55 protein-coding genes, 3 tRNA genes and 2 pseudogenes (1 of these 60 cut by a window edge) are annotated in these 54,714 nt (G+C 72.3%); 39 read left to right on the forward strand and 21 right to left on the reverse strand.

Going from position 1 to position 54,714, the window contains the following annotated elements:
• Positions 1-256 precede the first annotated feature (256 nt).
• The 12 genes from ACIQZO_RS11495 (at position 257) to ACIQZO_RS11550 (ending at position 11,833) form a co-directional block, all read left to right on the forward strand.
• On the forward strand, positions 257-1,000 hold the full coding sequence (locus ACIQZO_RS11495) for a hypothetical protein (RefSeq protein WP_403623651.1): 744 nt from the start codon (positions 257-259) through the stop codon (positions 998-1,000).
• Positions 1,001-1,121: 121 nt separating this feature from the next.
• Positions 1,122-1,886: a GntR family transcriptional regulator gene (locus ACIQZO_RS11500; protein WP_403623654.1), complete on the forward strand. Its 765-nt coding sequence runs from the start codon at positions 1,122-1,124 to the stop codon at positions 1,884-1,886.
• Between the two features lie 147 nt (positions 1,887-2,033).
• Complete coding sequence (locus tag ACIQZO_RS11505; protein ID WP_403623657.1) at positions 2,034-3,164, forward strand: TIGR03364 family FAD-dependent oxidoreductase; 1,131 nt, start codon at positions 2,034-2,036, stop codon at positions 3,162-3,164.
• Complete coding sequence (locus ACIQZO_RS11510; RefSeq protein WP_403623660.1) at positions 3,161-3,916, forward strand: phosphonatase-like hydrolase; 756 nt, start codon at positions 3,161-3,163, stop codon at positions 3,914-3,916. Before ACIQZO_RS11505 ends, ACIQZO_RS11510 begins: the two co-directional genes overlap by 4 nt.
• Positions 3,913-4,962 carry an ABC transporter ATP-binding protein gene (locus ACIQZO_RS11515; RefSeq protein WP_403623663.1) on the forward strand — a complete coding sequence of 350 codons (1,050 nt, stop codon included), beginning with the start codon at positions 3,913-3,915 and terminating at the stop codon, positions 4,960-4,962. Before ACIQZO_RS11510 ends, ACIQZO_RS11515 begins: the two co-directional genes overlap by 4 nt.
• Before the next feature lie 166 nt (positions 4,963-5,128).
• On the forward strand, positions 5,129-5,950 hold the full coding sequence (locus tag ACIQZO_RS11520) for a 2-aminoethylphosphonate ABC transporter permease subunit (protein ID WP_403624251.1): 822 nt from the start codon (positions 5,129-5,131) through the stop codon (positions 5,948-5,950).
• Positions 5,937-6,734: an ABC transporter permease gene (locus ACIQZO_RS11525; protein WP_403623667.1), complete on the forward strand. Its 798-nt coding sequence runs from the start codon at positions 5,937-5,939 to the stop codon at positions 6,732-6,734. The genes ACIQZO_RS11520 and ACIQZO_RS11525 overlap by 14 nt, the downstream gene beginning before the upstream one ends.
• Positions 6,735-6,784: 50 nt before the next feature.
• On the forward strand, positions 6,785-7,858 hold the full coding sequence (locus ACIQZO_RS11530) for a 2-aminoethylphosphonate ABC transporter substrate-binding protein (protein ID WP_403623670.1): 1,074 nt from the start codon (positions 6,785-6,787) through the stop codon (positions 7,856-7,858).
• Between the two features lie 143 nt (positions 7,859-8,001).
• The gene (locus tag ACIQZO_RS11535; RefSeq protein ID WP_403623673.1) at positions 8,002-9,525 is read left to right on the forward strand and encodes an alkaline phosphatase family protein; all 1,524 of its coding nucleotides are present in this window, start codon (positions 8,002-8,004) and stop codon (positions 9,523-9,525) included.
• Between the two features lie 143 nt (positions 9,526-9,668).
• Positions 9,669-10,448 (forward strand): HAD-IIA family hydrolase, encoded by a 780-nt coding sequence (locus tag ACIQZO_RS11540; RefSeq protein ID WP_403623676.1) that lies wholly within the window; start codon positions 9,669-9,671, stop codon positions 10,446-10,448.
• Positions 10,449-10,562: 114 nt separating this feature from the next.
• A complete protein-coding gene (locus tag ACIQZO_RS11545; protein ID WP_403623679.1) occupies positions 10,563-11,159 on the forward strand; it encodes a hypothetical protein in 597 nt (198 codons plus the stop codon).
• A gap of 5 nt (positions 11,160-11,164) precedes the next feature.
• Positions 11,165-11,833: a class F sortase gene (locus ACIQZO_RS11550; protein WP_403623682.1), complete on the forward strand. Its 669-nt coding sequence runs from the start codon at positions 11,165-11,167 to the stop codon at positions 11,831-11,833.
• A 78-nt stretch (positions 11,834-11,911) separates the two neighbouring features.
• Here the strand turns inward: ACIQZO_RS11550 and ACIQZO_RS11555 are convergent.
• A tRNA-Lys gene (locus ACIQZO_RS11555) sits at positions 11,912-11,985 on the reverse strand.
• Between the two features lie 215 nt (positions 11,986-12,200).
• Between ACIQZO_RS11555 and ACIQZO_RS11560 the strand changes: the two genes are divergently transcribed.
• From ACIQZO_RS11560 to ACIQZO_RS11580, 5 genes are all read left to right on the forward strand, one after another.
• Positions 12,201-13,523 (forward strand): peptidoglycan-binding protein, encoded by a 1,323-nt coding sequence (locus ACIQZO_RS11560; RefSeq protein ID WP_403624254.1) that lies wholly within the window; start codon positions 12,201-12,203, stop codon positions 13,521-13,523.
• A gap of 11 nt (positions 13,524-13,534) precedes the next feature.
• A complete protein-coding gene (locus tag ACIQZO_RS11565; protein ID WP_403623685.1) occupies positions 13,535-15,535 on the forward strand; it encodes an SPFH domain-containing protein in 2,001 nt (666 codons plus the stop codon).
• A 191-nt stretch (positions 15,536-15,726) separates the two neighbouring features.
• Positions 15,727-16,320, forward strand: a complete 594-nt coding sequence (locus ACIQZO_RS11570; RefSeq protein ID WP_403624257.1) for a lytic polysaccharide monooxygenase — start codon at positions 15,727-15,729, stop codon at positions 16,318-16,320.
• A gap of 26 nt (positions 16,321-16,346) precedes the next feature.
• The gene (locus tag ACIQZO_RS11575; protein ID WP_403623688.1) at positions 16,347-18,017 is read left to right on the forward strand and encodes an AMP-binding protein; all 1,671 of its coding nucleotides are present in this window, start codon (positions 16,347-16,349) and stop codon (positions 18,015-18,017) included.
• Positions 18,018-18,126: 109 nt separating this feature from the next.
• Positions 18,127-18,200 (forward strand) — tRNA-Lys (locus ACIQZO_RS11580).
• Between the two features lie 88 nt (positions 18,201-18,288).
• Here ACIQZO_RS11580 and ACIQZO_RS11585 read toward each other — a convergent pair.
• Positions 18,289-19,047: an IclR family transcriptional regulator gene (locus ACIQZO_RS11585; protein ID WP_030718073.1), complete on the reverse strand. Its 759-nt coding sequence runs from the start codon at positions 19,045-19,047 to the stop codon at positions 18,289-18,291.
• A 251-nt stretch (positions 19,048-19,298) separates the two neighbouring features.
• On the opposite strand from ACIQZO_RS11585, the gene ACIQZO_RS11590 reads away from it, so the two are divergent.
• The 5 genes from ACIQZO_RS11590 (at position 19,299) to ACIQZO_RS11610 (ending at position 26,005) form a co-directional block, all read left to right on the forward strand.
• The gene (locus ACIQZO_RS11590; protein ID WP_403623691.1) at positions 19,299-20,438 is read left to right on the forward strand and encodes an LLM class flavin-dependent oxidoreductase; all 1,140 of its coding nucleotides are present in this window, start codon (positions 19,299-19,301) and stop codon (positions 20,436-20,438) included.
• A gap of 255 nt (positions 20,439-20,693) precedes the next feature.
• Positions 20,694-22,388 (forward strand): glycosyl hydrolase family 18 protein, encoded by a 1,695-nt coding sequence (locus tag ACIQZO_RS11595; RefSeq protein ID WP_403623694.1) that lies wholly within the window; start codon positions 20,694-20,696, stop codon positions 22,386-22,388.
• A 161-nt stretch (positions 22,389-22,549) separates the two neighbouring features.
• Positions 22,550-23,398: a helix-turn-helix transcriptional regulator gene (locus ACIQZO_RS11600; RefSeq protein WP_403623697.1), complete on the forward strand. Its 849-nt coding sequence runs from the start codon at positions 22,550-22,552 to the stop codon at positions 23,396-23,398.
• Complete coding sequence (locus ACIQZO_RS11605) at positions 23,358-23,618, forward strand: DUF397 domain-containing protein (protein WP_403623700.1); 261 nt, start codon at positions 23,358-23,360, stop codon at positions 23,616-23,618. The genes ACIQZO_RS11600 and ACIQZO_RS11605 overlap by 41 nt, the downstream gene beginning before the upstream one ends.
• A gap of 137 nt (positions 23,619-23,755) precedes the next feature.
• Entirely contained in the window at positions 23,756-26,005 is a 2,250-nt protein-coding gene (locus tag ACIQZO_RS11610; RefSeq protein WP_403623703.1) for a hemopexin repeat-containing protein, read from the forward strand.
• A 101-nt stretch (positions 26,006-26,106) separates the two neighbouring features.
• Here the strand turns inward: ACIQZO_RS11610 and ACIQZO_RS11615 are convergent, their stop codons facing one another.
• Both ACIQZO_RS11615 and ACIQZO_RS11620 read right to left on the reverse strand, forming a co-directional pair.
• Positions 26,107-26,547 carry an ALF repeat-containing protein gene (locus tag ACIQZO_RS11615; protein ID WP_403623706.1) on the reverse strand — a complete coding sequence of 147 codons (441 nt, stop codon included), beginning with the start codon at positions 26,545-26,547 and terminating at the stop codon, positions 26,107-26,109.
• 128 nt (positions 26,548-26,675) lie between these two features.
• Positions 26,676-28,481 (reverse strand): putative bifunctional diguanylate cyclase/phosphodiesterase, encoded by a 1,806-nt coding sequence (locus ACIQZO_RS11620; protein ID WP_403623709.1) that lies wholly within the window; start codon positions 28,479-28,481, stop codon positions 26,676-26,678.
• 430 nt (positions 28,482-28,911) lie between these two features.
• Here ACIQZO_RS11620 and ACIQZO_RS11625 point away from each other — a divergent pair, with 430 nt between their 5' ends.
• Positions 28,912-30,147, forward strand: a complete 1,236-nt coding sequence (locus ACIQZO_RS11625; RefSeq protein WP_403623712.1) for a M6 family metalloprotease domain-containing protein — start codon at positions 28,912-28,914, stop codon at positions 30,145-30,147.
• Between the two features lie 88 nt (positions 30,148-30,235).
• On the opposite strand, the gene ACIQZO_RS11630 is transcribed toward ACIQZO_RS11625, so the two are convergent.
• The 5 genes and pseudogenes from ACIQZO_RS11630 to ACIQZO_RS11650 form a co-directional block, all read right to left on the reverse strand.
• Positions 30,236-30,309: transfer RNA gene (locus ACIQZO_RS11630), tRNA-Lys, on the reverse strand.
• Positions 30,300-30,891, reverse strand: a pseudogene (locus ACIQZO_RS11635) (hypothetical protein). Before ACIQZO_RS11635 ends, ACIQZO_RS11630 begins: the two are co-directional and overlap by 10 nt.
• Positions 30,892-31,036: 145 nt before the next feature.
• Positions 31,037-32,155 carry a CU044_5270 family protein gene (locus tag ACIQZO_RS11640; RefSeq protein ID WP_403623715.1) on the reverse strand — a complete coding sequence of 373 codons (1,119 nt, stop codon included), beginning with the start codon at positions 32,153-32,155 and terminating at the stop codon, positions 31,037-31,039.
• Positions 32,152-32,781: an RNA polymerase sigma factor gene (locus tag ACIQZO_RS11645; RefSeq protein WP_403623718.1), complete on the reverse strand. Its 630-nt coding sequence runs from the start codon at positions 32,779-32,781 to the stop codon at positions 32,152-32,154. Before ACIQZO_RS11645 ends, ACIQZO_RS11640 begins: the two co-directional genes overlap by 4 nt.
• Positions 32,782-32,864: 83 nt before the next feature.
• The gene (locus ACIQZO_RS11650) at positions 32,865-33,212 is read right to left on the reverse strand and encodes a hypothetical protein (protein ID WP_403623721.1); all 348 of its coding nucleotides are present in this window, start codon (positions 33,210-33,212) and stop codon (positions 32,865-32,867) included.
• 240 nt (positions 33,213-33,452) lie between these two features.
• On the opposite strand from ACIQZO_RS11650, the gene ACIQZO_RS11655 reads away from it, so the two are divergent.
• Both ACIQZO_RS11655 and ACIQZO_RS11660 read left to right on the forward strand, forming a co-directional pair.
• Entirely contained in the window at positions 33,453-34,160 is a 708-nt protein-coding gene (locus ACIQZO_RS11655; RefSeq protein ID WP_403623724.1) for a helix-turn-helix transcriptional regulator, read from the forward strand.
• 88 nt (positions 34,161-34,248) lie between these two features.
• Positions 34,249-34,680: a nuclear transport factor 2 family protein gene (locus ACIQZO_RS11660; protein ID WP_403623726.1), complete on the forward strand. Its 432-nt coding sequence runs from the start codon at positions 34,249-34,251 to the stop codon at positions 34,678-34,680.
• A 112-nt stretch (positions 34,681-34,792) separates the two neighbouring features.
• Here the strand turns inward: ACIQZO_RS11660 and ACIQZO_RS11665 are convergent, their stop codons facing one another.
• Entirely contained in the window at positions 34,793-35,602 is an 810-nt protein-coding gene (locus tag ACIQZO_RS11665; protein WP_403623729.1) for an SDR family NAD(P)-dependent oxidoreductase, read from the reverse strand.
• Positions 35,603-35,714: 112 nt separating this feature from the next.
• Between ACIQZO_RS11665 and ACIQZO_RS11670 the strand changes: the two genes are divergently transcribed.
• Positions 35,715-36,311: a TetR/AcrR family transcriptional regulator gene (locus ACIQZO_RS11670; protein WP_403623732.1), complete on the forward strand. Its 597-nt coding sequence runs from the start codon at positions 35,715-35,717 to the stop codon at positions 36,309-36,311.
• 65 nt (positions 36,312-36,376) lie between these two features.
• Here ACIQZO_RS11670 and ACIQZO_RS11675 read toward each other — a convergent pair whose 3' ends face one another.
• Positions 36,377-36,946, reverse strand: a complete 570-nt coding sequence (locus ACIQZO_RS11675) for an NADPH-dependent FMN reductase (RefSeq protein ID WP_403623735.1) — start codon at positions 36,944-36,946, stop codon at positions 36,377-36,379.
• Between the two features lie 113 nt (positions 36,947-37,059).
• Here ACIQZO_RS11675 and ACIQZO_RS11680 point away from each other — a divergent pair, with 113 nt between their 5' ends.
• From ACIQZO_RS11680 to ACIQZO_RS11690, 3 genes and pseudogenes are all read left to right on the forward strand, one after another.
• Entirely contained in the window at positions 37,060-37,542 is a 483-nt protein-coding gene (locus ACIQZO_RS11680) for a MarR family winged helix-turn-helix transcriptional regulator (protein ID WP_403623738.1), read from the forward strand.
• 240 nt (positions 37,543-37,782) lie between these two features.
• Complete coding sequence (locus ACIQZO_RS11685; RefSeq protein WP_403624260.1) at positions 37,783-38,184, forward strand: recombinase family protein; 402 nt, start codon at positions 37,783-37,785, stop codon at positions 38,182-38,184.
• Positions 38,141-38,407, forward strand: a pseudogene (locus ACIQZO_RS11690) (XRE family transcriptional regulator); the annotation flags it as partial. The gene ACIQZO_RS11685 and the pseudogene ACIQZO_RS11690, both read left to right, overlap by 44 nt.
• 13 nt (positions 38,408-38,420) lie before the next feature.
• Here ACIQZO_RS11690 and ACIQZO_RS11695 read toward each other — a convergent pair.
• From ACIQZO_RS11695 to ACIQZO_RS11705, 3 genes are read right to left on the reverse strand one after another with little or no spacing between them, the layout of a single operon-like run.
• Positions 38,421-39,761 carry an AAA domain-containing protein gene (locus tag ACIQZO_RS11695; protein WP_403623741.1) on the reverse strand — a complete coding sequence of 447 codons (1,341 nt, stop codon included), beginning with the start codon at positions 39,759-39,761 and terminating at the stop codon, positions 38,421-38,423.
• Entirely contained in the window at positions 39,758-41,341 is a 1,584-nt protein-coding gene (locus ACIQZO_RS11700; protein WP_403623744.1) for a hypothetical protein, read from the reverse strand. Before ACIQZO_RS11700 ends, ACIQZO_RS11695 begins: the two co-directional genes overlap by 4 nt.
• A complete protein-coding gene (locus ACIQZO_RS11705; RefSeq protein WP_403623747.1) occupies positions 41,329-42,513 on the reverse strand; it encodes a hypothetical protein in 1,185 nt (394 codons plus the stop codon). The genes ACIQZO_RS11700 and ACIQZO_RS11705 overlap by 13 nt, the downstream gene beginning before the upstream one ends.
• A gap of 110 nt (positions 42,514-42,623) precedes the next feature.
• Here ACIQZO_RS11705 and ACIQZO_RS11710 point away from each other — a divergent pair, with 110 nt between their 5' ends.
• Positions 42,624-43,214, forward strand: a complete 591-nt coding sequence (locus ACIQZO_RS11710) for a histidine phosphatase family protein (protein ID WP_403623750.1) — start codon at positions 42,624-42,626, stop codon at positions 43,212-43,214.
• Positions 43,215-43,557: 343 nt separating this feature from the next.
• On the opposite strand, the gene ACIQZO_RS11715 is transcribed toward ACIQZO_RS11710, so the two are convergent.
• Positions 43,558-44,877 (reverse strand): tetratricopeptide repeat protein, encoded by a 1,320-nt coding sequence (locus tag ACIQZO_RS11715; protein WP_403623753.1) that lies wholly within the window; start codon positions 44,875-44,877, stop codon positions 43,558-43,560.
• Between the two features lie 243 nt (positions 44,878-45,120).
• On the opposite strand from ACIQZO_RS11715, the gene ACIQZO_RS11720 reads away from it, so the two are divergent.
• The 3 genes from ACIQZO_RS11720 (at position 45,121) to ACIQZO_RS11730 (ending at position 47,248) form a co-directional block, all read left to right on the forward strand.
• Complete coding sequence (locus tag ACIQZO_RS11720) at positions 45,121-45,531, forward strand: hypothetical protein (RefSeq protein ID WP_403623756.1); 411 nt, start codon at positions 45,121-45,123, stop codon at positions 45,529-45,531.
• 45 nt (positions 45,532-45,576) lie between these two features.
• The gene (locus ACIQZO_RS11725) at positions 45,577-46,455 is read left to right on the forward strand and encodes a spermidine synthase (RefSeq protein WP_403623759.1); all 879 of its coding nucleotides are present in this window, start codon (positions 45,577-45,579) and stop codon (positions 46,453-46,455) included.
• A 139-nt stretch (positions 46,456-46,594) separates the two neighbouring features.
• Complete coding sequence (locus ACIQZO_RS11730) at positions 46,595-47,248, forward strand: class I SAM-dependent methyltransferase (RefSeq protein ID WP_403623762.1); 654 nt, start codon at positions 46,595-46,597, stop codon at positions 47,246-47,248.
• Between the two features lie 8 nt (positions 47,249-47,256).
• On the opposite strand, the gene ACIQZO_RS11735 is transcribed toward ACIQZO_RS11730, so the two are convergent.
• Positions 47,257-47,493, reverse strand: a complete 237-nt coding sequence (locus ACIQZO_RS11735) for a hypothetical protein (RefSeq protein ID WP_403623765.1) — start codon at positions 47,491-47,493, stop codon at positions 47,257-47,259.
• A 22-nt stretch (positions 47,494-47,515) separates the two neighbouring features.
• Here ACIQZO_RS11735 and ACIQZO_RS11740 point away from each other — a divergent pair, with 22 nt between their 5' ends.
• The 5 genes from ACIQZO_RS11740 to ACIQZO_RS11760 all read left to right on the forward strand — a co-directional run bounded on the left by ACIQZO_RS11740 (position 47,516) and on the right by ACIQZO_RS11760 (position 50,827).
• The gene (locus tag ACIQZO_RS11740; RefSeq protein WP_403623768.1) at positions 47,516-47,695 is read left to right on the forward strand and encodes a hypothetical protein; all 180 of its coding nucleotides are present in this window, start codon (positions 47,516-47,518) and stop codon (positions 47,693-47,695) included.
• Positions 47,696-47,875: 180 nt separating this feature from the next.
• The gene (locus tag ACIQZO_RS11745; protein ID WP_403623771.1) at positions 47,876-48,565 is read left to right on the forward strand and encodes a response regulator transcription factor; all 690 of its coding nucleotides are present in this window, start codon (positions 47,876-47,878) and stop codon (positions 48,563-48,565) included.
• Positions 48,566-48,572: 7 nt separating this feature from the next.
• The gene (locus tag ACIQZO_RS11750) at positions 48,573-49,970 is read left to right on the forward strand and encodes a sensor histidine kinase (protein ID WP_403623774.1); all 1,398 of its coding nucleotides are present in this window, start codon (positions 48,573-48,575) and stop codon (positions 49,968-49,970) included.
• 36 nt (positions 49,971-50,006) lie between these two features.
• Positions 50,007-50,171: a DUF5993 family protein gene (locus ACIQZO_RS11755; protein WP_189737231.1), complete on the forward strand. Its 165-nt coding sequence runs from the start codon at positions 50,007-50,009 to the stop codon at positions 50,169-50,171.
• A 2-nt stretch (positions 50,172-50,173) separates the two neighbouring features.
• Complete coding sequence (locus ACIQZO_RS11760) at positions 50,174-50,827, forward strand: disulfide bond formation protein B (RefSeq protein ID WP_403623779.1); 654 nt, start codon at positions 50,174-50,176, stop codon at positions 50,825-50,827.
• A 29-nt stretch (positions 50,828-50,856) separates the two neighbouring features.
• Here the strand turns inward: ACIQZO_RS11760 and ACIQZO_RS11765 are convergent, their stop codons facing one another.
• Both ACIQZO_RS11765 and ACIQZO_RS11770 read right to left on the reverse strand, forming a co-directional pair.
• Positions 50,857-51,444, reverse strand: a complete 588-nt coding sequence (locus tag ACIQZO_RS11765) for a hypothetical protein (RefSeq protein WP_403623783.1) — start codon at positions 51,442-51,444, stop codon at positions 50,857-50,859.
• A gap of 21 nt (positions 51,445-51,465) precedes the next feature.
• Positions 51,466-51,654 (reverse strand): hypothetical protein, encoded by a 189-nt coding sequence (locus ACIQZO_RS11770; protein ID WP_403623786.1) that lies wholly within the window; start codon positions 51,652-51,654, stop codon positions 51,466-51,468.
• A 63-nt stretch (positions 51,655-51,717) separates the two neighbouring features.
• On the opposite strand from ACIQZO_RS11770, the gene ACIQZO_RS11775 reads away from it, so the two are divergent.
• Entirely contained in the window at positions 51,718-51,870 is a 153-nt protein-coding gene (locus ACIQZO_RS11775; RefSeq protein ID WP_403623788.1) for a hypothetical protein, read from the forward strand.
• Positions 51,871-51,921: 51 nt separating this feature from the next.
• Here the strand turns inward: ACIQZO_RS11775 and ACIQZO_RS11780 are convergent, their stop codons facing one another.
• The 3 genes in view from ACIQZO_RS11780 to ACIQZO_RS11790 are tightly spaced (each overlapping or abutting the next) and all read right to left on the reverse strand, a layout consistent with a single transcriptional unit that may run on beyond the window.
• Positions 51,922-53,343, reverse strand: a complete 1,422-nt coding sequence (locus ACIQZO_RS11780) for a GH1 family beta-glucosidase (RefSeq protein ID WP_403623791.1) — start codon at positions 53,341-53,343, stop codon at positions 51,922-51,924.
• Positions 53,340-54,239 (reverse strand): carbohydrate ABC transporter permease, encoded by a 900-nt coding sequence (locus ACIQZO_RS11785; RefSeq protein WP_403623794.1) that lies wholly within the window; start codon positions 54,237-54,239, stop codon positions 53,340-53,342. Before ACIQZO_RS11785 ends, ACIQZO_RS11780 begins: the two co-directional genes overlap by 4 nt.
• Positions 54,161-54,714 carry the 3' portion of a carbohydrate ABC transporter permease gene (locus ACIQZO_RS11790; protein WP_403623797.1) on the reverse strand. Its footprint extends 445 nt past the window's final position, so 554 of the gene's 999 nt are visible here — the last part of the coding sequence; its start codon lies beyond the right edge, outside the window — the gene reads right to left on this strand; its stop codon occupies positions 54,161-54,163. The genes ACIQZO_RS11785 and ACIQZO_RS11790 overlap by 79 nt, the downstream gene beginning before the upstream one ends.

Consider the following 54,714-nt stretch of genomic DNA (forward strand, 5'->3'; position numbering starts at 1 on the left):
ACCCCCCCCCCCCCGCGGGGGGGGGGGGGGGGGGCCCCCCCCCGCGGGGGGGGGGGGGGGGGGGGGGGGGGGGGGGGGGGGGGGGGGGGGGGGGGGGGGGGGGGGTTGACCCGTGGGGCATTCGGGCGTAAACCGGAACGACTCAGGCGTGGCTCCCGGTGAGGGGTTGCGCGGGGGTGGCAGGGTGCGGGCAGGGCCGGGGTGATTGTCACCTGGTCCGATCATCGTCCCGTCCGGCGAGCAGCGAAGGTCTTCCATGCGACTGCGCAAAGCCCTTGCCCTCACCGCCGTTCTCTCCGCCGCCCTCGTCGCCGCCACCGCGCCCACCGCCGGGGCCGACATCGGTGCGGGCGGCGGGCGCCCCGCACCCGCGCTGCCCTCCCGTACGCAGGCCACCTGCGGGGACGGGAAGAGCACCTCCTTCCCCATCGGGGCGCGCATCCGGGGCGGTCCGGCCGTGTACCGCACCGGTGCCGGGCCGCAGACCTGGTACCTGGACCTGACCAACACCACGAACTCCGAGTGCACGGCCATCCATCCGATCGTCGTCTTCACGGACACGGCCCGCACCCTGCGGCCCGCGCACCTGCACATGGAGTTCGACGCCCCGGGCGGCACCTTCCCCGTCAGCCTGGAGCGGAGCGACCGCGACGAGATCATCGCCGTCTTCGACGGCGGTGACGCCTTCCCCGGGTTCACCGTCGGCCCCGGCGGGTCCCTGACCGTCAAGGTCGGCCTCGCCTTCGCCCCCGACGCGCCCCTCGGCGAGGTCGTCGCCGACGCCGCGCTCGTCCAGCGCAAGGGCGACGACGGCGACTGGATCGGCGAGGCCGGCGGCTACCGGTTCTCGGTCGGGGGCCCGGCCGACCCCGTCGAAGCGGGCTCCCTCGCCCACACCGGCCCGCGCGAGTGGGCGTACGGGGCCGGGGCCGTGGCCGCGCTCGCCACCGGGGGCGGACTGCTGCTCGGGGCCCGCCGGATGCGCCGTTCCGCGAGCTGAACGCGGCGGCCGCCACCTCGTCGCCCCACGGCGCCCGTCGCCCCGTGCCACCCCGTCGCCCCCGCGCCACCCAGTAGCCCCACGCCACCGCGGCGTCGACCGCCCCGCATAGAGTCCCACCGTGGAAGAACAGACCCATCGTCACCGCCCCGGCTCACCCGTGCGCTCCGGGATTCCCGAGCACGGTCGCATCCCCAAGTACTACGCCGTCAAGGCCCGGATCTCCGAGCTCCTCGACGAGCTCGGCGAGGGCGGCGCGCTGCCCACCGAGCGCGATCTGGCCGAGCGGTACGAGGTGTCCCGCGAGACCGTCCGCCAGGCCCTGCGCGAGCTGCTGCTGGAGGGCCGGCTGCGCCGTTCCGGCCGCGGGACCGTCGCCGCGGGGCCCAAGCTGGAACAGCCCCTCTCCCTCGCCAGCTATACCGAGGGCGTGCGCCGCCAGGGCCGCCGCCCGGGCCGTCATCTCATCGGCCTGGAGCAGTTCCCCTGCCCGTCCGACCTCGCACCCGGTATCGGCGCCGAGCCCGGCGAGCCCGTCTGGCACCTGGAGCGGGTCCTGCTCGCCGACGACGAGCGCGTGGGCCTGGAGAGCACGTACATCCGGGTGGCCCGGGCCCCGCGCCTGGACCTCGACTTCCGGCCCGACTCCTCCTTCTACGGATACCTCCGCGACAGCCTCGGCATCTCCTTCGGCGAGGCCGACGAGAAGTTGGAGACGGTCCTCGCGACCCCCCGCGAAGCCCTGCTGATCGGCACTCCTCCCGCCCTTCCCATGCTGCTCATCCACCGCTTCTCGCGGGACCAGGACGGCAGGCCGCTGGAGCGCGTGCGTTCGCTCTACCGTGGTGATCGGTTCAGCTTCACGACTCGTCTGCGTGCTGAATAGTCCAGAATCCATCCATCCGTATCGCTCATAAGGGGTGCATTGATGTCACAGAAAGATAACGGGTCTAGTCCAAGTGTCGAGGCCTGTTCACCGGCGCGTTGCCGAACGGCTCCTTCCGCGTCACGGTCCGCACCCACCGTTGCCGACGTGAGAGTCATAGTCGTCGGAGGCGGCGTGGTCGGCACCATGCACGCCTGGCAAGCAGTCGAACGCGGCCACGAGGTCGTCCAGATCGAGCGAGAAGCGGAGGCCCGCGGGGCATCACTGCGCAATTTCGGCCAGATCTGGGTCAGCGGACGGGCCGGGGGCGAGGAGCTCGACACCGCCCTGCGGGCCCGCGAGCTCTGGGAGCGCATCGGCGCGGAGGTGCCCGGCCTGGGCTTCCGCGCCAACGGCTCCCTCACCCCCGTCCGCACCCCCCGCGAACTCGCGGTCGCCGAGGCGGCCCTCGCCCGCCCGGACGCCGCCGCCCGCGGCTACAAGCTGCTCACCGCGGCCGAGGCGCGGGAGATCAACCCGGCGCTGCGCGGCTCCTTCGAGGCCGCCCTGTGGTGCGAGCGGGACGCGGCCGTCGAGCCGCGCACCGCGCAGCTCCACCTGCGCGAGGCCCTGCGCGCCTCGGGCCGCTACACCTTCCTCGCCGGACGTGAGGTCCGCGAGGTGGTCGGCCCCGCGGCCGTCCGCGACGACCACGGCGACACGCACCGCGGCGACGCGGTGGTCCTGGCCACCGGCGCCTGGCTGTCCGGCCTGGTCCGCGAACTGGCCCCCGACCTACCCGTGCGCCGCGTCCGCCTCCAGATGATGCAGACCGACCCGCTCGGCGAGCGGCTGACGACCTCGGTGGCGGACGCCGACAGCTTCCGCTACTACCCCGCCTACAAGTCCCCCGCGCTCGACGTCCTCAACGCCGAGCAGGAGCAGCCGCCGATCGCCGCCGCGCACGCGATGCAGCTCCTGATGGTCCAGCGCCGGGACGGCGGACTGACCATCGGCGACACCCACGAGTACGAGCACCCCTTCGCCTTCGACACCCTCGAAGACCCCTACGAGCACGTCGCCGCAGTGGCCGAGTCCTTCCTGGGCCGCCCGCTGCCGCGGATCCGCCACCGCTGGGCGGGCGTGTACGCGCAATGCACCGACACCACCCGCGTCGTCCACCGCCAGCAGGTGGCCGACGGCGTCTGGCTGGTGACCGGACCCGGCGGGCGCGGCATGACCTGCTCGCCCGCCATAGCCGAGACCACCGCCAACGAACTGGGCTGGTACGTCAGATGAGCGACATCGCGAACGAAACCGGAACCGCCCCCACCACCGAGCTCACCGCGGACCTCACCACCGGCGCCACCCGCCGCAAGCTGGTCGTCCTCGACATGGCCGGCACCACCGTCGCCGACGGCGGCCTCGTCGAGCGCGCCTTTGAGCGGGCCGCCGAGCGAACCGGCGTCGAGCCCGGCACCCCCGACCACGCCGAGAAGCGCCAGTACGTCCTCGACACCATGGGCGAGTCCAAGATCTCCGTCTTCCGCCACCTCTTCGGTACGGAGGAACTCGCCCGGCGCGCCAACACCGCCTTCGAGGAGGCCTACGGAGAACTCGTCGACGGCGGTCTCGTCACCCCGCTCCCCGGCGCCCGCGCCGCGATCGACAGGCTCCGCGCCGACGGCCGCACCGTCGTCCTGACCACCGGCTTCGCCCGCGTCACCCAGGACGCCATCCTCGACGCGCTCGGCTGGCAGGACCTCGCCGACCTCACCCTCTGCCCCGCGGACGCGGGCGGCCGTGGCCGCCCCTTCCCGGACATGGTGCTGACCGCGTTCCTGCGCACCGGCGCCGTGGACGACGTGAGCGACATCGTGGTCGCGGGCGACACCGCCTTCGACATGCTCAGCGGCCACCGCGCCGGCGCCGGGATCGTCGCGGGCGTCCTCACCGGCGCCCACGACCGCGCGGCGCTCACGGAGCACGGCGCGACCCACGTCCTCGGCTCCGTCGCCGAACTCCCCGACCTCCTGATGGAGTCGGCGTGAGCGGGATCCGCTTCGACGGCGTCAGTGTCGCCTACGGCGGACACACCGTCCTGGACTCCCTCGACCTGAGCGTCGAACCGGGCGAGGTGATGGCCCTGCTCGGCCCCTCCGGTTCGGGCAAGACCACCGCCCTGCGCGCCGTCGCCGGTTTCGTACGGCCCCTCAGCGGCCGGGTGCTGATCGGCGACCGGGACGTCACCGCGCTCCCGCCGCACAAGCGAGGCATCGGCATGGTCGTCCAGCAGTACGCGCTCTTCCCGCACATGCGGGTCGAGGACAACGTCGCCTTCGGCCTCAGGGCGCAGAAGGCGGCCAAGGCCGAGATCCCGGGCCGCGTCGCCGAGGCGCTGGAGATGACCGGGATGGCGGCCTACGCCCAGCGCTACCCGCGCGAGCTCTCCGGCGGCCAGCAGCAGCGCGTCGCCATCGCCCGCGCCCTCGCGATCCGCCCCGGGGTGCTGCTGCTCGACGAGCCGCTGTCCGCCCTCGACGCGCAGCTGCGCTCCGGGATGCTCGCCGAACTGGCCCGGCTGCACCGCGAACTGCCCGACGTATCGATTCTCTACGTCACCCACGACCAGGTGGAGGCGCTCACCCTGGCCGACCGGATCGCCGTCATGGACAAGGCCCGGCTGCAGGACTGCGGGACACCGAAGGAGCTGTACCGGGCCCCGCGCACCGAGTTCACCGCCTCGTTCGTCGGCAATGCGAACCTGCTGCCGGTGACGGTGGCCGAGAGCGGCGCGCTCTTCGAGGGCCGGGTACTGACCCTCGACCGCGGGCGGGCGGCGCCGGGCTCCACGGCCACCCTGTGCGTACGGCCGCACCTGCTCGGGCTCGGCGCCGGCCCCAACGCGCTGAGCGGCACCCTCGCCGAGGTCCAGTGGCGCGGCTCGACGCACCGGCTGTACGTGGACGTCGGCGGGCACCGGGTGAAGGCGGACCTCCCCGAGCTGCGGGAGACGCCCGCGCTGGGGGACCGGGTCACGCTGCACTTCGAGCCGCGGGACGCGGTGCTGTTGGGGGCGGGGGTGTCCCGTGGGTGACGCCTCGCGGCGGGCCGCGCCCCGTCCGTCCGTCGGCCCGCCCCGGGCCGAACCACCACGGGGCTCCGCCCCGGACCCCGCGCCTCAAACGCCGGCGGGGCCGGGAGGTGCCCCGGTAGGGCCGGGGGGTGCCCCGGTAGGGCCGGGAGAGCGGGGTTCGGGGCGGCTGCGGGTGCCGCGGAGTGTGTGGGCGGTGCCTCCCGTGGTCGTGCTCGGGCTGGTGTTCCTGTATCCGCTCGGGCTGGTCGTGCAGCAGTCCCTCACCCCCGAGAACGGCGGCGGCGCCTTCGACGCGTACGCCTCCGTCTTCGCCTCGCAGAGCTTCCGCGAGGCCCTCGGGACCACCGTCTGGCTGGCCGTCGGCGCCACCGCCGGCTGCCTCGTACTCGGCTTCGCGCTCGCGCTGGTCATCGCCTTCGTGCCCTTCCCCGGGGCCCGCGCCGTCGCCAAGTTCATCGACGTCTTCCTCTCCTTCCCCTCCTTCCTCATCACCCTCGCCCTCCTCTTCGTCTACGGCACGGTCGGCATGGCCAACGGCCTCGTCACCGACCTCACCGGCGCCGCCGAGGGGCCCTTCCACTTCCTCACCACCCCCTGGGGCGTCCTGCTCGCGGAGATCACGTACTTCACGCCCTTCGTGATGCGCCCGCTGCTCGCCGCCTTCTCCCAGCTGGACACCGCCCAGCTGGAGGTCGCCGCCGGGCTCGGCGCCCGGCCCGCCCGGATCGTCCGGCAGGTGATCCTGCCCGAGGCCCTCCCGGCCCTCGCCGCCGGCGGCAGCCTCGTCCTGGTGATGTGCCTCAACGAGTTCGGGATCGTCCTGTTCACCGGCGCCAAGGACGTCACGACCCTCCCGATGCTCATCTACGGCAAGGCCATCCTCGAATCCGACTACTCGGCCGCCTGCGTCGTCGCCGTCGTCAACATCGCCATATCCGTCGGCCTGTTCGGCCTCTACCGGGTGGTGGGCAAGCGTGCTGGTGCATAGCAAGATCGGCCGCTGGGCCGCCTGGAGCCTTTTCGGTCTCCTCTTCCTGCCGCTGTTCGCCCTGCCCCTGCTGGTCGTGGTGGCCGCGTCCTTCTCGTCCCACTGGTCCGGGGCCTTCCCCTCCGGTCCGACCACCGGGAACTACGCCGCCGCCGTGCGCGGCGAATCCCTCCAGGCCCTGACCACCAGCCTGGTCACCGCCGTCGCCGCCAGCCTGCTCGCGCTCGCCGTCGGGACCTGGGCCGCGCTGGCCGCGGCCACGTTGCAGAAGCGCGGGAAGCGGGTCATGGACGCGCTGTTCATGCTGCCCGTCGCCGTGCCGTCCGTGGTCGTCGGCCTCGCCGTGCTCGTCGCGTTCAGCCGGCCGCCGGTCCTGCTCAACGGCACCGCCTCGATCGTCGTCCTGGCGCACACCATTCTTGTCACGGCGTTCGCCCACCAGTCGGTTTCGGCTGCGATCGTACGGCTGGACCCCGCCTACGAGCAGGCGGCGGCCTCGCTGGGCGCCCGTCCCGCGTACGTGCTGTGGCGGGTCAAACTGCCCCTCCTGCTGCCGTCCCTCACGGCCGCGGCCGGACTCTGCTTCGCCCTGTCGATGGGCGAGCTGAGCGCCACGATGATGCTCTACCCGCCGGACTGGATGCCCCTGCCCGTCCGCATCTTCACCGCCACCGACCGCGGTTCGCTCTTCGGCGGCTCCGCCGTCGCCGTGGTCCTGATGGCCGCCACCCTGCTGGTCCTCCTGGCCGTCTCCCGCGTCCGCACCCGGGCCTCCTACCGCTGAACCCCGTACGTCCCACCCCCGTCGGCTCCCTTTCCCCGTAAGGAAGTTCCATGACCGGCAAGAGACTCCTGCGCACCGCCCTCGTCGTCACCGGCAGCCTCGCCCTCGGCTCCTCCCTCACCGCCTGCGGCGGCTCCTCCGCCACCGACTCCGAGGGCGGCGAGAAGGTCGTCACCGTCTACAGCGCAGACGGGCTCAAGAGCGAGAAGGGCGACGGCTGGTACGACAAGGTCTTCGCCGACTTCACCAAGAAGACCGGCATCGAGGTCAAGTACGTCGAGGGCGGCTCGGGCGAGATGGTGCAGCGCGCCGTCCGCGAGAAGACCAACACCCAGGCCGACGTACTGATCACCCTGCCGCCCTTCATCCAGCAGGCCGACGGCAAGGGCCTGCTCCAGGCCTACAAGCCGCAGGGCTCGGACAAGGTCAACGGCGGGGACAAGTCCGCCGACGGCAAGTGGACCTCGGTCGTCAACAACTACTTCGGCTTCGTCTACAACAAGAAGGAGCTCGCCGAGGCCCCCAAGACCTGGGAGGAGCTGCTGGACGCCGAGTACAAGGGCAAGCTGCAGTACTCCACCCCGGGCGTCGCGGGCGACGGCACCGCCGTGCTCATCAAGGCGATGCACGACTTCGGCGGCAAGGAGCCGGCGATGGAGTACCTGAAGAAGCTCCAGGCCAACAACGTCGGCCCGTCCTCCTCCACCAGCAAGCTCGCGCCCAAGACCGACAAGGGCGAGCTGCTCGTGGCCAACGGTGACGTGCAGATGAACTTCGCGCAGTCCAAGTCCATGCCGAACCTGGGTATCTGGTTCCCGGCGAAGGACGGCGGCGAGCCCACCACCTTCGCCCTGCCGTACGCGGCCGGTCTGGTCGACAAGGCCCCGCACACCGAGAACGGCAAGAAGCTCCTCGACCACCTCCTCAGTGAGGAGGCCCAGGCGCTGGTCAGCGGGATCGGCGGCGGCTTCCCCGCGCGCACCGACGTCAAGCCGACCGACGCCAACGCCGTCGAACTGACCAGGCTCATGGGCGGTGTCGAGATCTTCGAACCGGACTGGACGGACATCGACAAGAACCTCACCGCCTACGTCGACGCGTGGAAGTCGGCAACCGGAAGCTGACCGGCTACTTCCCGGCCACCCAGGACCGGCAGAGTGACGCTCGCATAACGGGTCTGGACCGAGGGCCGCACCTTCGGTCCGGACCCGGCACATGCGAAACGCCCCCGTCCCTTTCGCCGCTCACTTGCTCCCAGGAGGAGTACGTGTCCCCTGTCCTGCCCGGACGTCGTGCCATCGCCGCGACCGCCGTCACCTCCGCCCTGATCGCCGCCACCTTCGCGGCCGGCCCCGCAGGCGCCGCCGACGCGGCCTCCAACACCGACAAGGTCCTCGTCATCGGCATCGACGGCGCGGTCCTGGACCGCGTCAAGGTCGCCAACGCGCCGCACCTGAACGGCCTGATGGCCCAGGGCCTGACCGCCCGCAGCACCCTCTACGCGGGCCCGATGGCCGCCACCTCCTCGGGCCCCGGCTGGTCCACGATCGCCACCGGCGCCTGGCCCGACAAGCACGGGGTGAAGGACAACTCCTTCACCGGCAAGAACTACGCCGCCTACCCGGACTTCCTGACCCGCATCGAGAACGCCAGGCCGGCGCTCAACACGTACGCGGCCGCCGACTGGGAGCCCATCACCTCCACCGACCAGAACGGCCCGATCTTCTCCCCGAAGGTCGACAAGCGCCTCTCCCTCAAGGGTGACCGCGACGGCTACCGCAACGAGGACCCGAAGATCGCCGCCGCGGCCGCCGCCGAACTGCGCGACCAGAACCCGGACGCCGCCTTCGTCTACCTCGGCGAGATCGACGCGGCCGGCCACTCCTCCGGCGCGGCCAGCCAGCAGTACCTCGACACGATCGCCCGCGTCGACGTCCTGGTCGGCCAGCTCCTGACCGCCGTCCAGAACCGCCCGACGTACGCCCAGGAGAACTGGAAGGTCCTGGTCACCACCGACCACGGCCACACCAACTCCGGCGGCCACGGCGGCTCCACCATCCAGGAGCGCGGCACCTTCGTCATCGCCCGGGGCCCGGGCATTCCGGCCGGTTCGGTGCGCGACGACGTGAAGCCGGCCGACGTCGCCGCGACCGCCCTCGCCCAGGTCGGCGTCGGTGCCCCCGGCATCGACGGCACCCCGCTGAACGCCCCCGACTCCGACCCCTTCGACACCCTGCGCCCGAACCTCCAGGCCCGGGTGGACGAGACGGGCATCCCGGCCGGGGTGAAGGGCTTCACGCACACCCCGCCCGCCGGCTGGTCCGTCGACAACTCGAAGATGGGCACCGGCGGTGTCACCGAGTGGGCCGGCTGGGCCTTCGCGACCGACGAGTTCTGGAGCCAGTCGCAGCGCGACCAGTGGCGCGAGCTGAACGTCCGCTCGCGTGACGTCTTCGCCGTCGCCGACTCCGACGAGTGGGACGACAAGAGCCACACCGGCACCTTCGACTCCACCCTCATCACCCCCAAGTGGGCGGTCACCGGCGGCAGCACCTGGAATCTGACCTTCCAGACCCACTACCGTCAGGAGGCCGGCCAGACCGCCCAGGTCCTGGTCTCCTACAACGGCGGCGCCCCGACCGTGGTGAAGTCCTACACGGCCGACGCCGTCGCGAAGTCCGAGTCGCTCGCCCTCCAGGTCCCGGCCGGCGCCACCGACGTCCAGGTCCGCTTCCGCTACAGCGGCGACAACAACTGGTACTGGACCGTCGACAACGTCCGCCTGGGCTGATCCGCCCCGGTCCGACGCCGGTCCGACACCGGTCCGGCGCCCTCCGGGGTCCGGGCCGTGGACAGCAGAGACGTCCACGGCCCGGCCCCGATAGGGTGGTACAGACCAGAAGTCGCAGGTCACCGAGAGCGGAGAACAGTCCCGTGGCAGAGCGCAAGCCGATCGAATCCTGGCTCACCGACATGGACGGGGTCCTCATCCACGAGGGCACCCCCATTCCCGGCGCCGATGCCTTCATCAGGCGGCTGCGCGAGTCCGGCAAGCCCTTCCTGGTGCTGACCAACAACTCGATCTACACCCCCCGCGACCTCCAGGCCCGGCTGCACCGGATGGGCCTCGAAGTCCCGGTCGAGAACATCTGGACCTCGGCGCTGGCCACCGCCAAGTTCCTCGACGACCAGCGCCCCGGCGGCACCGCGTACGTCATCGGCGAGGCCGGTCTGACCACCGCCCTGCACGACATCGGCTACATCCTGACCGACCACGAGCCCGACTACGTGGTCCTCGGCGAGACCCGGACGTACAGCTTCGAGGCGATGACCAAGGCGGTCCGCCTGATCAACGCGGGCGCCCGCTTCATCTGCACCAACCCCGACGAGACCGGCCCCTCCACCGAGGGCCCGCTCCCGGCCACCGGCGCGGTCGCCGCGCTGATCACCAAGGCGACCGGCAAGAAGCCGTACTTCGCCGGCAAGCCGAACCCGCTGATGATGCGCACCGGCCTGAACGCCATCGGCGCGCACTCGGAGACCAGCGCGATGATCGGCGACCGGATGGACACCGACGTGCTGGCCGGTCTGGAGGCGGGCATGCAGACCTTCCTCGTCCTCACCGGTCTGACCACGGAGAAGGACACCGAGAAGTTCCCGTTCCGCCCGACCAAGACGGTCGCCTCGATCGCGGACCTGGTCGACCTGGTCTGACGCGGACCGCCGAACGGGCGTACCGCGTTTGGGGCGTACGGCTGACACGTACGGCGCCGCTCCGGATGCGCGGCGGCGCGGCGCGCGTGAATCTCCTTGTCGAGGAGGTTCATCATGCGCAGTGTTCCGATCGCTGTCCGCGCCACCGCGATGGCCGTCACCCTGGCGGCGTTCTCGGTGGTGACCGCGCCGATCGCCCTGGCGGGCGAGGAGGACCGCGGTGACCGCGGTGACCGCGGCAGCATCGCGGTCGACCCGAATCCGGCTCACCCCGGAGCGCAGGTCAAGCTGCGCGTCCAAGGCTGTGACGGGACCCGCGGAGCGGCCAAGTCCGCCGCGTTCGTCTCGGACGTCGACCTCTACGGCCGGGACGGCGGACGCAGCCCGCTCTACGGCGAGGCGACGATCAGCTCGCACGTCTCGCCCGGCCGGCACTCCGTCCGGGTGATGTGCGACGGCCACGAGAAGATCAGCGGCTCGGTCCAGATCTCCCAGTACCGCCCGTCCCACCACCCCAGTCCCGTCTGGCCGGTGCACGCGGGCGGCGGCGGCATGGCCGCCGAGCTCGCGGCCGATACGGCGAAGAAGAGCCACAGCGGTGACGGCCCGGGGCTGCCGCACACGGTGATCGGCGCCATCCTCGCCGCCGTGGCCACGCTGGCCGTCGCGGGCCGGGCGCTGGCACTGCGCCGCCGCCGCAGCGGTGAGTGAGGGCGGTGAGCGAGGAGAGGGCCTCCGCGGGCGGCCGGCTGCTGACCTTCGCCGCCTGGGCGGTACTGGTCCTGGGCCTCTGGCTGTGGGGCCGCCAGCTCACCGTGGCGCCGGCCCCGCCCGCGGGGCAGGCCGGCGGGACGGTGGGTCCGGGGCTGCCGGCCGCCCACGCCCCGCTCGCCGCGGCCCTCCCGCAGCGCGTCGACCTGCCCTCCATAGGCGTCCAGGCCCCGGTGATCCCCCGGGACCTGGACAAGGACGGCGCGATCGAGCCGCCCCCCTACGACCAGCCGGGCACGGTGGGCTGGTGGGGCCGGGGCACCCAGCCGGGGACGGTCGGGACGGCGCTCATGGTGGGGCACGTGGACACCCGCTCGAAGCCGGCGGTGTTCTACGGCCTGAGCTCGGCGCAGCCGGGCGACAAGGTGCGGGTGGTGCGGGCGGACGGTTCGGTCGCCGAGTTCACGGTCGAGGACGTACGGGTCTACGAGCGCGCGGCCTTCGACGCGCACAAGGCCTACGGCCAGCGGGTGCGGGGCCGCGCGGAGCTGCGGCTGGTGACCTGCGGGGGCTCGTACGACAAGGTGGCCAAGGAGTACACGGCGAACGTGGTGGTCTCCGCCTATCTGACGGGCGTGGGAGCCCGCCCGGGCGCCCCGGGTACCGCGGCCTGAGCAGGCGAAACAGGTGAAACGCAATCCGGAACGAAGAAGCCCCCCGCAGCTTTCGCTGCGGGGGGCTTCTTCCGTCTGTGCGCCGCCAGGGACTCGAACCCCGGACCCGCTGATTAAGAGTCAGCTGCTCTAACCAACTGAGCTAGCGGCGCTTGGTGACAGGGAAAACTCTACCCCACGTCCGGGGGTGTCCGTGACCAGCCACGCCCGCCTTGTCCGATTAACTCATGTTTGAGGGGTTCATCGTGCACGATATGTCTGCGCGTGCCGCATCTGATGCCTTATCAGGTGCGGCTCCCGCCGACCAGTGGACGAGCAGGGGAGTGGACGGAACCGCATGACGATGCAGCCTCCGACGCATGTGCAGATGCCGATGCCCGGTTTCGAGGAGTACGAGCCCGCGGGCGACTGTGTGTGCCGGGGATGCGCCCAGCGCCGCCGCGCCCTCGCCCGTGCGCGGGCCATACCGCTCCGGGACGGGGGGCACCCGGCCGCACGCGGCGCCCGCCGGGCGCTGGTGCTGGCCACCGCCGCGGGAGTGGTCCTCGGCGGCGGAAGCGCGACCGCGATGGCCCTGACCACGCCGGCCCCGGGTCCGGTGTCCCAGGACGACCCCGGCTCCCCGCAGGGCGCCCGGACCCCGCTGCACGGTCCGAAGGGCGGGCCGGTCGGGAAGCCCGGCGCCCCGGCCCAGCCCGGCGCCGTGCGCCGGATCGACCGCGCGACGATCGTCAACCGGGCGAAGCTGTGGCTGGACGCCAAGGTCCCGTACAGCATGTCCGAGTACTGGACGGACGGATACCGGCAGGACTGCTCGGGCTATGTCTCCATGGTCTGGAACCTCGGTACGAACGAGTGGACCGGCAGCCTCGACAAGTTCGCCACCAAGATCACCAAGGATGAGCTGCTGCCGGGGGACATGCTGCTCTTCCACAACCCGGCGGACCCGAACAACGGCTCGCACGTGGTCATCTTCGGCGGCTGGGTCGACGAGACGCACACGCACTACGTCGCCTACGAGCAGACGCGCCCGAACACGCGGAAGCTGGCCACGCCCTACGGGTACTGGAGCAACGCGGCGAAGTACGTCCCGTACCGGTTCAACGGGGTGCCGGGCGGGATCCTGCCGGACGCTCCCGGCCCGAAGCCGGGGGACGCGAAGGCCTTCCCGGGCGTGGACAAGTTCGCCCCCGGCGCCACCAACGACCACGTGGCCCAGCTCGGCCGGATGCTGATCGACCGCGGCGGCTACCGCTTCTACCCCAAGGGCGTGGCCGACCGGACGTGGAGCGACCACGACAAGCTCGCCACCGCCGCCTTCCAGCGCGCACAGGGCTGGTCGGGCGCGGAGGCCGACGGCATTCCGGGCGCGCACACCTGGCGGCTGCTGGTCGACAAGCAGGGCAAGAACATCCCGCCGTCGGTGGCGGGCGCGCCGGGGCCGGGCGGCGTACGGGCCTTCCCGGGTGCCTCGGTGTTCCGCCCGGGCCAGTCGCACGAAGCCATCCTGGCCCTCGGCCGCCAGCTGGTGAAGAAGGGCTTCGGCACGTTCTACACATCCGGTCCGGGCCCCGTCTGGAGCGAGGCCGACCGCCGCAACGTCGAGGCCTTCCAGCGTGCGCAGGGCTGGACCGGCGCCTCGGCCAACGGCTACCCGGGCCCGGAAACCTGGCGCCGGCTGTTCGCATGACGGAGGTAACGATGTTCCCCACGCGCACCACCTCGACGACGGGCACCCTCCGAGTGCCGCCCCTGGCCGCCCCGGGGGCGGCCCGGGCGGCTGAACCCGCAGCCGCGCCGCCCCCCGCCCCGGCACCGCCCGCCCCGGCCCCCGCCGCCGGTCCCGCGGCCCACCCGGCGCACACCGCCGCGCCGACACCTGTGGCCGGGCCGGCGCCGATGGCCGGGCCGGCGCCGGTGGCCGCGCCGGCACCGATGGCCGGGCCGGATTCCTCGGCCGCACCCGCGTTCACGGCCGGCCCCGATTCCGTCCCGATGCCCGCGCCCGCGGCCGCGTCGGCTTCCGAGGCCGGGCTCGCGTCCGGCGTCGTGTCCGGGCCCGTGTCCGGGCACATGCCCGGGCCCGCGCCCGCGGCCGAGAGCGTCCCCCGGCCCGCGGCCGCGCCGACTTACGCGTCCGGGCTCGTTTCCGTCATCGGGCCCGAGCCTGCGCTCGCGGCCGCGCCGCAGGCGTCGGCCCTGGTGGGCAGCCCCGCCGCGGCGGAGCACGCGGGCGTCGCCGAGGCCTCGTTCGGCCGGGCCGCGTCGGAGGCCGCCCGCCCGGCGCCCGAGCCGCCGCACGGGTGGGAGGTGCCGGCCGCCCGGGCCCACCCGTACGACGAGGGGGACCAGGGCGCCGACCCGTCGGCCGCCGCCACGGCCCTGGACATCCCGCACCCGCAGGCCGAGGAGGTCCGCGCGGGGGTCGCCACCCTGCGCCTGCGGGCCGCCGAGGCCGATGCCGCCCCGGAGGTAGCGACAGAGACAGAGGCGCAGACAGAGGCACCGGCAGAGGTGGCCGCCGCACCCGCCCCGACGGACGCGGCAGCGCAGCCGCACTCCGGTGTCCCCGGGCCCGGACCGGTCGAGATCGTTGCCCGGGCGGTGGCCCGCGGCCTGGAGGAGGCCGACGGCACGCCGGACCTCCCGCACGTCGCGGCCCACCGGGGTACCTCGGTCATCGAGGTGCCGGTACACCTCCCGTTCCGCAGTACGCAGCGGCTCCCGGTGGTGCCCGCCCCCGCGGCCACCCCGGCGCCCGCGCCCGCCCGTGCGCCCCGCCCCGCCCCCGGCCGCCGCGTCCCCCGCGGGGACGACCGGCTCCGGGAGCAGCGCGGCCCGGTGCTGCCCGGCTGGGTCGGCGTGTGCGTCGGCGGGCTCGCGCTCGCCGGCTGCGCCGCCGTGCTCTGGCGGGCCGGGGTCGTCCCCGCCCCCGTGGTGGCGGCCTTCGGCGCGACCCCCCGCGCCTACCACGGCCTGCGCGCCACCCACTGGCCCCCGCTCGCCTTCCTCGGCATCGTCGCCCTCGTGGCGCTAGGCGGCCTCGGCCGGGCCCGTACCGGGCACGCCTGGGTGCTCACCCTCTTCGGGCGCTACCGCGGCACGGTCCGCCGTACGGGCCTGACCTGGGTGAGTCCCCTCCTGCTGCGCCGCCGGATCGACGTACGGCTGCGGCACTGGCGCAGCGACCCGATGCCCGCCGTGGACTCGGGCGGCCTCGCCCTCCAGGTCGTCGTCCAGGTCGTCTGGCAGGTCAAGGACACCGCACGGGCCACCCTCGCCGTCGAGGACCACACCGAGTACCTCGCCGAGCAGGTCGAGTCGGCGATGGCCCGCGTGCTGTCGCAGCTGCCCGCCGACGCCTTCCACGAGGACGCCCCGACCCTGCGCGACGCCGAGGCCGTCGGTGACGCGCTGACCCGGATGCTGGCGGCCGAGACCGAGGCCGTCGGGATCGAGGTCTTCTCGGCCCAGCCGACCCGCATCGAGTACGCGGCCGAGGTGGCCGAGGCCATGCGCCGCCGCCGGGTCGCGGCGATCGACGCCAAGCACCGGGACACCGTGCTGAGCTCGGTCGTGGACGCCGTGGACGACACCGTCCACCGGCTGACCTCGCGCGGACTGGTCGAGCTCGACGACTACGAGCGCAAGGCACTGGTGAAGGACCTCACCGTCGCCTTCTACACGGGCCGCTCCGAATAGGGGATCCGGCGGGGTCGTGAGCATGCGGGAGAACGGGTGGCCGGAAGGTAACGGACCACCCGTTTTCCCATTGGTATGGACATGGCCAACTCTCGTCAATAATCTGGGACTTGGTCTAGACCTGATCCCCACACGCGCGCGCTCTCACCGAACTCCCCCCACGTTCAAGGAGCATCATGCGTCCCATCCGCATGCCCAAACGGGCCGGCATCGCCGCGCTCGGCCTCGGCCTCGTCGCCGGGATCACCCTCGCCAGTGCCCCCAGCGCCAGTAGCCACGGCTACACCGACACCCCGATCAGCCGCCAGAAGCTCTGCGCCAACCGGACCGTCTCCGACTGCGGCGCGATCCAGTGGGAGCCGCAGAGCGTCGAGGGCTTCAAGGGGTTCCCTGCCGCCGGTCCCGCCGACGGCAAGATATGTTCCGGCGGACTCTCCCAGTTCTCCGAGCTCGACAACCCGCGCGGCGGCGGCTGGCCCACCACCAAGGTGACCAGCGGGCAGAGCTACTCCTTCCGGTGGCAGTTCACCGCCAACCACTCCACCACCGACTTCAAGTACTACGTCACCAAGAACGGCTGGACCGGCACCAAGGCCCTCACCCGTGCCGACCTCGAACCCCAGCCCTTCCTCACGGTCGCCTACAACGGCGCCCGCCCCGCCATGTCCACCGTCCACCAGGGCGCCATGCCCAGCGGCAAGTCGGGCCGGCACCTGATCCTGGCCGTCTGGACCGTCAACGACACCCCGATGGCCTTCTACGCCTGCTCCGACGTTCAGTTCTGACGCAACGTCAGCTACCCTCCGGCGGCATGCGGACGACGACTGCACCCGAAACCGTCGCGGAGCTCATAGCGCGCCAATGGGGCGACCATCGGACCGGGCTGAAACACGAGGACGGCCTCCTCACCCACCACCGGACCGCCCAGGAGGCCGCTGCGCGCGCCGCGCTCCTCGTCGACCTCATGCCTCCGGGGGCCGAGCCGCACCTCGGGGTCCTGCTCGACAACACCCCCGAGTTCCCGTTCTGGCTCGGCGCGGCGGCCCTTGCCGGGGCCGCCGTCGCCGGGCTCAACCCCACCCGGCGCGGCCCCGAGCTGGCCCGCGACATCCTCCACACCGAGGTCCGGATCCTGATCACCGAGCGCGCCCACCTGCCGTTGCTGCGCGGCCTCGACCTGCCCGGCGTACGGGTCCTGGTCACCGGCACCGAGGAGTACGAGGCCCTCCTCGCCCCCTACGCCGCCGCCAAGCCCGGCGAAGCCGTCCTGCGCACCCCCGGACCCGACTCCCGCCTCCTCCTCTACTTCACGTCCGGCTCCACCGGCGCCCCCAAGGCCGCCATCTGCACCCAGGGCCGCCTCGCGGCCGCCGGATCGGCGCTGGCCCGCCGGTTCACCGTCACCCCGGACGACGTCCACTACATCTGCATGCCGCTCTTCCACGGCAACGCCGTCATCGCCGACTGGCTGCCGGCGCTCGTCGGCGGTGCCCCGGTGGCCCTGCGCCGCCGCTTCTCGGCCTCCGCGTTCCTGGACGACGTACGGGAGTACGGGGCCACCTACTTCACCTATGTCGGGAGGGCGATCCAGTACCTCCTGGCCACCGAACCCCGCCCCGACGACCGTACGCACCACCTGCGGCTCGGCTTCGGCACCGAGGCCGGGGCGGTGGATGCGGCCCGCTTCGCCGAGCGGTTCGGGGTCCGGCTGGTGGAGGGCTACGGAGCCACCGAGGGCGGCGCCTCCGTCCAGAGCACCCCGGACACCCCGCCGGGCGCGCTGGGCCGGGCGGGCGCGGGCGACGACCTGGCGGTGATCGACCCGCGGACGGGCGCGGAATGCCCGCCCGCGGTACTCACCCCGGACGGCCGGCTGACCAACGGCTCGGCGGCGATCGGCGAACTGGTCAACCGGGGCCGCAGCCTGTTCGAGGGGTACTGGCGCAACCCGGACGCGGAGGCCGACCGCACCCGGGACGGCTGGTACTGGACCGGGGACCTCTTCTTCCGCGACGCGGCGGGCTTCCTCTACTTCGCGGGCCGCACCGACGACCGACTCCGGGTCGACAGCGAGAACCTCGCCGCGGCGATGATCGAGAACATCCTGGCCCGCTGGACGGATGCGGCGGCCGTCGCCGTCTACGCCGTCCCGGACGAGGTGGCGGGGGACCAGGTCATGGCGGCGCTCGCCCTCCGGGAGGGTGCCGGGTTCTCCCCGGAGGCCTTCGCGGCCTTCCTCGCGGCGCAGCCGGACCTCGGCACCAAGATGGCCCCGCGCTACGTCCGCATCGTCGAGTCCATGCCGACCACGGCAACGAACAAGATCCATCGCGTCTCCCTCCGCCGCGAGGGCTTCCGCTGCGAGGACCCGGTCTGGCACGGATCCCCCACGGGCGGCTACACCGCTCTCGACGGCGCCGCCCTGACCACCCTGCTCGCGGCGTACGAGACCCGCGGCCGGTCCGACCTCCTGGCCCGCTGATCCGGCGGCGAAACCACCCCTTGGCGGGGCCCGGCGGGGGCTTGTGGGGCTCCGCGGGTCATGGTTTTGAGCACCCCTGGGGACCGGGTAGTATTTTCTCTGCCAGCAGGCGCCGCTAGCTCAGTTGGTTAGAGCAGCTGACTCTTAATCAGCGGGTCCGGGGTTCGAGTCCCTGGCGGCGCACCTGTCCTTCGGGCGGTTTCCGGTTCACCGGGAACCGCCCGAAGTGTTTTCCGGCCCGTACGGCAGAAGGCCGCCGGCCCCGCCCGCCCTAGAGCGTGAGCGACAGCAGCAGCGGTGCGGCCTTGCGGTTCAGGGTGTCCGCGGCGGCGCGCAGCCGGTGCGCGTGCTCGACCGGCATGGACAGGGCCAGGCAGCCCACCGAGGCCCCGGCCGTGATCGGAACCGCCGCGCAGACCGTGCCCACCGCGTATTCCTGCAGGTCCAGCATGGGCACGGTGGCAGGCTGGGCGTCCAGCTTGGAGAACAGGATCCGCTCGTTCACGATCGTCTTCGACGTCAGCCGGGCGATCTTGTGCCGGGACAGGTGGTCGCGCCGCCCGTTCAGGTCGAGCTGTGTCAGCAGGCACTTGCCGACCGCGCTGGCGTGCGCCGCGGAGCGGAAGTCGACCCACTCGTGGACCTTCGGGGTGCGGGGACTGTCCGCGAACTGTGTGATCCGGACCTCACCGTCCACGTACCTGCTGATGTACACGGCCGCGCCGACCGAGTCGCGCAGCCGGTCCAGCGTCTCCTGGAGCTTGTCCGTGAGCGCCTGCTGCCGGTCGATGCCGGAGCCGAGCAGGACGAGGGAGTCCCCTATGGCGTACGCCCCGTCGGACACCTGCAGCACATATCCCTCCCGGCGCAGCATGAGCAGCATCGGGGCGAGATGGACTGCGGGCAGGCCGGTCTCACGCGCGATCTGCACGTCCGTCACACCACCGGTGTGACGTGCGATCGTTTCGAGTACGCGTAGTGCGTACTGCACCGAGTGGAACGGCGCGGTCGGCTCGGGCTTCAGCGCCACGGTTTCCCCCCTAGCAGGTTGTTACCGCTTGCCCTACCACGATAGCCATCAAGAGGCCCATGTGGAGCGCCTGTTGAGGAGATTGATGGCTCATTCAGGTCCGTCTGCCAGGATCTACTCCATTGGCATATGCCACGGTCATGAGCCTTGCCCCGCACTACCGGGAATGCCGGGCGGCCGCTCACGGTTCGAGTTCTTCGTACGGTGTCGCACTGATGTCGTGCGTACGGGAGAGCGAAACGGGAGCGACGATGAGTGACGCAGGGGACGACGCACAGGGCCACGCGAACGGCAGCGGGGCGGCGAAGCGGAACACGAGCGGGATCCGCGGCACCGCGCACGGCCGGGCGGCCGTACCGCTCTCCGTCCTGGACCTCGTCACCGTGGGCGCGGGCAGTACCGCCCACGCCTCCCTCCGCACCAGCGTGGAGCTCGCCCGCCTCGCGGAGTCCCGCGGCTACCACCGCCACTGGGTGGCCGAGCACCACTCCATGCCCGGCGTCGCCAGCTCCTCGCCCGCGGTGATCCTGGCCCACCTCGCCGCGCACACCTCCCGCATCCGGCTCGGTTCCGGCGGGGTCATGCTGCCCAACCACGCCCCGCTCGCCGTCGCCGAGCAGTTCGGCACCCTGGAGGCGCTCGCCCCGGGCCGGATCGACCTGGGCCTGGGGCGCGCCCCCGGCACCGACGGCCGCACGGCCGCCGCGCTGCGCGGGCCCGGGCGGCTCGACGAAGCCGCGGACGAGTTCCCCCGGCGCCTCGCGGAGCTCACCCGCTTCCTCGACGACGACTTCCCCGACGGCCATCCGTACGCCCGCGTGCACGCCGTACCCGGCCCGGTCCAGGGTCCCGTCGGACGCCCGCCGCTGTGGCTGCTCGGCTCCTCCGGTTTCAGCGCCGGCCTCGCCGGCGAGCTCGGCCTGCCCTTCGCCTACGCCCACCACTTCTCGGCGGCCGGCACCCTGCCCGCGCTCGACCTCTACCGCCAGAGCTTCCGTCCCTCGGCCGTCCTCGACGCCCCCTACGCCGTCATCGGCGTCTCGGCCCTCGCCGCCGACACCGACGAGCAGGCCCGCGCCCAGGTCCTGACGGGCGCGCTGTCGATGCTGCGCCTGCGCACCGGACGGCCCGGCCTGATCCCGACGCCCGAGGAGGCGGCGGCGTACGACTTCTCCCCGATGGAGCGGGAGTTCGTCGACAGCTGGCTCGCGAACGTCGTCCACGGCACCCCGGACGAGGTCCGCACCGGGCTGGACGACCTGGCGAAGCGGACGGGCGCGGACGAGCTGATGCTGACCGCCAACGCCCACAGCGGGGAGGCCCGGTTGCGTTCGTACGGGCTCGTCGCGGATGCATACGGCATGCCCCTGGAGGCACCCGCCGCCGGTTGACGGTGTGCGAACGCGGTTTTGCTGGTTCATTGCCGAAACCTTGCGGGAAGCTGCCTGAAGGCAGCCTTAAACCGCTCGTCACCCGGGGTGGCGAGCGGTTTCTGATGTGTGCTCAACCCTCTGACTTGGGGAAATAGCGCGGGAGTGGTCTAGTCCTTCTTTGGTCCGAACCATTGACGCGGGGCTTGAGTGATCGCTATCACTTCTCTCACCCGAACCTCTCGCTCTCTCCTCCCAGCCCCCCGGAGGCAGTTCATGCACATCCGTAAACCCCTTATCGCTGCCGCCGCCACGGCCGCGCTGGCAGCCGGAGCGCTTGCCTCCTTCGCGGGACTCGGTACCGCCTCGGCCGCCGACGCCGGAACCACCGCCTCGGCCGGCGGCGTCCGCATCGCCTACTACGACCAGTGGAGCGTGTACGGGAACGCCTTCTACCCCAAGCACCTCGACACCCGCGGCATAGCGGGCAAGCTGGACGTCATCAACTATTCGTTCGGCAACATCCACCCCACCAACCTCACCTGTTTCGAGGCGAACAAGGCGGCGGGCGACGACAACAACCCCAACGCCGGTGACGGTGCGGGCGACTCGTACGCCGATTACCAGAAGTCCTTCAGCGCCGCGGACAGCGTCAGCGGGGTCGCCGACAAGTGGGACCAGCCGATCGTCGGCGTGTTCAACCAGTTCAAGCAGCTGAAGGCCAAATACCCCCACCTGAAGATCAACATCTCGCTGGGCGGCTGGACCTACTCCAAGTACTTCAGCGACGCGGCGAAGACCGACGCCTCCCGCAAGAAGCTCGTGTCCTCCTGCATCGACCAGTACATCAAGGGCAACCTTCCGGTCGAGGGCGGCTACGGCGGCCAGGGCGTCGCCGCCGGCATCTTCGACGGCATCGACATCGACTGGGAGTACCCGGGCTCCTCCGGCGGCCACCTCGGCAACCACTACGCCCCCGAGGACAAGCAGAACTTCACCCTCCTGCTCAAGGAGTTCCGCGAGCAGCTCGACGCCCACGGCCAGGCCAACGGCGGCAAGAAGTACCTGCTGACCTCGGCCCTCCCGGCCGGCCAGGACAAGATCAAGTACATCGAGACGGACAAGATCGGCGCGTACCTCGACTACGCGAACATCATGACGTACGACATGCACGGCGCCTGGGACAGCGACGGCCCCACGTACCACCAGTCCCCGCTGTACTCCCCGGCGGGCGACCCGACCGACCCGATCGCGCCGGGCACCCAGAAGTACAGCATCGACAACGCCATCGACTCCTGGATCGACGGCAACGCGGCCTACGGCATCACCGGCGGCTTCCCCGCCAACAAGCTGACGCTGGGCTACGAGTTCTACTACCGCGGCTGGAAGGGCGTCCCCGCCGGGGCGAACAACGGCCTCGCCCAGTCCGCGACCGGCGCCTCCGGCGCCCGGCCCACCAGCCAGCAGGCGGGCATCGCCAACTACAAGGAGCTCGGCGGCCTCGTCGACAACCCGGCGACCACCTTCTGGGACGACCAGGCCAAGGCCTCGTACTTCTACAAGGACGGCGAGTTCTTCACCGGCCTGAACCAGAAGGCCATCCAGGCCCGGGTCGACTACGGCAAGCAGCGCGGCCTGGCCGGCGCGATGATGTACTCCCTGCTCGGCCTGGACAACAACACCACGCTGCTGAACCAGATCTCGGACGCCCTCGGCGGCACCACGGTCCCGCCGACCACCCCGCCGACGACGCCTCCGACCACTCCGCCCACGACCCCGCCCACCACGCCTCCGACCACCCCGCCGACGGGCTGCGGCTCGACCCCGGCGTACGTCGCGGGCACGGTCTACACCGGTGGCAACGAGGTCGCGCACAACGGCCGCAAGTACAAGGCCCAGTGGTGGACGCAGAACGAGACCCCGGGCACCACGGGTGAGTGGGGCGTCTGGAAGGACCTCGGCGCCTGCTGATCTCCCCCCACCCCGCGCCGAGCGACACCTCCGCCCCGCCCCCACTCTCCCGGGGGTGGGGCGGAGGTGTGTCACATGGTTGCCGGATTCGCGACATCGGTACGTGTCGATCTCGCTACGCTCGGCCACAAGCTCGTTCTCCGCTTGGGGGTACCCGTCTCATGGCCCAGGTCCGTGACATCGATCCCAGCGCCTCGCCGCTGGACTACTACAGCTACGAGCTGCGCCGACTGAGAGAGGAAGCGGGCCTCAAGCAGGCGCAGCTGGGCGGGATCATCTTCTGCACGGGCTCCCTGATCGGCATGATCGAGAACAGCAAGCGGGTCCCGACCCGGGACTTCTCGGAACGGGTGGACGCGGCGCTGGGCACGGACGGGTTCTTTTCCCGCCTGGTGGGGCTGGTCCTACGGAGCGTGCTGCCGACATGGTTCCAGGCGTACGCCGAGATGGAGGCGCGGGCGACCTTTATCTCCACGTTCCAGTGCCAGCTGGTCCACGGGCTGTTGCAGACAGAGTCCTACGGGCGAGCCTTGCTGAGCGTCGACCGCCCGGACCAGGTCGATGAGCTGCTCGCTGCCCGAATGGACAGGCAGCGCATCTTCGGCAGCGAGAATCAGCCCGCGTTGTGGGTCGTACTCGCCGAGGCTGTGCTGCATCAAGAAGTCGGAGGCCGCGACGTCATGCGGGGTCAGCTGGATCACCTCGTGAGCTTTCTGGATCACCCGTGGGTGCAGATTCAGGTGCTGCCCTTCTCCGCGGGGCAGCACACGGGCATGCTCGGGTCATTCACCTTGCTCCGCTTCGATGATGACCCGGACGTGCACTACGAAGAGGGCTATGCCCAGGGGTACATGACGGCCAATCCGCCCGTGATTAGGGAACGTTCGGTCGGTTACGCTCGGCTGCAAGCCGCAGCGCTCTCGCCGGAGCACTCAGCGGTGCTGATCGCTCGTGTGATGGAGGAACGTTATGGGGAACGGTCTGGAACTGGCGAGCGCGCAGTGGCGTAAGTCGAGCTACAGCGGAACCACCGGCGGTGAATGCGTCGAGTGCGCCCCCCTCGGCGGAGCCGCTTGGCGCAAGGCTTCGTACAGCGGTGGGACCGGCGGCGACTGCGTCGAGGTGGCCGCACAGCCCTGCCTGGTCGCGGTGCGGGACTCCAAGAACCCCGGCGGGCCCGCCTTCGCCGTGACTCCCGAGGCCTTCGCGACCTTCGTCCGGAGCCTCTGAGGCAATCTCCCGGCAGCCCTGGGATGCGGGGCGGCCGGGAGTGGTCGACGCTGGAGGAGCGGGCCCGTGGATCCTTCATGGCGTTCTCCCGGTCCGGACTCGCCCTTCCCCTTTCCTCTCGCGTGAGGAGTCGACCCATGCGCGACGACTTCCGTTTGGCAATCCGGAGCGCCCCGACGTACAGCCGGGGTGAACCGGTGCCCCTCATCTTCGAGCTGGAGAACCTGGGCGACAGGGACTACCGGCTGCTTGTCTGGAACACCCCGCTCGAAGGTGAAGTCTTCAACTTCCTGGAGGTGCGGCACGAGAGCCACGTCGTTCCTTACGACGGACGGCTGGTCAGCCGCACGGACCCCGATCCGGACTCCTACCGCACCATCCGCATCGGCGAGACCATCGTCGAAGAGCTCGACGTATCCGATTCGTTCGCACTGGACGAGCCCGGCACGTACGAGGTCACCCTGTTGGTGCGGTTTATGGATGTCATCCCCGTCGTCGGGACGGAGGCCATCACCGCACGTCCCCGGCAGGAACACCAGGGACTCACCCTCGGTCCGGTCAGCACGTCCTTCGAACTCCTGCCGAACGGCACCGCACGGTCCACGTCGGGCGAGCGGGCGCGCAGGGAGAAGCCGAAGGACGACGCCCGGCAGGTCGTGATCGCCCCGGACACGGAACGCCCGTCGGCCCTGCTGCGGGACATCGTCCTTCCCCCAGGGTTCGCGGAGGTGTTCGCCGCGCACGACAACGCGTGCGCCTGGCTGGACGCGGCCATCGCCGAGCTGGACAGCTGGAGCGGTCGGACGGACAACATCCTCTACAGGGAATGGTTCGGGGTGGACAGCGTCTCCCGCTACAAGACCGTGCGGGACCGCATGGCCGGGACACGCGCCTGGATGAAGAGGGAGATCACCTACGACCTGAGCCCTTCGGACTGCGGAGTCAACACCACCAACTACACCCACCTCGGATCGGACACGGTCTATGTCTGTCCGGCCTTCTACACACTCCCGGCGACCGGAACCGATTCCCGGTTCGGCGCCATCGCGCACGAGTGGAGCCATGCGGCCACGAACGTCGACACCGACGACATCGTCTACGGCCTTCCGGCTTCGCGCGCCCTCGCGATCAGCAACCCGGACAAGGCGGCGAAGAACGCCGACAACTACAGCTCCTTCGTCGAAACGCTCAGCCTCCGCATGCTGACCGCGCCCGTTTTCTGGCCCAACGGCAAGGTGTACGTGTTCGCGGGTGGCCAGTACTACCGGATCGACCCCGGCACACGGCGGGTCGACCCCGGCTACCCGCTGCCCATCAACCCGAACTGGCCCGGATTGTGGGGCGACCGGATCGACGCCGGTGTGGTGTGGCCCAACGGGAAGGCGTACTTCTTCCGCGACAGCCAGTACATGCGGTACGACATCGCGACCGACAAGGTGGACGCGGGCTACCCGCTGCCCATCGGCCAGTTCTGGCCCGGTTTGTGGGGCGACCGGATCGACGCGGCGATCGTCTGGAACAACGGCAAGGCCTATTTCTTCCGCGACAACGAGTACATGCGCTACGACATCGCCGCCGACAAGGTGGACCCCGGCTACCCCAAGCCGATCGCCGGCAACTGGCCCGGCCTGTGGGGCGACGGCATCCAGGGTGCCGTGATGTGGAACGACGGCAAGGCGTACCTGATGCGCGGCTGGCAGTACGTCGGCTACGACGTCGCGGCGGACCGGGTCGCCCCGGCGTACCCGCGGGCGATCGGCGAGAACTGGCCCGGCCTGTGGAGCGGCGGAGGCATCGACGCGGCGATCATGTACAACAACGGCAACGCCTACTTCATGCGTGGAACCCACTACAGGGGCTACGACATCGCGGAAGACCGGGTCGTCAACCCCAACTACGAACTGACCATCGCCGGGAACTGGCCGGGCCTGTGGGACACGGTCGATTCGGGCATCCCGTGGCCCAACGGGAAGGTCTATTTCTTCCGCGGCAGGCAGTACATGCGCTGGGACATCGCGACCAACCGGGTGGACCCCGGCTACCCACAGCCGATCGCCGGCAACTGGCCCGGCCTGTGGAGCGACCGGATCGATGCTGCCGTCCTGTGGCCCAATGGCAAGGCGTACTTCTTCCGCGGCAACCAGTACATGCGGTACGACATCGCCGCCGACCGGGTGGACCCCGGATACCCGCTGCCGATCAGCCCGTACTGGCCCGGTCTGTGGGGCGACGGGGTCGACGCCGGGATCGTCTGGAACAACGGGAAGGCGTACTTCTTCAAGGGCTCGCAGTACATGCGGTACGACATCGCCGCCGACCGGGTCGACGACGGCTACCCGCTGCCCATCGGCTCCAACTGGCCCGGCCTGCCCGGCCGCACGGCATAGGCACTCGGAGGCGTTCGGCGCCTTCGCCCCGTGCCTCTGACCGAACGCCGAGGCGGCAGCCCCCACGGAGGGGGCTGCCGCCTCGTGTCCCAGCGGGGCGGTCAGACCTGGTACTGGCCCACGGTGATGAAGTACCGGAGCTCCTCCGGGGTGCCGCCCACGGCCTTCTGGGCCGCCGCACGCAGGGCGTCGCTGATGCCCGGGCGGGCCAGGATGCGGCCGACCGCGACGCGGTCGTCCTCCGCCTGGGCCAGTCGCAGGCCGGTGTTCAGGAAGGCGGTGCGGTCGGCGGCGGTGCCGTCCAGGGCCTTGTTCGCCTCGCGGGTGACGCCCTTGCCCGGGTTGGTGGCCAGGATGCGGGCTATCTCGACGCGGAGTTCGGCGTCCGTCATGGTGTCGTACGGCGACTGCCCGGCGGTGACGGCCGCCACCTTCGCGGGCGCGGCGGCGGCCTGGCCGGCCGCGAGGGCCGGGGTGGCGAGGAGCAGGGCCGGGGCCAGGGCGCCGACGGTCAGGGCGAGCGCGGAACGGGTGAGCTTCATGCTGGTTTCCCCCACAGAACAACGAACTCGGTCAAGAACCTCTTGCCCGAAGATCGTTGCAGGGGGTTTTGGGGCTGTCCAACGATGAACGGCCCCCTGGAAGCCCTCCGAACGACCAAGTGGAACGGCTAGGAGGGGTGGTCCGCACCCGGCCGGGTGCCGATCATCTCGGCGATCCGCTCGGGGGCCACCGCTCGCGAGTAGAGCCAGCCCTGACCCGTGTCGCAGCCCACGCGCTTCAGTCGTGCGGCCTGTCCGGCGGTCTCCACGCACTCCGCCGTGACCGTCAGGCCCAGCCGGTGCGCGAGCTGGACCAGGGCCTCGACGATGGTCTCGTCGGCCGGGTTCGGGTGCGCGCCCTCGTCGTAGCGGAACCCGCGCACGAACGAGCCGTCCAGTTTAAGAACCGATACGGGGAGCCTGCTGAGGTAGGCGAGGTTGGAGTAGCCGGTGCCGAAGTCGTCGATCGCGATCCGCACGCCCATGTCGCTGAGCGCCTGAAGGGCCTGGAGGGGTCGCCCGGCCGAGCCCATCACCGCCGATTCGGTCAGCTCCAGCTGCAGGAGCTGCGGGGCGAGGCCCGTCTCGGCCAGGATCTCCGCGACATCGCCCACGAGGTCCGAGTCCCAGACCTGCCGGACGGCCACGTTGACGGACACGAAGACCGGGGCGTCGCTGGGCTGTTCGATCTGCCAGCGCCGCGCCTGCCGGCAGGCGGTCCGCAGGACCCACTGCCCCAACTGGACGATCGAGCCGTCCTCTTCGGCGATCCCGATGAACCGATTCGGCGTAAGTGTGCCGAATTGCGGGTGGTTCCAGCGCACCAGGGCCTCGACCCCGCGCACCGCGCCGCTCTCCAGGTCCACCAGCGGCTGGTACTCCAGCGCGAATTCGTCCCGCTCCACGGCCGGCCGGAGCGTGGAGGAGAGCGCCTGGCGGGTCATGCGGTGCGCGTTGCGCTCCGGGTCGAACAGCGTCCAGCGGGCCTTGCCGTCCGCCTTGGCCCAGTACAGGGTCGTATCGGCGGCCTGCATCAGGCCGGTCGCCGAGGTGCCGGCCGCGGCCCGCTCGACCACGCCGATCGAGGCGGAGACCGACAGCCGCTGCCCGGCCAGGTCGAACGGCTCCTGCACGGCGGCCAGCACGCTGCGCGCCAGGTCCGCGAGCTGTTCGGTGCCGGTGGAGTCCTCGACCAGCAGGGCGAACTCGTCACCGCCGAGGCGCGCGACCAGGTGCCCGCCGGTGCGCCCGTAGCCGGACTGGTCGGCGCACTGCGTCAGTCGGCCGGCGACGGCGGTCAGCAGCCGGTCGCCGACCCGGTGGCCGAGGGTGTCGTTGACGGCCTTGAAGCCGTCGAGGTCCAGATAGCACAGCCCGATCCGGCCGGTGCCGCCGCCGTGCTCGTACGAGGCGGCCTCCAGGGCGGCGGAGAGCCGCTCGAAGAACAGGGCGCGGTTGGGCAGTCGCGTGACCGGGTCGTGCATCTGGAGGTGGCGCAGCCGGGCCTGGAGGTCGCGGCGGTCGCTGATGTCGGCCACCGACAGCAGGACGTCCCCGGTGCCGGGGACGGGCCCGAGCGTGACCTCGGTCCAGAGCGAGTGCCCGTCGGGGTGCTTGAGGCGGCGGGTGCAGCGCAGCCGGGCCTGCCGGCCGCGGAGCACCTCCTGGTACGCGGCCCAGGTACGGGCCTCCGCGGCCAGGTCCACCAGGTCGGCGGCGCACCGGTGGACGAGGGCCTGGGGCTCGCTGCCGAGCAGCCCGGCGAAGGCCTGGTTGGCGGTGACGACGTAGCCCTCGCGGTCCACGACGGCCATGGCGAGGTGGGCCGCGTTGAAGGCGGCCCGGTAGTCGCGCTGCTCGGACTCGGCGCGGTGCGGCGACGCCGAGGTGGCCGAAGCGGCCCGGGCGGCCTGGGTGGCCGATGTCGACGGCACTGCCGGCACCGCCGGGTGACGCTCCGTAATGGCCGATCGAATGCTGTCGGCCGCCGAACCGGTTCCTTCTGAGGTTCCGCTCACCGTTGGCTCCCGCAGTGTTCGTGAGTGTCCGCGCAGGAAAGTGTGCCGATCATAGAGGCTGCCGGGAGGCTCTATCCAGCGGCACCACGGGTTGAGGCGGGTCAGTTCGGTGTGATGACGGTTCACCGGCCGAAGACCGGGCGATCGTTTCTGCACGGCTGTGAGCATGCGAGTGCTCCTGCTGATCTCAGGTGATCGGTCGTGACGTTCTGTAGGCGCAGGCGTGAAGTCCGGGGGTCACCGGCTTGCCGTATTGCTCACTCGTGTGGGGCAGTGGAACAGGGCATTAGTAAGACAATCGCCTCAAGGTGGATGAACAGGCACGAATCCACCACCGGAGGTCGATGTGGCGCGACAGCAGACACCCGGGGGAGTGGAACGCTCCCGCGTCAGAAGTACGGCCGCGGCGGTCACCTCCCTGACGGCGCTCGCCGCCATGTCGCTCGTCGCCGGTCCCGCGGTGGCCGACTCCGGAGCCGGACCCTGCGCGCTGACCCGCACCACGGCGCACCACTCCCTCGGCCTGGACACCTGGAACGGCGCCTACCCCAAGCCCGAGCGCACACTCAACGCGGTCATGGTCTTCCTCTCCTTCCCCGACCACCGCAGCGCCCTGACGACCGAGGAGATCGCCGGCGACTACTTCCCCGCCACCAGCACCTTCTTCGAGCAGGCCTCGTACGGGCGGTTCCGGCTGGTCCCGCACCCGCAGAAGCACTGGATCCAGATGCCCAAGCCGTCCAGCGCGTACGGCATAAGGCGGGACTGGGCCGCCGGGGACCGGGCGGCCTACCTGCGGGACGCGGTCGCCACCGCCGACGCCCAAGTGGACTTCCGCAAGTACGACGTCGTGTACTTCGTGGCCGACCCGGACGCGCCCGGCGTGGATTCCGACGCCACGAAGGTCGTCAACTTCGAGCACCCGATCGTCGCGGACGGCACGGAACTGCGGCGGATCGTCACCGTCTTCGAGCGCCACCCGCCGGACCGGAACGTACTGGCCCACGAGACCGGTCACGTCTTCGACCTGCCCGACCTCTACCACCGGCCCACGGACGGCAAGGGCGACTGGGACACCTACGTCGGGGACTGGGACGTCATGGGCAGCCAGTTCGGCATGGCCCCCGACCTCTTCGCCTGGCACAAGTGGAAGCTGGGCTGGCTGGACGCCTCCCAGGTGGACTGCGTGCAGTCGGGCTCCTCGATGCACACCCTCCAGCCGCTGGCCCAGGCCCCGCCGAACGGCGGGACCGGGGGCACCCGGCTCGCGGTGATCCGTACGGGACGCGGCAGCGCGATCGCCGTCGAGGCGCGGGGCTCCGCCGGCAACGACGGGGACACCTGCACGGAAGGCGTCCTGGTCTACCGGGTGCGCAACGAGGCGTCGTCGGGCGGCGGCCCCATCGAGGTGCTGGACGCGCACCCGTCGACGGAGGCGTGCTGGGACCGCTCGGTGTACCCGCCGCTGGCGGACGCGCCGCTGGAGGTGGGCGAGACGTACACCGTGCCCGGGGAGCGGATCACCATCGAGGTGGCGGACCGCACCCGGTCCGGCGCGTACACGGTGAAGATCACGACGTGACCGCAGGGCGGTCCTCGGAACGGTCCTCGGGACGGTCCTCGGGACAACGAAGAAGGCCCCCACTCGCGTGGGGGCCTTCTTCCGTCTGTGCGCCGCCAGGGACTCGAACCCCGGACCCGCTGATTAAGAGTCAGCTGCTCTAACCAACTGAGCTAGCGGCGCTTGGTGACGAGGAAGACATTAGCAGGAGGATCGGCGGAACGAAAAATCGATATCCCCAGGTCCGGTCGGTGTGGGGGTACGGGCCGCCCGGACGAAGGCCCAGAGCAGGGCCTCGGGCCCGGGGAGCCAGGGCTCCCGCGTGTCGGGCGCCACCAGCCACCGCGAGGGGCCGGGTGTGGCGGCCAGCGGCGGGACGCTGACGGCGTCGCCGCGCCCGTGGCAGAGCGGCACCGGGGCGGTACGGGAGGCGCCCCACTCCTCCCACGCCAGCAGGGCGGGCAGTCGATGCGCGGTACCGGGGGCGGCGAGGAGCAGCATCCGGCCGCGGTGCACGGCCACCGGCCCGGAGCCGGGGCCCTGGGTCCGGAGCAGGTCCAGGACGCGGCGTCCGAGGAGCAGAGGCACATTGACGACGTCGAAGGGATCTCCGCAGGGCAGCGTGGCGGGCAGTCCGGGCCGCGCCTGCCACACCGCGAGGGTGCGTCGGGGGTGGGCGGCTGCGGAGGCGAGCCAGGCGGCGCCCTGCGGGGTGACGTGGGTGGCGGGAGCGGTGCGCGCGGGTGCCGTCGTCAGCGTCGTCATATGCCAGGTGTACCCGCCGTAGCGATTCGGATGCGTGTGGTTACGCAAAACCGGGACATGGCGGGTAGACCTGGAGTATGTTGCGCCCGCGTATGCCGGTCCGTCGCGCCCGGCGCCGCGGGTGACCGCGACCGGGCGGTTCGGGTCAGCCGGCCGGGATCTCCTTCATCCGGTCGACGACCGACCGGGTCATGACGGCGCTGGTGTACACGACCGTGCCGGGCTTGATCAGGCCCTGCTCGCCGGACTCGCCCTCGACCTGGACGTTGCGCTCGCCGAGGAACGTGAGGGTCTGGCGGTCGAAGATCCATTCCTCGCGCCGGCCGGAGTGCTCGTCGAGCCGGGCGACCGCGATGCCGCTGCGCCCCGCGGCGTCGACCGCCTCGTCCACCGTCACCACGCCGGGGATCTTCGCCGCCGCCTTGTAGAGCGCGGCCGTGAGCTCGGCCGGCGGATAGCTGGAGCGCAGCAGGTCGCCGATCGTGGTGAAGGCCTCCTGGTCGGGGCCGCTGCCCATGCCCCGGGTCTCCTGGTAGATCCGCCGGAGCAGCACGTCGGGGTCGGTGGGCAGCCCCGTGAGGTAGTTGTAGGTGGGCGCGTTGAGGTAGGGCTTCATGACCTCGCCCTTCTCGTAGGTGCGGTCCAGCGTCACACCCTTCGGTCCGGTGCTGCCGGGCTCGATCAGCCAGCCCTTGGCGCCGTCCGGGGAGTTCCACTGGTGGCGCATGTGCAGCTGCTCGCTGACCAGGGTGCTCGTGTCGCCGTCGGTCTTCACATAGGTGTTGGCGCTCTTGCTCGCGATGTAGACGAACTGGTCCGCGCGCACCGCCGGGCCCGCGCCCGTGGACGCGGAGGCCAGGGAGATGCGGTCCAGCAACTGCGGCGCCCCCTTGGGGTCGGCGGCGCCGATCCGGGTGGTCATCGCCGGGCCGGTGGCCAACGTGGAGCCGGTTCCGTCCGCGGCGCCCCGGTCCAGGTGGGAGAGGAAACCGACGGCGAGCGCCCCGGCCAGGGCGAAGGCCGCGGCGGGCGCGAGGATCGAGCGGCGCAGGAACGGGTTGCGCGAACCGGCGGACCGGGAGGCGCGGGCAGGGGGCACGGTGGTACCGGCGTCGGCGGCGCGGAGGTCTTCGTGGATCTGGGCCATCAGTCGCTCCTTGTGGAACTGGTGGCGGCCCGCGGGCAGTTCCCGTTCGGCGAACGGCAGGAGGGGAGAGCCCTCCTCCTGGCCGGCCGGGCGGGGGCGGGAGAGGTCGGCGTTCATCGGGTTCCTTCCTGTGCGGACCGGACCGCTTTCGCGCGGTCGCCATATGTCTGTCGGGGGCGAACCGCGAGTTCCCGTCTGTTCTTCTTCAATTCCGCGTCGGCGAGTCTGCGCAGCTTCGTACGGGCCCGGGACAGCCGGGAACGCACGGTCCCGACCGGGACGCCGAGGACCCGGGCGGCCTCCGCGTACTCCAGTCCCTCGCACACGCAGAGCAGGAAGACCTCACGCTCGGGTCCGCGCAGGGCGCTCAACTGCGCCAGCGAGGCCGCGATCTGCTGCCGGTCGTCCAGCCGGCCGGCCACCTCGTCGGCGTGGTCGGGCGCGGCGGCGGCGGCGTCGGCCGCCGCGGCGGCGGCGGCAGCGGCCCGGTAGCGCCGGTTGCTGCGGCAGTGGTTGCGGGCGAGGTTGGTGGCGATGCCCAGGAGCCAGGGCCGCAGCGAGCCGCCCTCGGCGTCGACCGTGCCGCGCAGCCGCCAGGCCTCCAGGAAGACCGCCGACATGACGTCCTCGGCGGAGGCCCAGTCCCCCGTCATCCGGAAGGCGTGGTTGTAGACGGTGCGGGCGTAGCTGTCGAACAGCTCCGCGTAGGCGTCCGGATCCCCGGACCGCACCCGGGTTCGCATCTCTGTTGTCACTCCTGTCGGCTGTCCGGCACCCACGAAGGGGTTCCCGTGACCTGCGTCACGTCCGCCGCGGAGTGGTGGGCCTAGGTGAGGTCGGTGCCGGTGCCGCGCTGGAGGGTCTCACCGAACTCGATCATCTTGAGGGCGTAGTCCTCGGTCCACTCGGCCTGCTCGGCGATGAGCGCCGGCGTCAGGCGGTCGAACCGCCGGGGATCCGCCAGCTGGGCCGCCGCCAGGGCCTGGAACTCCACCGCCCGCTCCTGCGCGGCCCGGAAGGCCAGCGTCAGCTCGGTCGCACGGGCCAGGAGCTCGCGCGGGTCCTCGATCGACTCCAGGTCGAAGAAGTGCTCGGGGTCCGCCACGGCCTCCGAGGGCTCGAAGAGCAGAGGCGCCGGCCGCAGCCGCCGCTCGGTCCGCTCGGGCTCTGCCATGCGTGTCCTCCTGCTGCGCGTACCAAGTGATTCCGGGCCACCGTCCATTGTCCAACGCCACGCAAGACCCCTGCGCGACGGCCGGAACACCAGTACGGCCGATGAGGCGCACGAGCAGGTGGACGGACTCCGTGGCGGGGGAGTCGAGCAGGTGATCGGTCGGCGCGGATCCCGCTTCCCCGTACGCACCGGCCGGATCCGCCGTCGCCGGCCCCGGGGCATCGGCTACGGTCCTTGGGTGTGAACCGTACCGAGCGTCTGTACGCCCTGGTGGAGGAGTTGCGTGCGGTCTCGCCCCGGCCGCGCAGCGCCCGGTGGCTCGCCGAGCGCTTCGGCGTCAGCACCCGCACGATCGAGCGGGACCTCAGCGCCCTGCAGCAGTCCGGCGTGCCGCTCTACGCGGAACCGGGTCGCAGCGGCGGGTACGTGCTGGACAAGGACCACACCCTGCCGCCCCTGACGATCACCCCGGCCGAGGCGGCGGCGCTGGCCGTCGCCCTGCACGGGCTGTCCGGATCGCCGTTCGCCGCGGACGCCCGCTCGGCGCTGCACAAGGTGTTCGCCGTCATGCCGCAGCGCGAACGCGAGGCCGCGCGCGAGCTCGCCGCCCGGGTGCGGATCGCCGTGAACCCCGTCCGGCCGTCCACGCTCCCGCACACCCTGCGCGAAGCCCTCTCGGCCCACCGGCTGCTGCACCTGCGCCACACCGACGAGCTGGGGGAGGTCACCGACAGCACCGTCGAACCGCTGGGTTTCCTCGGCGGCGACCACTGGTACCTCATCGGATGGTGCCGGCTGCGCCGCGCCGTGCGGGGTTTCCGCCTCGACCGCATCCGCGAGGCGCGGGCGCTGGAGGAAACGGTGGAGCCGCGTCCGGTTGACCTGTCCGAACTGGACACCCTCGGGCGGGATTTCGTCGCACTCGACAAGCTCTATGGTTTCGCTTGAGCCGCCTCCCGGAGGGTTAAACACCGACAGGGTGTTGTCGCCCCCGGCCCGGAGTCTGGGTGACACGAACCGACCATGGAAGGCTCCCATGTCTGTGACGACGATCCCCACCACCGACTCCGCACCGCTGACCCGGGAAGCCGGCAACCGGCTCGTGGAGGGCTGGACGGCGCTCTGGAACGGAGACGTCGCCCTCGCCGGGCAGATCCTCGCCCCCGGCTTCCGGCTGCACTTCGCGGACGACTTCGACGGCACCGGCTCCGGCTACACCTTCGGCCAGGACGAGCTGGCGGCGTTCATCTCGGCCAACAGTCACGCCCTCACCGGTCTGACGTTCGCCGCCGAGGCCGCACCGCTGGTCGACACCGAGCGCGGCGAGATGGCCTGCCGGTGGAGCGAGAGCCACGCGGGCGAGGACGGGGACGTCGTCGTCAAGAGCGGCATCGACATGTTCGCGGTCGCGGACGGCCGGATCTCCGCCGTGTGGTCCCTCACCGGCAACCGCCGCTTCGCCGCCTGACCCGTCCGGCCCGCCGTCCCGCCCGCCGGTCCGGTCCGCCGGTCCGGTCCGGCCCACCGGGGTCCGGTGACGGGCGCCTGACCCCGGTGGGTGACCGGGCGACCCCCTCGGTTCAGCCCCGGGCGGTGCGGGGGGCGGAGATCCGGTCCACCATCCGTACGACCGTGCGGCGGCTCGCGAACCGTCCGGCGAGGGCCATGACCCGGTTCATGCCTCCGGAGATCACGCTCGGCGGCGGGTTCTTGCGGTCCAGCGCCTTCAGCGCGGTGCGTACGACCTCCTCGGAGGTCTGCATGCTGGTGCCGCCGGCGGCGTCCTGCGAGCCGACCACGTCGAAGAACTCCGTCTTCGTCGCGCCGGGCGACAGTGCCAGGACGCGCAGCCCGGTGCCCCGGGACTCCTGCCACAGGGCCTCGGTGAAGCTGAGTACGAAGGCCTTGGTGGCGGCGTACACGGCCATGTTCGGGACGGGCTGGTAACCGGCCATGCTGGCGACGTTCACCAGCACGCCCTCGCCGCGGGCGCGCAGCGGGCCGATGAAGGCGCGGCTGATGTCGACGACGGCCATCACGTCCAGGCCCACCTCCTGGCGGAGCCGCTGCGGGTCCTCCTCGTGGAAGCGGCCGTAGGTGCCGAAGCCGGCGTTGTTGATGACGCCGGAGACCGTGATGCCGCGCCGGTCGACCTCGGCGGCCAGCAGCTCGCCGGACCTGTCGACGGCCAGGTCCATGGTGATCGTGTCCACCGCGACGCCGTGGGCCGCGGACAGCTGCCCGGCGAGCGTCTTGAGGCGGTCCTCGCGGCGGGCGACGAGTACGAGGTCGGACCCCCGCGCGGCGAGCTGGCGGGCGAATTCGGCGCCCAGGCCCGAGCTGGCGCCGGTGATCAGGGTGGTCCTGCCTCGGTAGTCGACCGCGTTCACAGTGGCTCCTCGCCCATGGGATGACATCGTGGCATCACTGTATGCCTGCCTGGCAGTGACTGCCAACCGGGCGGAAGCAGTCAGATGGGCGGTCCGCCTATATGCTGGCCGGATGGGGACCACCGCAACGCAGCCGAGCCTGTGGGACCGCTCCCGCCAGGCCGTGGTCGCGAGCATCTTCGACACGGCCATGCGGCTCTTCGCCGAGCAGGGCTACGAGGCCACGACGATCGCGCAGATCGCCAAGGAGGCGGGGATCTCCCAGCGGTCGCTGTTCCGGTACTTCGGTACCAAGGAGGACATCGTCTGCGGTGAGCAGGAGGAGCACGGCGAACTGCTCCGCGCGGCGGTGGAGGCCCAGCCCGCCGACGCCACCCCGTGGGAGGCCCTGCGCGCCGGCTTCGAGGCGCTCATGGACGCGCACGGCAGCCCCGATCAGCTGCTGGAGATCACGACGCTGATCTTCGGCACCCCGTCGCTGCGCGCCCGCTACACGCAGAAGCGGCTGCGCTGGCAGGAGATGGTCCTGCCCGCCGTCGCGGCCCGCATGACCGCCGGGGAGGGCCCGGTCTGTGAGGTGCGCGCCCCGGCGGTCGTCGCGACCGTCTTCGCCTGCGTGGACGCCGCCACCGAAACCTGGGTCCGCAGCGGTGGCCGCACCGACCTGGCGTCCCTCTACGACGAGGCGCTGGCCGCCGTACGGGGCTGAGCCCGCGGGAAGGGGCGCGGAAGGGGCGCCCACGGGGTTCCCCGCGAACGCCCCCGGTGTGCGGATCAGACGGTGACGGCCTCCGCGGCGCGCCGCGCCGCCAGCTCGGCCACGTCGTCCAGGACCCCGGCGAGCTCGCCGGTGAGCTCCTGCGGGGCCAGGAAGCCCTCGGGGCCGAGCAGCTTGGGGATGCCCGGGATCGCGACGGAGCGCTCGGCGGGCAGCATGCCGAGCCGGGTCAGGACGGGCAGCAGCATCTGGGCGGCGGGGGCGCCGCCGGTGGGGCCGGCGCTGTAGCTGACGATGCCGACCGGCTTGCCCTTCCACTCGTTGTAGAGGAAGTCGATGGCGTTCTTGAAGGGGGCCGTGAAGCCGCCGTTGTACATCGGCAGGACGAAGAGGAAGGCGTCGGCCGAGTCGACCAGGGCGCTCCAGTCGCGGGTGTGCTGGTGCGCGTAGTTGCCGGTGGAGGCGTATTCGGGCTCGTCCAGGAAGGGCAGGGCGATTTCGGCGAGGTCGACGGGGGTGACGTCGAAGCCGCCCCGCTCGCGGGCCTGCTCGGTGACCCAGTGGGCGAGCGGGCGGCCGGCGGAAGTGGGGCGGGTGGCGGCGGAGATGACGTGCAGGCGGGTCATGGTGAGGGCTTCCGGTCGATGCGGTTGTTGACGTGTCATCCATGGAAGCGGGAATCTTGGTGACATGTCAACCAGGTAAGTGATGTGTCACCGACCTGGTTAGAGTGGCGGACATGACCCCCGCACCGGAGCCCGGGCCCCGCTGGCTCACCACGTCCGAACAGGACGCCTGGTACGCATGGCGGCGGATGTTCCCGCTGGTCAACGCGGAGATCGCGCGCGACCTCAACCAGGACAGCGGACTCTCCGAAGCCGACTACGACGTCCTGTCCGTGCTCGGCTCGACGGACGGCCACCGCATGCGCATCAGCGCACTGGCCGAACTGATGCGCTGGTCACGCAGTCGGCTGTCCCACCAGCTCACCCGGATGGAGCAACGGGGCATCGTCCGCCGCGAGGAAGTGGCCACCGACGGGCGGGGAGCCGAGGTCGTCCTCACCGAGTCCGGAATCACCATGATCACAGAAGCCGCCCCGCTGCACGTGGAATCCGTACGCCGCCATCTGCTCGACGCCCTGACACCGCAACAGCTGCGCACCCTGACCGAGGTGGGCGAGGTACTCCGCGAACGGCTGGGCGCCCGGCGAAAGGCCTGACCCGGTCCGGCGACGGCAGGTCGGCGGACGGGCGGTTCGTCCGCCGACCACGGTGCGATCCGGACCCGCTCAGGGCCGCCAGGACACCCGGTGCTCGGCCAGATGGGCGAGGACCGAGTGGTTCGCCTCCCAGTCCTGAGAAAACATGATCACCATGTTGCCTCCGTGGAAGTAGATGGGGACTACGTAGGGGGCAACGACATGTCGTACCGGCCGTCACCGGGTACTCGCGTCCTGAAGATGCGGCGGATCAGCCGGGACTCCGAGGACAGTTCCGCTCTGGCGCGTCAGGCTGAAGCCCTGGATGGCGTGGCCGCTGAAGGCCGGTTCGATGTGGTGGGCGACGTAGAGGACTCGTTCATCTCGGGTGCGGTCCGTCCCGAGGAGCGGCCTGGCCTCGGCAGGTGGATGCGTGAACCGCTCTGGTACGAGTGGGACGCGATCGTGGTCACCTCTCTGGATCGCATCACTCGCAACCAGACGCACTGGGAGATGTTCGCGGACACGTGCTACCAGGGCGGCAAAGACGTCATCTGCCTGGACGACCCCGCGCTGGACATCACCCCCGGCAATGGCCGGATGATCGCCTGCATCAAAGCGGATGAACGTCTTCCTGCCACTGCTGCTGGCCCGACTCGGTGACGAGAAGGGAGCCGTCAGCGCACAGGAGGAAGCCCTTCGAGAACTTCCCGAAACGCTTCCTCGCTTCCGTACACATCTGGAGATGCACCGGGGCCTGATGCTGGCTCGGTCCGGTGACCGGGCAGCCGGAGCAGCGCATGCACGGGCTGCCTCGGCTGCGCTGCCACCCGAGAAGCACTCCCTGACTCTGCGGATGCTCATGGACGAAGTGACCGCTCCCTGAGACCGCCGGGTGCCTACGGCCGCCACGAGACGCGGTGGTTCGACCAGAAATCCCACGTGGACATCATCGCCTCCCAGCCGTCCGGGAACTTCACCGTCACGCCCAGCTGGACCGGCTCCGTCGACGGATGGTCGTCGAGCAGCTCCGCTATCCCCGCCCGGGCCACCACCACGCACGCGTGCCGGTGCCGGGAGGCCAGCACGCACAGTCGGCCCGTCTCCAGGTGGAAGGCCGTCGCGTCCGGGCGCCCCGACAGAGGGTGCAGGACCACCGTGAGGTCGTACTCGCGGCCCTGGAGCCGGTTCGCCGTGTCCACGGTGACCCCCGTGACCCCGAGCGAGGCCAGCGCCGTACGGACCGCGGCCGCCTGGTCCCGGTGTGCCGTGCCGACCGCGATCCGGTCCGCCGTCAGCGGGGACGGCGCCGGGGACTGCTCGTCGGAGGTCACCGCCCCGCGGTCCAGGGCCCGGCGGACCACCAGCGCCACCGCCCGGACCGCCTCGGGGTCGGTGCGCGGGGTGTGCCGGGCGGGCAGCTCCAGCAGGCCCCAGCCCGCCTCGGCCGCCTCGTCCAGGACCCGGTCCGGGCCCGACCCGTCCGAGGCGACCCCGTACGACAGCCGGCGCTCGCCCGGACCCGTACCGCTGCGGAACTGCGTGTACGGGTAGAAAGCGCGGGAGACCAGCGGCGCCGCCGACGCCGGGAGCCGCCAGGACACCGGCAGCCGGTGCTGCGGAAGCTGCGGATTGTGCGCGAGCAGGGTGCTCACCGCCGAAGCGGACGGATCGTAGGACAGACCCGCCCACTGCTCGGCGCCCACCACGCTGAACGGGTCCAGCTGGCCCGGGTCGCCCACGAACAGCGCCCGCTCGAACAGCCCGGCCACCGCCAGCAGCGCGTCCGAGCGCATCTGGTACGCCTCGTCGACGATGGCGTGCTGCCAGGGCTCGACGTCCTTGACGAACGCCCACTTCGCCGCCGTGGAGATGGTGATCGGCAGCTCCGCGAGGTCCTTCGGCTTCGCCGAGAGGGTGACCGAGGGCAGCTCGCGCAGCGCCGGGTCGTACGCGTCCCCCTCACTGCTGTGCAGCCGGCCCACCTTCAGCCCGGGGTCCTTGTCGGCCAGGCGCAGCACCAGGTCGTCGACCTGCGCGTTGGTCTGCGCCACCACCATCAGCCGGCGGCCGGCCCCGGCCAGCTCCCGGGCCGCCCGGACCACGAGCGTGGACTTGCCGGCGCCGGGCGGGGAGTCGACGACCACGCCCCGCTCCGTCCCGTACAGGGTGTCGGCCAGGATCGCGGCGGTCGCCCGGGCGGCCGCCGCGCCCGGATCGAAGGGAGCGGTCGTGGTCACAGCAGGTCCTCGTCGGTCACGGAATCGGGCAGGGGGAGGGCGCCCGCGCTCCCCGGCGGGCCGCCGTGGGTCCACGGGGTCTGCTCGGGATCCGGGAGCTTCGGGCCGCCGCGCGCGTCGTGCTCGAAGAGCGTCCAGCAGAGCTGCTCGCCCTTCTCCGGGACGGTCCCCGGCTCCGGGTCCCGGCTGCGGCCCATCTTGTCGAGGAGCCGCAGCACCAGCCGGCCGTCCTCCTCGAAGCGGACGAACTGCGCGCTCTGCGGACGCCCGCCCAACGAGCGGAACACCTTCCCGCCGCCCTCCTCCGAGAGCTGCGGCCGGTCCTCCGTCACCACGGTCACCAGCGGGCGCGGGCTCGGCCGCTTCGACTCCGTCCACTCCATCACCACCTCGGTGACCTCACCGGTGAAGGCCTCGCCCGCGAGCCGCCGGCCCGCCATCACCAGCGGATCGTCCAGGGCCTCCTGGGCGTCGAGCCGCACCTGCTCGGTCTCCCGCGTGGCCAGCTTCTGGGCCGCCGTCACCGCGTCGTCGCGGCGCGGCTGCGGAGGCTCGCCCGCCCGTACACGGTCCCGGTGGCCGGTGTACGACCAGCGGTCGCGCGTCCAGCGCTCCTGCGCACGCTCGCCCGGCGGCAGGGTGCGCAGCAGGTCGATCGCCTCCCAGGTGTTCCACCAGGTGCCCGACAGCTGGGAGGCGACCAGCCGGTGCACCTCCTGCTCGGCCGCCCGCACCCGGCGGTCGTCGTCCCCGGGCCCGGCCGCCAGGGCCACGCGCGCGGCGTCGTACCGGGCGATCGCCGGGGCCAGCAGCTTGTTGTCGAAGGCCGGGTCGGTGGCCGGACCGGCGGGCGGGCACAGCAGCTGGCCGTCCTTGTCGCGGCCCAGCTCGGCCCGGTCGGCGGCCTCGGCGCCCGAACGGCCCTCGGGCGGGTCGATCCAGCCCAGCAGAGCGGCCAGGTGCTGGTCCTCCAGATTGCTCTGGCCGCTGGCCCAGTGCCGGGACAGCAGGTCGGTGGCCGACAGCAGCATCGAGGAGCCGGGCACCCGGGAGCGCTCGGCGAGATGGGTGAACCAGCGCCCGAGCATCGGCACCTGCGAGGGCGCCGGATACGGATTGTCCGGGTCCTCCTCGGCGGTGCGGCGGAACCGCATCGAGCGCCCGAGCAGCCTTACGTACTCGATGCCGGCCCGGCTCGGCACGATCAGCTGCGGCGCGTCCACGCACAGCTCGGTCTCGACCTTGACCCGCTTGCCCGTCTCCGGGTCGGTCTCGCTGCGCTCGGCCGGCTCCACGGCGTCCGCGTACGCGTCGATGTGGGCCAGCACCTGGACCGCGAGGTCCGCGAGGAAGGCCCAGCGCCGGTCGCGGTCGCGCGGCTGGGGTATCACGAACACGTGCGGCGCGTGCCGGTCCGTGCCGACCATGGCGCCGAGCGGGGCGCCCGCCTCACCGGCGGTGGTCAGCGGCACGAAAACCATCGGGTGCTCGCTCAGATGCCGGTGCCGCACGGTCGCGAGCGGCTGGGCGCGGCCCGCTCGTACGGCTTCCAGCCGGGCCAGAGTGCTCAGCAGGGGCATGCGGGGGTCTCCGGGACGTCGTGCGGCGGTCGGGCGGCGGCCGGCTCCAGGGCCTCCGCGCGCAGCCGGGCGGCGCGGTGCAGCGCGGCGGCGGTCGGATCCTCGCCGCAGCCGGCCCCGGCGGCCGCGGCGAGGGCGGCCTCGACGGTGGTCAGAGCGCCCAGCTCACCCCGCACGGACCGGCCCAGAGCGGTGACGTGGTCGGCGGCGCGGGCCCGGTCGCGGCAGTGGAAGGCCAGCTCGCAGGCGGCCAGGCACTCGGGGGCGTAGGCGGCGTCCACCGCCGACACCGCCAGGACGAGCTCCTCGGTGGTACGGGTCGCCGGGTCGAAGCTCAGGCCCTCGGGCAGCGCGGCGGCCAGCTCCTCGACGCGGGTCAGCCGGTCCAGCTGGCGGCGGGTCACCGAACGCTCTCGGCGGATGTCGACGGGGGAAGCGGTGGGCAGGTTCGAGAAGTCCTTCGGGCAGACCAGCAGCACCGTGTGCCCGACCTCGGCGCCGGGCAGCTTCCCGGCGGTCTTCTCCAGTGCCAGTACGTACACGGCGGCCTGGCGGGCGGCGGCGCCCACCTTCGCGGCGTCGGCGGCGCCGTCGATCATCGGGAACGACTTGATCTCCACGACGGTCCAGCGGCCGTCGGGGTGGACGACGACGGCATCGGGCTCCAGGTAGGCGGGCGAGCCCGCCACCTCCAGAGCCAGCATCGGGTGGTCCAGCAACGTCCAGGCCCCGCTGTCCCGGCCGGCGGCGGTCGCCTCGCGCAGGGCGAGCGCGGTCCGGGCCGCGCGGCCCTCGGGCCCCGCCGCGGTCAGGTCCGGGACGCGGGCGCCGGGCCCGGGAGGCTCGTCCGCGGGCGCGAGGTGCGCGTGGACCAGCCGCAGCAGCTCGGCTCCGCCGTCGCCCTTGACCTTGGCCTCGAAGGAGTTCCCGCGCACTATCGCGAACTGCGACTGCCCGAAGGAGGCGGGGGAGCCGAGCGCGGAGGCGAGGGCCGTCTTGTCCACACCGGCGCCGTCGAGCAGAGCACGTCTGCCACAGCCGGGATTGGCGGCGAGGGCCGCCAGTGCCCGGGCGTCGAGCGGGCGGGGCGGCACGGCGGGGCCGCGCAGACCGGCGAGCCGCTGCCGCAGTGTCGTCGGCTGCGCGGGGCTGCTGGGCGGGTAGGAGCTCACCCGCGGAAGTGTCCCATCCGCCACTGACAATCGTGGACTTAGCGCGGAAACCGGCCGCGGGGGCGGGTGATGGATGATGTACGGACCTCGAACGAACCGGGAGAATTCACATGGCCCCCCGCATCCTGCTGGCCCGCCACGGCCAGACGGCGTGGTCGCAGCTCGGCAAGCACACCGGACGCACGGACGTGCCGATGCTGGAGGAGGGCAAGCAGGGCGCGAAGCTGCTCGGCGAGCGGCTGGCCCGTGATCCGTGGCGGGGGCTGCCGGGCGTGGAGGTCCGCACCAGCCCGCTCGTGCGCGCGAGCGAGAGCTGCGACCTGGCGGGCTTCGGAGTCCGGGCCGAACCGTGGGACACCCTGATGGAGTGGGACTACGGCGACTACGAGGGCATGACCCCGGCCGAGATCCAGGCGGTCCGGCCGGGCTGGCTGATCTGGCGCGACGGAGTCCCGGGCGGTGAATCCGTGGCGGATGTCGCGGCGCGGGCGGACGAGGTCGTGGCGTGGGCGCGCTCGGCGGAGCGCGACGTCCTGGTCTTCGCGCACGGCCACATCCTGCGGACGCTGGCCGCGCGCTGGCTGGGCTTCGAAGCCTCCTTCGGCGCCCGCATCCGCCTCGAGCCGACCTCCCTCTCGGTCCTCGGCTGGGCCTACGGCGCGCCTGCGCTGGAACGCTGGAACGACACGGGCCACCTCTGACCCTGCGGGGGGCTCGGCGGATGGGGCGGCCCGCGCCGTGTCGTCCCGTACCCGGCCCGGCCGTGTGCCCTGCGGGCGGCTCGGCCGGTGTGGTGGGCCGGTGTGGTGTGCCGGGCGCTGCCCGGACCCGCGCCTCAAACGCCGGCGAGGCTGAATGTGTGCGGGCCTGTCGGTCCGGGTCGGTGCGTGGTGCCGAGCCGAGGAGACCCTCCTGCGGGGCACCGACCCACCCCACCGAACCCCGCCGAGTGGGGACCACCCTGAGCCTCGCCGGCGGTTGAGGCGCCCCCGGGCAGGGGCAAGGCCGTACACCGCAGAGCCCGCCCGCAGCGCACCCGTCGGGTCAGGCCGTTGCGTGGCGGGTCAGGAACGTGCCCACGCGGGGGGAGCGTTGGTGGGGGACGAGGGCGGCGGCCGTGTCCGACAGCATCGACCGGACCCGCGTCGACTGGACCTCCGCCAGGAGGTCCAGCACCCGGCCCCCCGCCCACGCGGCCTCGTCGGGCGCCCCCGCACGCGCCAGGTCACCCGCCAGCTCCGCGGTGTACAGCGCCACGTTCCGCGCGAAGTGCGGGTCCTGGAGGTCCGCCGCGCGCCGCGCGTGCCGCGCCGCGCGGCCGTGCTCGCCCAGCGCCGACCAGCAGCGCGCCTCCAGGGACTCCAGCTCGGCCTGCCCGAAGAAGGACATCCACTCGGGGTCGGCGTCGGCCTCGCCCCGCGAGAACTCCGTGTGCGCCCGCGTCAGCGCCTCCTCACAGGCCCGGCGGTCGCCCAGCCCCGCCCACCCCCCGGCCTCCCGCAGTGCGAGCAGGGACAGCAGTCGCGGGGAGCCGAGGGAGCGCGCGGCGCGGCGGCCCGCCTGGGCGGCCCGTACCGCCTCGCGGGAGCGGCCGCAGTCCCGGGCGAGGAAGGCCATGTTGCTGAAGGCGTGCGCCTCCAGGCCCGCGTCCCGCGCGACCCGGGCCGTCGCCAGGGCCTCCGCGTAGTGCGAGCGGGCGTCGTCGAAGCGGCCCGAGTCGTGGGCCAGCCAGCCGACGGAGACGGCCAGTTCACCGGCGCCGGAGTGCAGCCGGTCCTCGGTGGACTGCCGGGTGGCTCCCGCGTCGAGCAGCGCGTAGGCGGTGCGCAGCGGTTCGGCGGCCCTGCGGTAGAGGGCGTCGGCGCCGTGCCGGTCGTCCAGCAGGCGGATCTGGCGTACCGCGTCCTCGACGGCGGCGGCCTCGGACTCGCCGGCGCGGGAGGGGAGCCGGCGGGTGTCGCCGAGCAGGGTGAGGCTGAGCGTCGCGGCCGCCACGGTCGCGGAGCCGCCCGCCATGAACGCGCGACGCAGCACGTCGCTCTCCTTGGCACTGGAAGGGGAACGGTGGGTGGGGACGGAGAGGGACAGGCGCTGGGCCGAGCGGCCGCGGACGCTCTCGCGGGGGGAGAAGCCGAGATCGGCCAGGGCGCGGCCGGGGAACATGTGGAGGAAGACCCGCTCGTACGCGTAGTTGGGGCAGCGGATCTCGCCGGACTCGACCCGGCCGATGTAGCGCGCGTCGCAGGAAACCGTTTCTCCGATTTCCTTCGCCGCCCGGCGCACCAGGGCCGCGAACTCGGCCGGGGAGTGCTGCCCGCGCAGCCGCCGGAACGTGGAGTTGGGTGAGTGGGGGGACGCCGCCATGGACGTGGCCTCTCTGGCAAGGAACGCAGCACCGGTGATGGTGACGGGGGGTCCGGCGCGCATGAACGTACCGCCAGTGACGGGGTGTTCACACGATGTTTGCCTACAAAACGGATATCTCACCCGCGATCCGCCATGAACTGCCATCCTTTGCGGCGCCTTGCCACCGCACCCGTTGACGTTCCCGTGCGTTGAACCCATGCGGATACGGATCGAGGAGGGGTTCCCTTGGTGGAGGGCGGCATGGAGAGTACTGGAACGAGTACCGCGTCCGAGCCCGGCGCGGCCCCGGACCTGGAGCTGGACCTGGTGACCGTCCCCACCCGGCAGGGGCTGGAGGCGGTGGACATCATCCGCCGCGCGGCCAGCCGGGCCGGCGGGGTCGGACCGGTCCTGCACGACGGGTCCGGCGACACCCTCGGCTTCCTCGTCCCGTCCGGGACCGCCGACGCCTGGGACCTGCCGGGCAGCGCGTGCACGCAGACCAACGGGCGCGGGATGCGCTTCGGCGACGACGCGGCCTCGCCCACCGCGGGCGCGACCGGCTGGCTGCTCCCGCCGGAGGCGGTCGGGCCGGTCACCGATCCGGACGTGCTGCGCGCGGCGCTCGGCGAGGCGGCCCGGCTGATCGAGGCCGCGGACAACTGCTGCTGACCGGTCCGGGGGCTGCCGGTCGCCACCGCCCCGCACAATGGGGTGGTGGCAGGCAAGGACAGGAACAAGGGCAAGCAGCGCGGACGCGGTAGCGCCGAGGCGGTCGTCGGACAGGTGGACGGCGGCCGGGCGGAGCTGGAGCCGGACCGTGAGCGGGCCGGTGCCTGGACCCTGCTGATCGACGGGGCCCCGCAGTCGCATGTGGACCTGGCCGATCCGGGGTATCTGGACTTCGCGTACCAGCGGCGGATCGGCCACCTGATCGACCTCGTCGCGCCCGCCCGGCAGCCCCTGAACGTGGTGCACCTGGGCGGCGGCGCCTTCACCCTCGCCCGCTACACAGCGGCCTCCCGCCCCCGCTCCACGCAGCAGATCGTGGAGATCGACGCCGCGCTGGTGGCCTTCGTACGGGAACACCTGCCGCTGGACCCGCAGGCGCGGGTCCGGGTCCGGGCGGTGGACGCGCGTGCGGGCCTGGCGAAGGTCCCGGACGGCTGGGCGGACCTGGTGATCGCGGACGTGTTCAGCGGGGCGCGCACCCCGGCGCACCTGACGAGCACCGAGTTCCTGGACGACGTACGCCGTGCCCTCGCGCCCACCGGGTGGTACGTGGCCAATCTGGCGGACGGTCCGCCGCTGACCCACCTGCGGAGCCAGATCGCGACGGCAGCGTCCCGGTTCACGGAGCTGGCGCTGGCCGCGGACCCGGTGGTGTGGCGGGGGAAACGATTCGGCAACGCCGTCCTGGTGGCGGCCGACCGGGAGCTGCCGGTGGCGGAATTCACCCGGCGGATCGCGAGCGACCCGCACCCGGGCCGCGTCGAGCACGGCCGGGCGCTGGCGGACTTCGCGGGCGGCGCCGCCCCGGTGGCGGACGCCTCGGCGGTCGCCTCGCCGCAGCCGCCGCCCTCGGTGTTCCGGTAACGGCCCGGTCCGGGATGTGGACGGGCTCTTGGCAGATAAAGATCCTCGGAGTACTCGCGGTGGGCGCCCGCTCTGCGTAGCCTGTGAACCCCTAGGAGGTTCGCCCCTTCTACGACGCGTTCAGGAGACGGCAAAAGCAATGTCTGATTTCCCCGCAACCCCCGGCGCTCCCTCCTCGGACACCCCGAGCACCCCGAGCACGCCCAGCACTGCAACGTCCGACTACACCAAGCGGCTCGCGCGCCTGGAGCAGTCCGGGATCAAGCGCTTCGTGCCCACGCAGGCGCCGTACCGGTGGAATCTGCAGCGGCTGCAGCTGGGCCGGGTCCTCGATGTCGGCTGCGGACTGGGGCGGAACCTGCTCAACTGCGGACCGGACAGCGTCGGCGTCGACCACAACCCGCACTCGGTGCAGACCTGCCGCGAGCGCGGACTGAACGCGTACACCCCCGACGAGCTGGCCGCCGCCGCGGACTGCGGGCCCGGGTCCTTCGACAGCCTGCTGATCGCGCACGTGCTGGAGCACATCGACGAGGAGACCGCCGCCTCGCTGCTGGAGCAGTACCTTCCGCTGGTCAGGCCGGGCGGCTCGGTCGTCATGATCACCCCGCAGGAGCTCGGCTACCGCACCGACGCCACCCACATCCGCTGGGTCGGCTTCGAGGAGATGCGCAGCCACGCGGGCAAGGCCGGGATCGCGGTCCGCCGGACCTACTCCTTCCCCTTCCCCCGACCGATGGGCAAGGTCTTCCCGTACAACGAGTTCGTGCTGGTCGGCACCGTCCCCGCATAGGCACGGGCTCAGGGGTCGACGATCTCCACCACCGGCGGGTGGTCGTGCCAGGTGCAGAACACCGACACCTCACGGCCGTCCCGGGTGAAGGTGACCCGGATCCAGAAGTCCTGCTTCCACACCTGCATCCGCCACCCGGCCGCCGGGGTGGCCGAGACCAGCTCGGCGGTGGACGTCCCCAGGGAGAAGACGACCCGGCCGCCGGACACCGGATAGGCCTGCACCTTGCCCGCGTCCTGCCCCACCGCCGGCTCGTACCCGCGGGGGGTGGCCGAGGGCTTCGGGGACTTCCCCGGAGTCGCCCCCGCGCTCGGCGAGGCCTCCGGGGCGGGCGATGCGGAGGGCGACGGGGACGCCGACCCCGACGGGGACCGGGACGCCTGCGCGTCGTGCGTGGACGAGGACAGCGGCCGGGTGGTCAGCGGCACCGCGAGCGGTGGATCGTAGGCCGTCCCCGACATGACGGTGTGCACGCCCCACCAGGACAGCGTCACCGCCGCACCGGTCGCCAGCGTCCAAGCCGTGGCATGAAGAAGTCCTCGTAGCATCAGGGCACATACTGCACCACCCGCCCCAAGTGTGGCCCGACACCCCGCTGGGTCGCCCGGATGGACTACGGTGCGGGCCATGGCAAGTGTGCTCGTGGTCGAGGACGACCAGTTCGTACGTTCCGCCCTCATCCGGCACCTGACCGAGGCCTCGCACACCGTGCGGAGCGTCGGCACGGCCCTGGAGGCACTGCGCGAGGTCGCGCACCACCGCTTCGACGTGGTCATCCTCGACCTCGGGCTGCCCGACCTGGACGGGTCCGAGGCGCTCAAGATGCTGCGCGGCATCACCGACGTACCCGTGATCATCGCCACCGCGCGCGACGACGAGGCGGAGATCGTCCGGCTGCTCAACGACGGCGCCGACGACTACCTGACCAAGCCCTTCTCCGTCGAGCACCTCTCCGCCCGGATGGCCGCCGTCCTGCGCCGCGCCCGGGCCACCGCCGGGGCCGAACCGCCCTCGCGCGTCCTGCGCGTCGGCGGACTCGCCATCGACCCGCTGCGCCGCCAAGCCGAGCTCGACGGGGCCGTGCTCGACCTCACCCGGCGCGAGTTCGACCTGCTGGCCTTCCTCGCCGAGCGGCCCGGCGTCGTCGTGGCCCGCCGCGAACTCCTCGCCGAGGTCTGGCAGCAGTCCTACGGGGACGACCAGACCATCGACGTCCACCTGTCCTGGCTGCGCCGCAAACTCGGTGAGACCGCCGCCCGGCCGCGCTACCTGCACACACTGCGGGGGGTCGGGGTCAAGCTGGAGCCGCCCCGGTGAGCGCGCGATGAGATGGGCCCTGGTCAAGGTGTGCCTCGCGGTCACGGCCATGGTGGTCGTGGCCTTCGCCGTGCCCCTCGGACTCGTCGTCCAGGAGATGGCCAGCGACCGGGCCTTCTCCAACGCCGAACGGCAGGCCGCCACCATCGGGCCGACGCTGTCCATCACCACTGACCCCGTGCAGCTGCGCAAGGCGGTGGAGTCCACACAGATGGGCGCCGCCCGGCGGATGGCCGTCCACGTGCCCGCGATCGGCGACGGCGCGCCGGTGAGCATCGGCGAGGGCCGGGCCGGGGAGCGCGCCGTCGCGGAGACCCGGCGGATGGGGCGGGCCACGACGGCCAAGGTCGCGGGCGGCGGCTCGGCGCTGCTCCAGCCGACCGCGCTCGGGTCCGGGGACATCGCCGTGGTGGAGGTCTTCGTACCGGAGAGCGAGGTCAGCAACGGGGTCGCGACCGCCTGGCTGGTGCTCGCGGGCGTCGGGCTGGCCCTGATCGTGGGCTCGATCGGGGTCGCCGACCGGCTCGGCGCCCGGCTGGTCCGGCCCGCCGAACGGCTCGCGGACGCGGCGCACCAGCTCGGCGAGGGCAGGCTCGGCGCCCGGGTGCCCGAGGACGGGCCCAAGGAACTCCGTTCGGCGGCCGTCGCGTTCAACGCGATGGCCGACCAGGTCGTCGAACTCCTCGCCAACGAGCGGGAACTGGCCGCCGACCTCTCCCACCGGCTGCGGACCCCGCTCACCGTGCTGCGGCTCAACACCGCCTCGCTCGGCGACGGTCCGGCCGCCGAACAGACCCGGACGGCCGTGGAACAGCTCGAGCGCGAGGTCGACACGATCATCCGGACCGCCCGCGAGCAGCGCCCGGCCACCGGCCCCGGCACCGGAACGGGCGCCGGCTGCGACGCCTCCGAGGTGATCCGCGACCGGATGGCCTTCTGGTCGGCGCTCGCGGAGGACGAGGGCCGCGAGGTGCGGCTCGCGGGGGTGGACCGTACGGTACGGATCCCCGTGGCGCGGCCCGAACTCGCCGCCGCCCTCGACGCCATGCTCGGCAACGTCTTCCGGCACACCCCCGAGGGCACCCCCTTCTCGGTGGACGTCCACGACGCCTCCGACGCGGTCATCGTGCTCGTCTCGGACGCCGGCCCCGGCATCGCCGACCCGGACGCGGCCCTGCGCCGCGGGAACGACGGCGGCCGCGACGGGTCCACGGGCCTCGGACTGGACATCGTGCGCCGGGTCGCGGAGTCGACCGGCGGCGACGTACGACTGGGGCGCTCGGTGCTCGGCGGGACCGAGGTCCGGGTCTGGATCGGCCTGGACGGCCGGAGCCTCGGCGGTCCCGGCGGGGGGCGGGCCGGGCGCGGCCGACGCGGCAACCGACGTAACCGGGGGCGCGCCTAGCAGGTGTGATGTCGCCGTCTCGGTACGGTCCGCGGCATGGACACCCTGATCTTCGGCGGGCTGCTCGCCACGCTGATCGCCCTGTACCGGGGCGCGTCCCGGACGGTTGTGCTCGGCGCGTGGTGGGCGGTGCTGATCGCCGTCACCCTGCTGACGGCGCACCACATCACCAGCGGTCTCGCCCTGAAGCTGAGCTACTGACCGTGGCCGCGACGATGCACAGCCTCGTGCCGGACGCCCCGGCGGAGAGCGGCCTGCTGGGCCGGGCCCAGTACTGGTTCGCCTGCTTCTTCGCCGTCGGCTGGACGTGTGTCGTCCTGGGCGGCCTCTACCAGCAGTTCGGGACGGGGGTCGTCCCGTGCCCGCTGTGCGTCGCGCAGCGGATGTTCATGCTGCTGGCGGCGCTGGGCGCGGCGTACATCATCCGCGCGGCCCTGCTCAGCGGCACGGTGACGGGCCGCGTCTACATGACGGGCTGGGGCCTGTCGCTGGTCGCGGCGATCGGGGGCTCCTTCGCGTCCTGGCGGCAGACCATGCTGCACATCCTGCCGGGGAACAAGGGGTACGGGAGCGAGGTGCTCGGTCTGCACCTGTACGTGTGGGCGTGGATCCTCTTCCAGGTCTCGGTGGTCGCCATCGGCATCGCCCTGGCCTTCGCCCACGCGACGGCCGACCGCGCCGTCCCGGCGGTCCGGCCGGGGGCGCTGCGCACGGCGGGCCTGGGCGCAGTGTGGTTCCTGGGCCTGGTCATCGGCGTGAGCATGCTGGCGGTCTTCCTGGAGGAGGGCTTCCACTGGTTCCTCCCGGACGCCCCGAACCGGTACCGGTTCTTCCATGACCTCAACATCCTGGGCTGACCGGGCCTCCGCCCGAAGGGGCCCGGGGGCTACTGGATGCTGAAGCGGTGCGGGTGGGCCGGGTTCCGGGGGCAGGCGAAGATGTTGAGCCTGCCGTGGTTGCCGACGACCACCCCGGTCGGGTTCCGCGGTCCGTCCTCCTGCGGGATCCAGCTCCGGCTGTCCGTGTCCCACTCGTCCGTCGCGACGGTCAGCAGCAGGTCCATCGCTCCGGTGCAGGCGTCGCAGTCCATGGGACCGGGCCCGGTGAGCACGTACATGCCGTGACCGGTGGGCCCGTGGGCGTCGAAGGGACACCAGAACACCTGGAGCAGGTCGCAGCCGTCCGGCCCGGCCGGCAGGTCGGGCACGTCGCGGGCGTGGAGCTGGGCCAGGGCGAGCAGCGGCAGCGGTCCCGGTCCGGGTGCGCCCCGGTGCGGGACCGTGCAGATGGGCCACGGGTCGTCGGCGGGCCACAGCAGCGGCCCGCCGACATGGCTGTCGTGCACTCCGGGCGCGGCGGGGCGCGGGTGCAGCCGGGTCGCCGCACGGCGGTGGGCGGCCAGCCCGGGGAAGAGGGACTCCACGTCCAGGGGGCGCGGGGGTGTGGTGCGGCTCGGCCGGTCACCTGCGTGCATCGTCATCTCCGGTGGCGGCCCTCAGGTGAGGGAGTCGATCCAGCGTTCCAGGCGGCGGGCCTCGGTGGTCATCAGGTCCGGGTCGCGGAAGGTGTTGGTGAGCAGCGAGATGCCCTGGTAGGCGGCGATCAGGGCGACGGCGAGCTCGCGGGCGTCGGCGCGGCCCATCTCCCGGAACTGCCGCTCGGCCCAGTCGAGCAGGACGCCCATGACCGCGGCGATCGACCGGTCGAGTCCGTAGTCCGTCGCTCCCGCGCCCAGATGCTGACCTTCATGCCCGAGCCGGTCGTGGAGGGCACCCTCGCGATCCTCGGGGATCCCCTGCCCGCCGAACGGGAGCCGAGCCCGGCCGTGCGTGAGATCCTCGGCCGGGCCCCGCGCCCCTTCGCGGACTGGGCGGCCCGTTCCGCCCAGGCCTTCCGCTGAGCCCGTCGCCCGTCGCCCGTCGCCCGTCGCCCGTCGCCCGTCGTCCCTCGCCTAGAGCCCCTCGTCCCCGTAGGTGAGGAAGGCTCCCTTCCGGGCCAGGTGGGCGTACCAGTGGGCGCTGGAGCGCGGGGTGCGGGCCTGGGTCTCGTAGTCGACGTGGACGATGCCGAAGCGCTTGCTGTAGCCGTAGGACCACTCGAAGTTGTCCATCAGCGACCAGAGGAAGTAGCCCTCCACCGGGGCGCCGTCCGTCAGGGCGCGGTGGACGGCCGAGAGGTGGGCCTCCAGGTAGCCGATGCGCTGCGGGTCGTGCAGGTCGGGGGCGTACGCCGCACCGTTCTCGGTGACCAGCAGCGGCAGCCCGGGCGCCTCGTGGGTGAAGCGCATCAGCAGGTCGTACAGGCCGGTCGGGTCGACCGACCAGCCCATGTCGGTCCGCTCGCCCGGTGGCTGGTGGAAGGCCACGCCGTCCGCCGCGGGCCAGGGGGAGTGCTCCGCGGCCCCGTGCCCGTCGGCGCGCGGGCCGTTCCCGCCGGGGGCGGCGGAGACCACCGCCGGGGTGTAGTAGTTCACCCCGAGGAAATCCAGCGGCTGGTGGATCAGCGCCTCGTCGCCGTGGCGGACGAAGGACCAGTCCGTCACCGGGGCGGTGTCCGCGAGCAGGTCCTGCGGGTACGCCCCGTGCAGCAGCGGGCCGGTGAACACCCGGTTGGCCAGGGCGTCGATCCGGCGTGCCGCGTCCGCGTCGGCCGGCGAGCCGGTCAGTGGCCGCACCGCGCTCGGGTTGAGCGCGATACCGGCCCTGGCCCGGGCGGGCAGGGCCGCGGCGGCCAGCCCGTGCGCCAGGTTGAGGTGGTGGGCGGCGCGCAGCGAGTCCGCGGGGGAGGTGCGGCCGGGGGCGTGCACCCCGGAGGCGTAGCCGAGGAAGGCGCTGCACCAGGGCTCGTTGAGGGTGGTCCACAGCCCCACCCGGTCGGCCAGCACCTCGGCGACCTGCTCGGCGTACCGGGCGAAGGCGTACGCCGTCTCGCGCTCGGGCCAGCCGCCCGCGCTCTCCAGTTCCTGCGGCAGGTCCCAGTGGTACAGGGTCACGCAGGGCTGGATCCCGTACGAGAGCAGCTCGTCGACCAACGCGTCGTAGAAGCCGATCCCGCCGGCGAGCACTCTCGGCCAGGACACCGAGAACCGGTAGGCACCCAGCCCGAGCGAGGCCATCAGCCGGACGTCCTCCCGCCACAGCCGGTGGTGGTCGACCGCCACATCGCCCGTGTCACCGCCGTGCACCTTGCCCGGCGTACGGCAGAAGGTGTCCCAGATGCACGGACCGCGCAGGGCGGCGGCGCCCTCGATCTGGAAGGCCGCGGTGGCCGTGCCCCACAGGAACCCGTCGGGGAACCGCAGTTCCCGCGCCCCGGTGTCCGTGTCCACGCTCGTGCCCGCGTCCGCTTCAGTGTTCGTGTTCGTGTGCGTCATCCCTTGACCGCTCCCTGCATGATGCCGCCGACGATCTGGCGGCCGAAGACGAGGAACACCAGCAAGAGCGGGAGCGTGCCCAGCAGCGCGCCCGCCATGATCACCGACTGGTCGGGGATGTAGCCCCGGCCCAGTCCGGTCAGGGCCACCTGCACCGTCGGGCTGCCGTTCTGGGTCAGCGCGACGATCGGCCAGAAGAAGTCGTTCCAGGCCATGACGAAGGTCAGCATCCCCAGCACCGCCATCGCGGGCCGGGCCGCCGGGAACACCACGTGCCACAGGACCCGCAGCGAACTCGCCCCGTCGGTACGCGCCGCCTCCACCAGTTCCATCGGCAGCGCGTGCACCAGGTACTGGCGCATGAAGAACACCCCGAAGGCGCCCACCAGGGTCGGCAGGATCACCGCCTGGAGCCGGTCGGTCCACGACAGCTTCGCGATCAGCATGTAGAGCGGCACCACACTCAGCTGCGGCGGGATCAGCATCGTCCCGATCACCAGCGCCAGCAGCGGCCGGCTGCCCCGGAAGCGGAGCTTGGCGAAGGCGAATCCGGCGAGCGTGGAGAAGAACACGGTGCCCGCGGCGACCGTGCCCGCCACGATCACCGTGTTCAGCAGGGCGGTGCCCATGTTGGCGTCGGTCCACGCCACCTGGAGGTTGTGCCCCAGATTGCCGCCGAACCAGAACGGCGGCGGGGTCTGCGCCAGGCGCGTATTGCTGCGGGAGGCCGCGATCGCCGTCCACACGAGGGGGAAGAGCGAGCCGGCCGTGAACAGGGCGAGCACCACGTACGTGAGCCTGCCCGCGCGCAGTGATCTCATCGGGAGCCGTCCTTCCGTCCGCGCAGCAGCCGCGCCGCCCCGGCGATCAGCAGCAGGATCAGGAACATCGCCCACGCGATGGCCGAGGCCCGCCCGAGGTGCAGGTTCACCCAGCCCTGCTCGTACAGGTACAGCCCGAGCGTCTGGAACTGGTGGTCCGAGCCGCCCGTCGCGCCGGCCCCGCCGTTGAACAGCAGCGGCTCGCCGAACAGCTGGGTCGCCCCGATCGTCGACACCACGCAGGTGAAGAAGATGGTCGGCCGCAGCGAGGGCACCGTGACGTGCAGGAACTGCTGGAAGCGCGAGGCCCCGTCGAGGGCGGCGGACTCGTACAGCTCCGCCGGTACGGCCTGCATGGCCGCCAGGTAGATCAGCGCGTTGTAGCCCGTCCACCGCCAGATCACGATCGTGGAGACCGCGAACTGCGAGGCGAAGGTGCCGTTCTGCCAGTCGACCGAGTCGAAACCCACCGCCGACAGCGCCCAGTTGACCATCCCGTAGTCCCGGCCGAAGAGCAGCACGAAGACGAGTGTGGCGGCCGCGACCGAGG

Source organism: Streptomyces sp. NPDC097617, assembly GCF_044761485.1.
Taxonomy (GTDB): domain Bacteria; phylum Actinomycetota; class Actinomycetes; order Streptomycetales; family Streptomycetaceae; genus Streptomyces.

What these genes read in the sequence shown, in the direction of transcription:
- ACIQZO_RS11495 (WP_403623651.1), top strand. Translation starts at nt 257, where the DNA reads ATGCGACTGCGCAAAGCCCTTGCCCTCACCGCCGTTCTCTCCGCCGCC.
- ACIQZO_RS11510 (WP_403623660.1), top strand. Translation starts at nt 3,161, where the DNA reads ATGAGCGACATCGCGAACGAAACCGGAACCGCCCCCACCACCGAGCTC.
- ACIQZO_RS11530 (WP_403623670.1), top strand. Translation starts at nt 6,785, where the DNA reads ATGACCGGCAAGAGACTCCTGCGCACCGCCCTCGTCGTCACCGGCAGC.
- ACIQZO_RS11545 (WP_403623679.1), top strand. Translation starts at nt 10,563, where the DNA reads ATGCGCAGTGTTCCGATCGCTGTCCGCGCCACCGCGATGGCCGTCACC.
- ACIQZO_RS11560 (WP_403624254.1), top strand. Translation starts at nt 12,201, where the DNA reads ATGCCGATGCCCGGTTTCGAGGAGTACGAGCCCGCGGGCGACTGTGTG.
- ACIQZO_RS11565 (WP_403623685.1), top strand. Translation starts at nt 13,535, where the DNA reads ATGTTCCCCACGCGCACCACCTCGACGACGGGCACCCTCCGAGTGCCG.
- ACIQZO_RS11570 (WP_403624257.1), top strand. Translation starts at nt 15,727, where the DNA reads ATGCCCAAACGGGCCGGCATCGCCGCGCTCGGCCTCGGCCTCGTCGCC.
- ACIQZO_RS11575 (WP_403623688.1), top strand. Translation starts at nt 16,347, where the DNA reads ATGCGGACGACGACTGCACCCGAAACCGTCGCGGAGCTCATAGCGCGC.
- ACIQZO_RS11590 (WP_403623691.1), top strand. Translation starts at nt 19,299, where the DNA reads ATGAGTGACGCAGGGGACGACGCACAGGGCCACGCGAACGGCAGCGGG.
- ACIQZO_RS11595 (WP_403623694.1), top strand. Translation starts at nt 20,694, where the DNA reads ATGCACATCCGTAAACCCCTTATCGCTGCCGCCGCCACGGCCGCGCTG.
- ACIQZO_RS11600 (WP_403623697.1), top strand. Translation starts at nt 22,550, where the DNA reads ATGGCCCAGGTCCGTGACATCGATCCCAGCGCCTCGCCGCTGGACTAC.
- ACIQZO_RS11605 (WP_403623700.1), top strand. Translation starts at nt 23,358, where the DNA reads ATGGGGAACGGTCTGGAACTGGCGAGCGCGCAGTGGCGTAAGTCGAGC.
- ACIQZO_RS11610 (WP_403623703.1), top strand. Translation starts at nt 23,756, where the DNA reads ATGCGCGACGACTTCCGTTTGGCAATCCGGAGCGCCCCGACGTACAGC.
- ACIQZO_RS11615 (WP_403623706.1), bottom strand. Translation starts at nt 26,547, where the DNA reads ATGAAGCTCACCCGTTCCGCGCTCGCCCTGACCGTCGGCGCCCTGGCC.
- ACIQZO_RS11640 (WP_403623715.1), bottom strand. Translation starts at nt 32,155, where the DNA reads ATGAACGCCGACCTCTCCCGCCCCCGCCCGGCCGGCCAGGAGGAGGGC.
- ACIQZO_RS11645 (WP_403623718.1), bottom strand. Translation starts at nt 32,781, where the DNA reads ATGCGAACCCGGGTGCGGTCCGGGGATCCGGACGCCTACGCGGAGCTG.
- ACIQZO_RS11650 (WP_403623721.1), bottom strand. Translation starts at nt 33,212, where the DNA reads ATGGCAGAGCCCGAGCGGACCGAGCGGCGGCTGCGGCCGGCGCCTCTG.
- ACIQZO_RS11660 (WP_403623726.1), top strand. Translation starts at nt 34,249, where the DNA reads ATGTCTGTGACGACGATCCCCACCACCGACTCCGCACCGCTGACCCGG.
- ACIQZO_RS11670 (WP_403623732.1), top strand. Translation starts at nt 35,715, where the DNA reads ATGGGGACCACCGCAACGCAGCCGAGCCTGTGGGACCGCTCCCGCCAG.
- ACIQZO_RS11675 (WP_403623735.1), bottom strand. Translation starts at nt 36,946, where the DNA reads ATGACCCGCCTGCACGTCATCTCCGCCGCCACCCGCCCCACTTCCGCC.
- ACIQZO_RS11680 (WP_403623738.1), top strand. Translation starts at nt 37,060, where the DNA reads ATGACCCCCGCACCGGAGCCCGGGCCCCGCTGGCTCACCACGTCCGAA.
- ACIQZO_RS11685 (WP_403624260.1), top strand. Translation starts at nt 37,783, where the DNA reads ATGCGGCGGATCAGCCGGGACTCCGAGGACAGTTCCGCTCTGGCGCGT.
- ACIQZO_RS11700 (WP_403623744.1), bottom strand. Translation starts at nt 41,341, where the DNA reads ATGCCCCTGCTGAGCACTCTGGCCCGGCTGGAAGCCGTACGAGCGGGC.
- ACIQZO_RS11710 (WP_403623750.1), top strand. Translation starts at nt 42,624, where the DNA reads ATGGCCCCCCGCATCCTGCTGGCCCGCCACGGCCAGACGGCGTGGTCG.
- ACIQZO_RS11715 (WP_403623753.1), bottom strand. Translation starts at nt 44,877, where the DNA reads ATGGCGGCGTCCCCCCACTCACCCAACTCCACGTTCCGGCGGCTGCGC.
- ACIQZO_RS11720 (WP_403623756.1), top strand. Translation starts at nt 45,121, where the DNA reads ATGGAGAGTACTGGAACGAGTACCGCGTCCGAGCCCGGCGCGGCCCCG.
- ACIQZO_RS11730 (WP_403623762.1), top strand. Translation starts at nt 46,595, where the DNA reads ATGTCTGATTTCCCCGCAACCCCCGGCGCTCCCTCCTCGGACACCCCG.
- ACIQZO_RS11745 (WP_403623771.1), top strand. Translation starts at nt 47,876, where the DNA reads ATGGCAAGTGTGCTCGTGGTCGAGGACGACCAGTTCGTACGTTCCGCC.
- ACIQZO_RS11750 (WP_403623774.1), top strand. Translation starts at nt 48,573, where the DNA reads ATGAGATGGGCCCTGGTCAAGGTGTGCCTCGCGGTCACGGCCATGGTG.
- ACIQZO_RS11755 (WP_189737231.1), top strand. Translation starts at nt 50,007, where the DNA reads ATGGACACCCTGATCTTCGGCGGGCTGCTCGCCACGCTGATCGCCCTG.
- ACIQZO_RS11765 (WP_403623783.1), bottom strand. Translation starts at nt 51,444, where the DNA reads ATGCACGCAGGTGACCGGCCGAGCCGCACCACACCCCCGCGCCCCCTG.
- ACIQZO_RS11770 (WP_403623786.1), bottom strand. Translation starts at nt 51,654, where the DNA reads ATGGGCGTCCTGCTCGACTGGGCCGAGCGGCAGTTCCGGGAGATGGGC.
- ACIQZO_RS11775 (WP_403623788.1), top strand. Translation starts at nt 51,718, where the DNA reads ATGCCCGAGCCGGTCGTGGAGGGCACCCTCGCGATCCTCGGGGATCCC.
- ACIQZO_RS11780 (WP_403623791.1), bottom strand. Translation starts at nt 53,343, where the DNA reads ATGACGCACACGAACACGAACACTGAAGCGGACGCGGGCACGAGCGTG.